Here is a 57,671-nt window from a genome sequence, read left to right as displayed (position 1 = left end):
TATCGAAGGGCGGGCCGAAGAGGCGCGGGAAATCTCCAGCCGGCACATTCTCTATGTGCAGGAAGTGCTCGAAGAAGTGCGTCAGGAAGTGCAGCGAGTGGCCCGGGCCGAACGGCGCAAGGGCATGTAATGCAAATCGCCGGCAAGCCGGCTCCTACCTGGGTGTTGTAGGAGCCGGCTTGCCGGCGAAAGCGACCTCAAGGCAGGAAGATCAGTCTTCCTTGCCCTTGGTGCGCACCGCACGCTGCAGTTCGCGATCGGAATCGCGCTCGCGTTCGGTATGACGCTTGTCGTATTCCTTCTTGCCCTTGCCCAGTGCGATCTCACACTTGACCAGGTGCTTGCTCCAGTAGAGCGAAAGGCATACGCAGGCATAACCCTTCTGTTGCACGGCGGCAAACAGCTTTTCCAGCTCGCGCTGGTTGAGCAGCAGCTTGCGCGAGCGCGTAGGGTCGGCAATGACGTGGGTGCTGGCGGTGGTCAATGGCGTGAAGTGGCTGCCGAGCAACCAGGCTTCACCATCCTTGAGCAGCACATAACTGTCCACCAGCTGTGCCTTGCCTGCACGCAGACTCTTTACTTCCCAGCCGGCCAGGACCATGCCAGCCTCGAACCGATGTTCGATGAAGTAATCGTGACGCGCCTTTTTATTTTGCGCGATGGTCCCTGTTGGGTGTTTCTTCTGTTTAGCCATAGGGGCGGCATTATAGGGAGTTGCGCGCGCGTCGGCTACGGTGACGCAGCGTGCTTGAGCAGGTTGATTGAATCCCGGACAATGCGCGCTCTTTTTTTTCGGTTGGGCGTGTTAACGATGTCGACAGACAGGGTCTCTGTCCACGGCGGCTGGGCAAGCCGCTGGGTCTTTATACTCGCTGCAACTGGTTCGGCCGTGGGCCTGGGGAGTATCTGGAAATTCCCCTACATGGTCGGCGTCTATGGTGGTGGTGCCTTTGTCCTGGTGTTTCTGGCGTGTATTGCGCTGATCGGGTTGCCGGTGATGCTGGCGGAAACTCTGATTGGCCGCCGCGCGCGGCAAAGCCCGGCGAATGCCCTGAAGGTGCTGGCCCTGGAGGCCGGGCATTCGGCCAGGTGGTCCTGGGGCGCCTTTGCCGGAATGATCACGGCGCTGCTGATCCTCTCCTTCTATAGCGTGGTGGGTGGTTGGTCCCTGGACTACATCATCGACATGGGGCGCGGCGATTTTCAGGGTGTCACGGCGGATCAGGTCGGCGCCTATTTTTCCGCGGTGACGGCCGACCCCTGGCGCCTGACCCTGTGGCACACGCTGTTCATGCTGTTGTCGGCGCTGGTGATTGCCAAGGGTGTGGTGGCCGGGCTTGAGCGCAGTCTGCGGGTCATGATGCCGCTGCTGTTCGTGATGTTGCTGGTGCTGCTGGGCTACAGCATGACCACCGGGCATTTCATGCAGGGCCTGCACTTCATGTTCGACTTCAGCCTGGAGCGTTTGCTGGACGGGCTGTTACCAGCCATGGGGCACGCGTTCTTTTCCCTCAGCGTGGGAGTGGGCTCGATCATGATCTACGGCGCCTACATGCCCAAGCATTCGTCCCTGGCCGGCACCGTGGTCGGGGTGGCGCTGCTGGATACCTTCGTTTCGCTGGTGGCTGGGATGGCCCTGTTCCCCATTGTATTTGCCGCCGGGCTGAACCCCAGCGAAGGGCCGGGGCTGATGTTCATCAGCCTGCCGTTTGCCTTCGGGAATGTGGCGTTCGGCCAGCTTATGGGCGTAGTGTTCTTTATCCTGGTGGCGATCGCTGCCTGGAGTTCGGCCATTTCCTTGTTGGAGCCGATGGTGGCTTATCTCGTCGAGAGGACTAAAATCCGCCGCGGCTGGGTGACATTCTGGCTGGCGTTCAGTTGCTGGTTCGTGGGATTGGGAACGGTGTTCTCTTTCAACATCTGGCAACAGGCCAAATTTTTCGTGAACGAAGGCGGCGTTTTTCATCTCTACCAATGGGGCGCGGCCGGCGGTCTGGACTTCTTTGGTGTGATCGACTTTTTCACCTCGCGGATCATGTTGCCTCTTGGCGGTTTGTGCTTCGTGGTATTTGCAGGTTGGGTGATGGGCCGTGAGGCAGTTCGTGATGAGCTGTCGTTACGTAGCCCGCTGTTGTTCACTCTGGCCTTGTTTTTGATGCGCTATGTGGCGCCCGTCGGCATTCTTGTGGTGTTTGCCGCCCAGTTGTGGAAATGAAGCTCACATGACGACCCATATTCAACGTTCGGCCCTTCTGCCCTATCCGGCGCAGTTCCTTTACGACCTGGTCAATGACGTGGCCCGGTACCCGGAGTTTCTGCCCTGGTGCTCGTCGGCCGAGGTGCTGGAAAGCAGTGAAGAGCGGATGCGCGCGAGCCTGGCGGTGGCCAAGGGCGGCATGAGCCAGCGCTTCGTTACCTGCAACAATCTGGTGCCGGGGCAGTCGATCGAGATGAATCTGGAGGAGGGGCCATTCAATCAGTTGCATGGCGTGTGGGTGTTCAAGCCGCTGGGCGAGAAGGCCTGCAAGATCAGCCTTGATCTGTCTTTCGATTATGCGGGGCCTTTGGTTCGAGCGACCTTGGGGCCGCTGTTCAACCAGGCGGCGAATACCCTGGTGGACGCTTTCTGCCAGCGGGCCAAGCAGTTGCATGGCTGAGCCGATGATTTCGATTGAGGTGGCCTACGCGGCTGTCGATCGCCAGGCGTTGATCAGTGTGCAGGTGCCTCAGGGGTCGACGCTGCGTGCAGCCTTGCAGGCTTCAGCCATCGGGCAGCAGTTTCCCGAACTGGATCTGGCGGCTTGTCCGGTGGGGATCTTCGGCAAGCAGGTCAGTGACCCTGAACAGCATGTGATTCAGGCGGGGGATCGGATCGAGGTCTATCGCCCATTGCTGGCCGATCCGAAAGAGGTTCGGCGTCTGCGGGCGGCGAAAGCGGCCGAGGCTCGCAAGCGCGAATCGTGATTGATGGTGACAGGCAATAAAAAGCCCGGGCATGCCCGGGCTTTTTTATTTCGCCACAAATTATTCCGGCGAAGTATCCAGTGGTTCAGGCGTAGGAACTGGCACGGTTTTCACGCCATCCACGTCCTTCTGGATCTGGTCGAGCAGCGAGCCAGGCTTGGCTGGTTTCTCGGCTTTTGGTTTCTCGACGTTCTCGGCAGGCGCTGTCACGGTGTTGGCGCTGTCCTTGCCCAGCAGGGCTTCGTCGCGGCTTACACCTGGCATGAAGTCACCGGCCAAGCTGACCAACTGGTCGTTGCCGTTGAAGATCAGGCTCACGCGTTCCTGTTGGCGTTCACCACCACCAGGCTGCAGGCTGTAGAGATAATCCCAGCGATCGGCATGGAACGTGTCGGTCAACAGAGGGTTGCCCATGATAAACCGTACTTGCCGTCGGGTCATTCCGGGGCGCAACTGGTCTATCATGTCCTGCGTGACGACATTGCCCTGCTGGATGTCGATTTTGTAAACCCCGGGGAATGAACAACCGGCGAGTGCGAGCAGTCCCACGAAGGTGAAACTGGTTAGCAAGAGCTTGGTGTTTTGCATCGGTGGGCGACTTCCACTATCTTGGCTGGGACAACGTAAACCCCGATCATACCCGCATTAAGAGAAGCTGCGAAGCAGCATCGGCGAGAAAGCTGACCATGGTTGAAAATAGCGAACTACGTAAAGCCGGCCTCAAAGTGACTCTGCCACGAGTCAAAATTCTACAAATGCTCGATTCCACCGAGCAGCGGCACATGAGCGCCGAGGATGTCTACAAGGCGCTGATGGAAGCTGGTGAGGATGTGGGTCTGGCCACGGTTTACCGTGTACTGACTCAATTCGAAGCAGCCGGACTGGTGGTACGCCATAATTTTGATGGCGGTCACGCTGTATTCGAGCTGGCGGATGGCGGTCACCACGACCATATGGTCAACGTGGAGTCTGGTGAAGTGATCGAATTCTTCGACGAAGAAATCGAAAAGCTTCAGAAGGCGATTGTCGAAAAGCACGGTTTCGAGTTGGTGGATCACAATCTTGTGCTGTACGTGCGCAAGAAGAAGTAAGCCCCTCACGCGGCGTTTATCGTCGTGAAACGATCGAAGGCGACCCTAGGGTCGCCTTCGTGTTTTGTGCCTATATAAAAGAAGCGCTGAAGGTTCAGGCCTTGGCGGTCACCACCATTTTCTTGGCGTGGGCCAGAGACTCCTTGGTCAGGTCGATGCCGCCGAGCATCCGCGCCACCTCCTCGACCCTCTCATTCTTGCCCAGCTTGGATACTGCGGTATGAGTGGCATCGCTGCCGCGCACCTTGTGCACGAACAGATGCTGATGCCCCTGGGCGGCGACTTGCGGCAGGTGTGTCACGGTCAATACCTGGCCGCGTTCGCCGAGGCGGCGCAGCAGCTGGCCGACGATCTCGGCTGTCGGGCCGCCAATCCCCACGTCGACTTCGTCGAATACCAATGTGGGAACCCGCGAGGTCTGCGCGGTGATGACCTGGATCGCCAGGCTGATACGTGACAGCTCACCGCCGGACGCGACTTTCGCTAGGGCCTTGAGGGGTTGCCCGGGGTTGGCACTGACCAGCAGTTCCACCTGCTCCAGGCCGTTGGGCAGCAGTTCATCGCTGCTGTTGGCGCGCAGTTCGATGGTGAAGCGCCCTCCGGGCATGCCCAGGCGCTGGATTTCCTGCTCCACTGCGCTGGCCAGGCTGGTCGCGGCCTGCTCGCGCAACTGGCTCAGTTCCTGGGCTTTCTCCTGATAATGACGAGCGAAGGATTGCAGCTCTTCGCCCAGCCGTTCGATGGATTCGTCATTGGCGTCCAGAGTCTCGATTTCATCCAGCAGGGTTTGCTGCATGGCGGCGAGTTCGAAGGGCTGGATGCGATGCTTGCGCGCCAGGGTATAGATGGCGTCGAGGCGTTCTTCGAGTTGTTGCAGGCGTGCCGGATCAGCGTCGAAGTGGTCAAGGAAACGATTCAACTCGCCCACGGCCTCTTCGACCTGGATCTGCGCGCTGGCCAGCAGGTTGGTGGCCTCGCCCAGGGAGCCCGAGGAGTTGCCGATGCTCGACAGGCGGTTGAGGCTGACAGTCAGGGCGTTCAGGACATTGCCTGAATCACTTTCGCTGCATTGCTCCACCACCTGGCGGCAGATGCCCAGCAGGGTTTCGGCATTGGTCAGGTTCTTGTGCTCCTGCTCCAGCTGTTCGAGTTCATTTTCCCCGAGCCCCAGGTTTTCCAGTTCTTCGAGCTGGTAGCTGAGCAGTTGATGGCGAGCGCGCTGCTCGTCGCCGGAGTTGGACAGGCGCTCCAGCTCCAGGCGGGTCTGGCGCCAGCGCTGCGCAGCCAGTTGCACCTGGCGCGCCAGGTCGGTTGCGCCGGCGTACTCATCCAGCAGGCGCCTATGGGTATCGGTCTTGAGCAGCGACTGGTGTTCATGCTGGCTGTGGATATCGATCAGCAGTTCGCCCAGGGCTTTCAAGTCTCCGAGCGGGCAGGGCGTACCGTTGATATAGCCGCGGGAACGTCCTTCTGCCGTGATGACCCGACGCAGGATGCACGGGCCGTCGGTGTCCAGGTCACGCTCGGCCAGCCAGGCGTGGGCCTCGGGGATATCCGCCAGATCGAAGGTGGCGAGGATATCGGCCTTGTCGGCTCCGGGGCGTACCACGCCGCTGTCGGCACGATCACCCAGGGTCAGGCCGAGCGCGTCGAGCATGATCGACTTGCCGGCACCGGTCTCGCCGGTAATGACGCTCATCCCGCGATCGAGTTCCAGATCCAGGTGTTCGACGATGGCGTAATTGTGTACGGACAGGTGCACCAGCATTAAGGCCGCTCCCAAACTAGATGTCTGGTTATTTATACAGTGTTTTGTTTCGGGCTGACAATGCTTTCCCTTAGCTCGATTTGCTTGGTCGTTCTGGCTTTTTAGTGCGCTCGGTAATGTCCACATACAGGATTTATCGGGTCGGAACGACTTTTGCTGTGGCTGCGGGCTTGAACCTTGAAAATGCGACCCCATATAGCTGGGCAGAAGAGTGAGCCCGGCTCACAGACGATATTGAAAGGAGAATTTCATGGCTGACGAACAGACGCTGGATACGCAAAATCTAGACGCCAATCAGGCTCCCGAGGCATCGGGTGATGACCTGGCGGCTCGTGTACAAGTGCTCGAAGAGCAACTGGCTGGCGCGCAGGATCAGGCTTTGCGTGTTGCTGCCGATCTGCAGAACGTCCGCCGCCGCGCTGAGCAGGACGTGGAGAAAGCTCACAAATTCGCGCTGGAGAAGTTTGCCGGCGACCTGCTGCCGGTGATCGACAGCCTGGAACGTGGCCTGGAGCTGTCCAACCCGGACGACGAAAGCATCCGCCCGATGCGTGAAGGCATCGAGCTGACCTTGAAGATGTTCCACGACACCCTCAAGCGTTATCAGCTGGAAGCCATCGATCCACACGGCGAACCCTTCAACGCTGAACAGCATCAGGCCATGGCCATGCAGGAAAGCGCGGATGTCGAGCCGAACAGTGTTCTGAAAGTGTTCCAGAAGGGCTACCAGCTCAACGGTCGCCTGCTGCGCCCGGCCATGGTCGTGGTCAGCAAGGCTCCTGCACCGGTTTCGCCTTCGATTGACGAAAAGGCTTGAAAACGGCTGTAGAGCCCCCATTTATCAGTCAAGCGTTTAAGTGCTACCGCAGTTTGCCACCACAGCTGCGGCATCCAAATCCAAAGTTTCGGGAGAGTTAACATGGGCAAGATTATCGGTATTGACTTGGGGACCACCAACTCGTGCGTCTCCATTCTTGAAAACGGCAACGTAAAAGTTATCGAAAACGCTGAAGGCGCGCGTACCACGCCGTCGATCATCGCGTACGCCAACGATGGCGAAATCCTGGTAGGTCAGTCGGCCAAGCGTCAGGCTGTCACCAACCCGCACAACACCCTGTACGCAGTAAAGCGTCTGATCGGTCGTCGCTTCGACGAAGAAGTTGTGCAGAAAGACATCCAGATGGTCCCTTACAAGATCGTCAAGGCTGACAACAACGACGCCTGGGTTGAAGTGAACGGCCAGAAAATGGCTCCGCCACAAATCTCGGCTGAAATCCTCAAGAAAATGAAGAAGACCGCCGAAGACTACCTCGGCGAAGCCGTGACCGAAGCGGTCATCACTGTTCCGGCCTACTTCAACGACAGCCAGCGCCAGGCGACCAAAGACGCCGGCCGCATCGCAGGCCTGGACGTCAAACGTATCATCAACGAACCAACCGCAGCCGCTCTGGCCTACGGTATGGACAAGGCCAAGGGCGATCACACCGTGATCGTTTACGACCTGGGCGGTGGTACTTTCGACGTTTCGGTGATCGAAATCGCTGAAGTCGATGGCGAGCACCAGTTCGAAGTGCTGGCCACCAACGGTGACACCTTCCTCGGTGGTGAAGACTTCGACATCCGCTTGATCGACTACCTGGTTGATGAGTTCAAGAAAGAAAGCGGCATGAACCTCAAGGGTGACCCGCTGGCCATGCAGCGCCTGAAAGAAGCTGCCGAGAAAGCCAAGATCGAGCTGTCCTCGAGCCAGCAGACCGACGTCAACCTGCCGTACATCACTGCAGATGCCACCGGTCCTAAGCACCTGAACGTGAAGATTTCCCGCGCCAAGCTGGAGTCGCTGGTTGAAGACCTGGTTCAGCGCACCATCGAGCCTTGCCGTATCGCGCTCAAAGACGCCGGTATCGACGTGGGTTCGATCAACGACGTGATCCTGGTCGGCGGCCAGACCCGTATGCCGCTGGTACAGAAGACAGTAACCGACTTCTTCGGTAAGGAAGCCCGCAAGGACGTCAACCCGGACGAAGCTGTTGCCATGGGTGCTGCCATCCAGGGTGCGGTACTGGCCGGCGACGTGAAAGACGTACTGCTGCTGGACGTCAGCCCGCTGACCCTGGGTATCGAAACCATGGGTGGCGTGATGACCGCGCTGATCGAGAAAAACACCACGATTCCTACCAAGAAATCCCAAGTGTTCTCGACTGCCGACGACAACCAGGGCGCAGTGACCATTCACGTACTGCAGGGCGAGCGCAAGCAAGCCGCGCAGAACAAGTCCCTGGGCAAGTTCGACCTGGCCGACATTCCACCAGCTCCACGTGGCGTGCCGCAGATCGAAGTGACCTTCGACATCGACGCCAACGGCATCCTGCACGTAGGTGCGAAGGACAAGGCTACCGGCAAGACTCAGTCGATCGTGATCAAGGCCAACTCGGGTCTGTCGGATGAAGAGATCCAGCAGATGATCCGTGACGCTGAAGCCAACTCGGAAGAGGATCGCAAGTTCGAAGAACTGGCCACCGCCCGTAACCAGGGTGATGCGCTGGTGCACTCGACTCGCAAGATGGTGGCTGACGCCGGTGACAAAGTGACCGCGGAAGAGAAAACCGCAATCGAAGCCGCCGTGGTTGCCCTGGAAGCTGCCGTCAAGGGCGACGACAAGGCTGCCATCGACGCCAAGGTCGAAGAGCTGTCGAAAGTCTCGGCCCCGGTTGCCCAGAAGATGTACGCCGAACAGGCCCAGCCTGCAGAAGGCGCGGCACCGCACGCCGAGTCCGCTGAAAAAGCCGACGATGTCGTCGACGCCGAGTTCGAAGAAGTAAAAGACCACAAGTAATGGCTTGTTGGTCGGCCGGTTGACTGCCTTTGGGCGGTGACTGGTAGGATGTCGCCGCGCGGGAGCTTGCTCCCGCGTTGGCGTGTCTGGAGTTAGCGAAATTTTGACGGCGTACAAGCTCCGTTTGTGCGCTGGCGGTCGGGTCGGAGAAGCTCCTGCTTTCCGGCTGTGATGACCGCAATGGTCGGCCCGCAACCGGGTTGGCTTTCTAAGACCAGGATCGTTGAATTGACGTGAGTTGGGTCCGGGCCTGTATTGGGGCTCAGCGAGTTTGGCAGAGCTCAGGAGGGTTTGCCGGACGTCCTTAAGAGTGCAAAGACTTATGGCAAAGCGTGACTATTACGAAGTGTTGGGTGTGGAGCGTGGCTCCAGCGATGCGGAGCTGAAAAAGGCTTACCGTCGTTTGGCGATGAAGCATCACCCGGACCGTAATCCCGGCGACAAAGCGTCGGAAGACATGTTCAAGGAGGCCAACGAGGCCTACGAAGTACTGTCCGATTCCAGCAAGCGTGCCGCGTATGACCAGTACGGCCACGCTGGTGTCGACCCGAGCATGGGTGGCGGGGGTGCCGGCTTCGGCGGGCAGAACTTCTCCGATATCTTCGGTGACGTGTTCAGTGATTTCTTCGGTGGCGGTCGCGGCGGTTCCCGTGGCGGTGCGCAACGCGGCAGCGACCTGCGTTACACCCTGGAGTTGAACCTGGAAGAGGCGGTGCGTGGCACCACGGTGAATATCCGTGTGCCGACACTGGTCAACTGCAAGCCATGCGATGGTTCGGGCGCCAAGAAGGGGTCTTCCCCTGTCACTTGTCCGACCTGTGGCGGTATTGGTCAGGTGCGCATGCAGCAGGGTTTCTTCTCGGTGCAGCAGACCTGCCCGCGCTGCCATGGCCAGGGCAAGATCATTTCCGATCCGTGCGATTCGTGCCACGGCGAAGGTCGGGTCGAAGAGTACAAGACGCTGTCGGTGAAAGTGCCGGCAGGTGTCGATACCGGCGACCGTATTCGTCTGTCCGGCGAAGGCGAGGCGGGGACCCAGGGTGGCCCGACTGGCGACCTGTATGTGGTGATCAATGTGCGTGAGCACGCGATCTTCCAGCGCGACGGCAAGCACCTGTTCTGTGAAGTGCCCATCAGCTTCGTAGATGCGGCGTTGGGTGGCGAGCTGGAGATTCCGACCCTGGATGGTCGGGTCAAGCTGAAGATTCCCGAAGGAACTCAGACCGGCAAGCAGTTCCGGATTCGTGGCAAGGGCGTTGCTCCCGTGCGTGGCGGCGGTGCCGGCGACCTGATGTGCCGGGTTGCGGTGGAGACGCCAGTGAACCTGAGTCGTCGTCAGCGCGAGCTGCTGGAAGAGTTGCGTGGTTCGCTGGACGACGACAATTCTCACTCGCCGAAAACTACCGGCTGGTTCGAGGGCGTCAAGCGCTTCTTCGGCGACCTGTAAGGAGTAACGCATGCGACGTATAGCAGTGATGGGCGCCGCTGGGCGCATGGGCAAGACCCTGGTCGAGGCCGTGCAACTGCGTTCGCCGCTCTCCGGGCTGACCGCGGCGATCGTGCGTCCGGGCAGTTCTCTGGTGGGGGCGGATGCGGGTGAGCTGGCATCCCTGGGGCGTCTTGGCGTGCCGATGTCCGACAGCCTGGAGAAGGTGGTTGATGAGTTCGATGTACTGATCGACTTCACCTTGCCGGAAGTGATGCTCAAGAACTTGGCGTTCTGCCGCAAGGCAGGCAAGGCCATGGTGATCGGTACCACCGGCCTGGGTGCCAGGGAAAAGCAATTGCTGGCCGAGGCGGGCAAGGAGATTCCGATCGTCTTCGCTGCCAACTTCAGTGTTGGGGTCAACCTGTCGCTGAAGCTGCTGGATATGGCGGCTCGGGTGCTGGGTGATGATGCGGATATCGAGATCATCGAGGCGCATCACCGACACAAGATCGATGCGCCATCGGGCACCGCCCTGCGCATGGGTGAGGTGATCGCCAGCGCTCTGGGGCGCGATCTGCAGCAGGTCGCGGTGTATGGTCGTGAAGGCCATACCGGCGCCCGTGAGCGTGAAACCATCGGCTTCGCCACGGTTCGTGGTGGCGATGTGGTGGGGGATCACACCGTGCTGTTTGCCACTGAGGGCGAGCGCCTGGAGATTACCCACAAGGCCTCCAGTCGCATGACCTTCGCCAAGGGCGCGGTGCGTGCCGCGCTGTGGCTGGACGGGCGCGAGGCCGGCCTATACGACATGCAGGATGTGCTGGATCTGCGTTGAGATGCATCTGAAGTGGGGTTGAGGCTGTCCTTCAACCCCACTTCGTACCGCTAGGCGATGTTCTGTCGCATTCCTCTGCCTTTAGGGCTCATTAGCGGTGGACCGAAAAAGCCTTTTTCTGTAAGCTACAGCTTTAGTGTGTCCACTAAAAGCGCGCAGATAATTCGACGAAGAAGCGGGGTGACGTGTCTATACGTCATTCCGCTTTTTTGCAACCTGCGATCGCCCTTTCAGGCTCTATTTACGGGAGGTCTTCTTGACTAAGCCAGCCATACTCGCCCTTGCTGATGGCAGCATTTTTCGTGGCGAAGCCATTGGAGCCGACGGTCAAACCGTTGGTGAGGTGGTGTTCAACACCGCAATGACCGGCTATCAGGAAATCCTTACCGATCCTTCCTACGCCCAGCAGATCGTTACCCTGACTTACCCTCACATCGGCAACACCGGCACCACGCCGGAAGATGCCGAGTCCGACCGCGTCTGGTCGGCCGGCCTGGTCATCCGTGACCTGCCGCTGGTAGCCAGCAACTGGCGTAACACTCTGTCCCTGTCCGATTACCTGAAAGCCAACAACGTGGTGGCGATCGCTGGTATCGACACCCGTCGCCTGACCCGCATCCTGCGTGAGAAAGGTGCACAGAACGGCTGCATCATGGCCGGTGACAACATTTCCGAAGAAGCGGCGATCGCTGCAGCGCGCGGCTTCCCTGGCCTCAAAGGCATGGACCTGGCGAAAGTCGTCAGCACCAAGGAAAGCTACGAGTGGCGTTCGACTGTCTGGGATCTGAAGACCGACAGCCACGCCACCATCGAGGCTTCCGAGCTGCCGTATCACGTGGTTGCCTACGACTACGGGGTCAAGCTGAATATCCTGCGCATGCTGGTGGAGCGCGGTTGCCGCGTCACCGTGGTGCCTGCCCAGACCCCAGCGAGCGATGTGCTGGCTCTCAAGCCTGACGGTGTGTTCCTGTCCAACGGCCCAGGTGACCCCGAGCCTTGCGACTACGCCATCAAGGCGATCAAGGAAATCCTCGAAACCGAGATTCCGGTGTTCGGCATCTGCCTGGGTCACCAACTGCTGGCCCTGGCCTCTGGTGCCAAGACCCTGAAAATGGGCCACGGCCACCACGGTGCCAACCACCCGGTGCAGGATCTGGACAGCGGCGTGGTCATGATCACCAGCCAGAACCACGGTTTTGCGGTGGATGAAGCTACGCTGCCGGGCAACGTCCGGGCGATCCACAAGTCGCTGTTCGACGGCACCCTGCAGGGTATCGAGCGTACCGACAAGAGCGCGTTCAGCTTCCAGGGCCACCCGGAAGCCAGCCCGGGCCCGAACGATGTCGCGCCGCTGTTCGACCGCTTCATCAACGAGATGGCCAAGCGACGCTAAACGCTCGCCTTGAAAGTGTAGCGAGCAGCGCTTGAGGGCGGCCCCGGCAAATCCGGCGGAACCCCTCGGGCGCCTCAGAGAATGTTCAAGACGGCTTGCCGACTGACCTGCGGATTTGAGTGACAACCCATGCCAAAACGTACAGACATTAAAAGCATCCTGATTCTTGGCGCTGGCCCGATCGTGATCGGCCAAGCCTGCGAATTCGACTACTCCGGCGCCCAGGCTTGCAAGGCCCTGCGCGAAGAGGGTTACCGGGTCATCCTGGTGAACTCCAACCCGGCCACCATCATGACCGACCCGGCCATGGCCGACGCCACCTACATCGAGCCGATCAAGTGGCAGACCGTTGCCAAGATCATCGAGAAAGAGCGTCCGGACGCGCTGCTGCCGACCATGGGCGGCCAGACTGCGCTGAACTGCGCCCTGGACCTGGAGCGTGAAGGCGTCCTGGAGAAGTTCGGCGTAGAGATGATCGGCGCCAACGCCGACACCATCGACAAGGCTGAAGACCGTTCGCGCTTCGACGCTGCCATGAAGTCCATCGGCCTGGCGTGCCCGCGTTCCGGTATTGCCCACAGCATGGAAGAGGCCAATGCGGTCCTCGACAAGCTGGGCTTCCCTTGCATCATCCGTCCATCCTTCACCATGGGTGGCACCGGTGGTGGCATCGCCTACAACCGCGAAGAGTTCGAAGAAATCTGCGCCCGCGGTCTGGACCTGTCGCCGACCAAGGAACTGCTGATCGACGAATCCCTGATCGGCTGGAAAGAGTACGAGATGGAGGTGGTCCGCGATAAGAAGGACAACTGCATCATCGTCTGCTCCATCGAGAACTTCGACCCGATGGGCGTGCACACCGGTGACTCCATCACCGTGGCTCCGGCACAGACCCTGACCGACAAGGAATACCAGATCCTGCGTAACGCCTCCCTGGCGGTGCTGCGCGAGATCGGTGTGGAAACTGGCGGTTCCAACGTGCAGTTCGGTATCTGCCCGAACACAGGCCGCATGGTCGTGATCGAGATGAACCCGCGGGTATCCCGTTCCTCGGCGCTGGCTTCGAAAGCCACCGGTTTCCCGATCGCCAAGGTCGCGGCCAAGCTGGCTGTCGGCTACACCCTGGACGAGCTGTCCAACGATATTACCGGCGGCAAGACCCCGGCGTCCTTCGAGCCGTCCATCGACTACGTCGTGACCAAGCTGCCACGCTTCGCCTTCGAGAAGTTCTCCAAGGCCGACGCGCGCCTGACCACCCAGATGAAGTCGGTGGGTGAGGTCATGGCCATCGGTCGGACCTTCCAGGAATCCCTGCAGAAAGCCCTGCGCGGTCTGGAAGTGGGCGTTTGCGGCCTGGATCCCAAGCTCGACCTGAGCAATCCGGAAAGCATGAACGTGCTCAAGCGCGAGCTGACCGTGCCCGGCGCCGAGCGTATCTGGTACGTGGCTGATGCCTTCCGTGCCGGCATGACCGTCGAGCAGATCTTCGGCATGAACATGATCGATCCTTGGTTCCTGGTGCAGATCGAAGACCTGATCAAGGAAGAAGAGAAGGTCAAGACCCTGGGCCTGTCGGCCATCGACCGCGACCTGATGTTCCGCCTCAAGCGCAAAGGCTTCTCCGACCAGCGTCTGGCCAAGCTGCTGGGCGTGACCGAGAAGAACCTGCGCACACATCGTCAGAAGCTGGAAGTGTTCCCGGTCTACAAGCGCGTCGACACCTGCGCCGCCGAGTTCGCCACCGACACCGCGTACCTGTACTCGACTTATGAAGAAGAGTGCGAAGCCGCACCTTCGACCCGTGACAAGATCATGATTCTGGGCGGTGGTCCAAACCGTATCGGCCAGGGCATCGAGTTCGACTACTGCTGCGTACACGCCGCCCTGGCGCTGCGCGACGATGGTTACGAAACCATCATGGTCAACTGCAACCCGGAAACCGTTTCTACCGACTACGACACTTCGGATCGCCTGTACTTCGAACCGGTGACCCTGGAAGACGTGCTGGAAATTGTCCGTGTCGAGAAGCCAAAAGGCGTGATCGTGCAGTACGGCGGCCAGACTCCGCTGAAACTGGCTCGTGCCCTGGAAGCCGCCGGCGTGCCGATCATCGGCACCAGCCCAGACGCTATCGACCGCGCCGAAGACCGTGAGCGCTTCCAGCAGATGGTCGAACGCCTGAACCTGCGTCAGCCACCAAACGCTACCGTGCGCAGCGAAGACGAAGCGATTCGTGCCGCCGCCAAGATCGGTTACCCGCTGGTGGTGCGTCCGTCCTACGTGCTGGGCGGCCGGGCGATGGAAATCGTCTACGAGGAAGATGAGCTCAAGCGCTACCTGCGAGAAGCAGTGCAAGTGTCCAACGACAGCCCGGTGCTGCTGGACCACTTCCTCAACTGCGCCATTGAAATGGACGTGGATGCGGTCTGCGACGGCACCGACGTAGTGATCGGCGCCATCATGCAGCACATCGAGCAGGCTGGCGTTCACTCCGGTGACTCTGCGTGCTCGCTGCCGCCGTACTCGCTGCCGGCGCACATCCAGGACGAGATGCGCGAACAGGTCAAGAAAATGGCCCTGGAACTGGGTGTGGTTGGCCTGATGAACGTGCAGCTGGCCCTGCAAGGCGATCAGATCTACGTCATCGAAGTGAACCCGCGCGCTTCCCGGACCGTGCCGTTCGTTTCCAAGTGCATCGGTGTCTCCCTGGCGATGATCGCTGCTCGTGTGATGGCTGGTAAGACCCTGAAAGAGCTGGGCTTCACCAAGGAAATCATTCCGAACTTCTACAGCGTCAAGGAAGCGGTATTCCCGTTTGCCAAGTTCCCGGGCGTCGACCCGATCCTCGGCCCAGAGATGAAGTCCACCGGTGAAGTGATGGGCGTGGGCGACACCTTCGGCGAAGCCTTTGCCAAGGCCCAGATGGGTGCCAGCGAAGTGCTGCCGACCGGCGGTACTGCGTTCATCAGCGTGCGCGACGATGACAAGCCTCTGGTTGCAGGCGTGGCCCGTGATCTGATCAACTTGGGCTTCGAAGTGGTCGCTACTGCGGGCACCGCCAAGCTGATCGAGGCGGCCGGCCTGAAGGTGCGTCGTGTGAACAAGGTGACTGAAGGTCGTCCGCATGTGGTCGATATGATCAAGAACGACGAAGTCACTCTGATCATCAACACCACTGAAGGCCGTCAGTCGATTGCTGACTCTTATTCCATTCGTCGTAACGCCTTGCAGCACAAGATCTACTGCACCACCACCATTGCTGCTGGCGAAGCTATCTGTGAAGCGTTGAAGTTCGGTCCGGAAAAGACCGTGCGTCGCTTGCAGGATCTACACGCAGGATTGAAGGCATGAATAAATACCCAATGACCGTCCAGGGCGCGCGCGCCCTGGAAGAAGAGCATGCTCACCTGACCAAGGTCGTGCGTCCGAAGCTCAGCCAGGACATCGGTACGGCCCGCGAGTTGGGTGACCTGAAGGAAAACGCCGAATACCATGCCGCTCGCGAACAGCAGGGCATGGTAGAAGCGCGGATCCGCGATATTGAAGGCCGCCTGCAGAACTCGGTGGTCATCGATGTCACGACCATTCCCCATACCGGCAAGGTGATCTTTGGCACCACGGTAGAAATCGCCAACGTCGAAACTGACGAAAGCGTCACCTACCAGATCGTGGGTGAGGACGAGGCTGACATCAAACTCGGTAAAATTTCCGTCGGCTCGCCGATCGCTCGCGCCTTGATTGCCAAGGAAGAGGGGGATGTGGTGGCGGTCAAAACGCCTGGTGGCGTTATCGAGTACGAGATTGTCGAAGTCCGTCACATCTGAAAGAAGGCGCCCGCTGCACGCGGGCGCCATGCTTTGGCAGCTGGCCCAGATGTTGTGGGTCGGCGGCTTGTGGTTGTTGCATCTCGGCTTGCTGCCCGCCCTGGGGCAGATTGGCCTTGCCCCCTTGCTGATCGAAGAAATCTCGTCACTGCTCAGTGCGTTGCTGGTAGGTTTTTCAGCGGCGTGCCTGGTCCTGCAGATACTGGTATTGATCCAGTCCGAAGGGCTGAGGAGCTTGTGGCGGGATATTCGGGGGCAACTGCTATTGATGGCGATGTATGCGTGTGCGATGTATTTCGTCGTACGCATCTTGTTGCCGGAAGCTCAGCGCTGGCAGTTGTTCAGCTATCTGGTCCTGGGTTTTTCCGGGCTGGTACTGGTGTTGCAGCCAGTGCCGGGATGGGGTGGCAGGGTGCGCCAGGCACACCCTTGACCCGAGTCGACGTCAGTGGAAACGATGGACGTTCGACAATTGCTTGTTTACCTTGGCGTTCTTGCGGTAGATCAGCGCCATCTTGCCGATGACCTGCACCAGATCCGCTTTGCCGGCCTTGCACAATTGGGCAATGGCCTCCAGGCGCGACTCGCGCTCGAGGATGTTGAGCTTGATCTTGATCAGCTCGTGATCGCTCAAGGCGCGTTCAAGTTCGGCTAATACACCTTCGGTCAAACCGTTGTCAGCCACAGTCAATACTGGTTTCAGATGGTGGCCAATGGATTTGTACTGTTTCTTCTGCTCTTGAGTGAGCGGCATAATCTGACCCCTGCGTCTGATCTTGTAAAAAGCGGCGGCCAGTTTACCCGAGCGAGTCCGGGACCGCCCAGTTAATCACGACCCGTTTTATTTTGAGGTGGCCCGTGGCCCGTTCCAAAACTAGCCATAACTGGCTGAAAGAGCACTTCAACGACCCATTCGTCAAAATGGCGCAAAAAGATGGGTACCGTTCCCGTGCCAGCTACAAACTGCTGGAGATTCAGGAAAAGGACCGCCTTATCCGTCCTGGCATGAGTGTGATCGACCTGGGGGCCGCCCCGGGTGGCTGGTCGCAGGTGACCAGTCGTCTGATTGGTGGCCAGGGGCGCCTGATTGCCTCGGACATCCTGGAAATGGACAGCATTCCCGATGTGACCTTTATTCAAGGGGACTTCACTGAGGATGCAGTACTGGCGCAGATCCTCGAGGCGGTCGGAAATTCTGAAGTTGACCTTGTGATTTCCGATATGGCCCCCAATATGAGTGGGTTAGCAGCCGTGGATATGCCGCGAGCGATGTTCCTGTGCGAGTTGGCGCTGGATCTTGCTGGTCGGGTCTTGCGTCCAGGTGGTGATTTTCTGATCAAGATCTTCCAGGGTGAAGGCTTCGATGAGTACCACAAGAGCGTGCGGCAGATGTTCGAGAAAGTGCAGATGCGCAAACCGTCATCATCCCGTGACCGTTCTCGGGAGCAATACCTGCTGGGGCGCGGCTTCCGTGGTCGTAGTGAGTAAGTAAGAGTTTTGACTGGGGTGATAGGATTTTCGTATTTCGCCCCGTCAGATTAGGCGCATATTGTGTAGTCTAAGTTTCACATAGGGTTACAGACAGCGCCTGCCAGAGCTGTAGGTAATGTAGTAAGTTAGGCCGGTGAATATCATGCGAAGCGCGCGCCAGTAGCGGAGCTTGCTTCAGAGGGTAGTTAATTGAACGACATGGCAAAGAATCTGATCCTGTGGTTGATCATCGCCGCCGTCCTGGTGACGGTGATGAACAACTTCTCCAGCCCTAACGAGCCGCAGACCCTCAACTATTCCGACTTCATCCAGCAAGTTAAGGATGGCAAGGTCGAGCGCGTAGCGGTTGATGGCTACGTGATTACCGGCAAGCGCAACGATGGCGACAGCTTCAAGACCATTCGTCCTGCCATTCAGGACAATGGCCTGATCGGCGACCTGGTGGACAACCACGTGGTGGTCGAAGGCAAGCAGCCTGAACAGCAAAGCATCTGGACTCAACTGCTGGTGGCCAGCTTCCCGATCCTGGTGATCATCGCGGTGTTCATGTTCTTCATGCGCCAGATGCAGGGTGGTGCCGGAGGCAAGGGCGGGCCGATGAGTTTCGGCAAGAGCAAGGCGCGCTTACTGTCTGAAGATCAGGTGAAAACTACCTTGGCTGACGTTGCCGGTTGCGACGAGGCCAAGGAAGAAGTAGGTGAGTTGGTTGAATTCCTCCGTGACCCAGGCAAGTTCCAGCGTCTGGGCGGTCGTATTCCTCGCGGCGTGTTGATGGTGGGCCCACCAGGTACCGGTAAGACGTTGCTGGCCAAAGCCATCGCTGGTGAAGCCAAGGTGCCTTTCTTCACCATTTCCGGTTCCGACTTCGTCGAGATGTTCGTCGGTGTGGGTGCCAGCCGCGTCCGTGACATGTTCGAGCAAGCCAAGAAGCATGCTCCTTGCATCATCTTCATCGACGAGATCGACGCCGTCGGTCGTCACCGTGGCGCCGGCATGGGCGGCGGTCATGATGAGCGTGAGCAGACCCTCAACCAGTTGCTGGTTGAGATGGATGGCTTCGAAATGAACGACGGCATCATCGTGATCGCCGCGACCAACCGTCCTGACGTACTGGACCCGGCCTTGCTGCGTCCGGGCCGTTTCGACCGTCAGGTCGTGGTTGGCCTGCCGGACATTCGCGGTCGCGAACAGATTCTCAAGGTGCACATGCGTAAAGTGCCAATGGGCGACGACGTCGCACCTGCGGTAATCGCCCGCGGTACCCCGGGTTTCTCCGGTGCCGACCTGGCGAACCTGGTCAACGAGGCCTCGCTGTTTGCGGCGCGTACCGGCAAGCGCATCGTTGAAATGAAGGAATTCGAACTGGCCAAGGACAAGATCATGATGGGCGCGGAGCGCAAATCCATGGTCATGTCCGAAAAAGAGAAGCAGAACACGGCTTATCACGAAGCTGGCCACGCCATTGTTGGTCGTGTCGTGCCCGAGCATGACCCGGTCTACAAGGTGTCGATCATTCCTCGCGGCCGGGCCTTGGGTGTCACCATGTTCCTGCCGGAAGAAGATCGTTACAGCCTCTCCAAGCGTGCCTTGATCAGCCAGATCTGCTCGCTCTACGGCGGTCGTATCGCTGAAGAAATGACCCTTGGCTTCGACGGCGTGACCACCGGCGCCTCCAACGACATCATGCGTGCCAGCCAGATCGCGCGGAACATGGTGACCAAATGGGGTCTTTCCGAGAAGCTTGGTCCGCTGATGTATGCCGAAGAAGAGGGTGAGGTGTTCCTGGGGCGCAGCGCGGGTAGCCAGCATGCGAGCCTGTCTGCGGAAACGGCGAAACTGATCGACTCCGAGGTGCGCAGCATCATCGATCAGTGCTACGGCACCGCCAAGCAGATCCTGACGGACAACCGCGACAAGCTGGACGCCATGGCAGACGCCCTGATGAAGTACGAAACCATCGACGCCGATCAGATCGACGACATCATGGCAGGGCGTACTCCACGCGAACCTCGTGATTGGGAGGGCGGCTCGGGTACTCCTCCTCCAGTAGTGCAGAATGAGCGTCCGGAAACACCCATTGGCGGCCCAGCAGCCGACCACTAAGGTTTTAAATGACTTCTGTTCCTTCCTCCACCCGGTTGCCTTGCGGCAACCGGGTTCTTGATTTGGCCCATGCACATGTCATGGGCATCTTGAATGTAACTCCCGACTCCTTCTCTGATGGTGGCCGCTTCAGCCAGCTTGATCTGGCTTTGCAGCATGCCGAGGCCATGGTTGCGGCCGGTGCTACGCTGATTGATGTCGGTGGCGAATCCACTCGCCCGGGTGCCCGTGCGGTATCGCCGCTGGAGGAGTTGGAGCGAGTCGCGCCTGTGGTCGAGCGCATCCACCGTGAGTTGGATGTGATCATTTCTGTTGATACCTCGACACCGGCGGTGATGCGTGAAACCGCTCGCCTCGGCGCAGGGCTGATCAATGACGTTCGTTCATTGCGCCGGGAGGGTGCCCTGGATGCGGCGGCGGCCACTGGCTTGCCGGTGTGTCTGATGCACATGCTGGGTGAGCCCGGTGATATGCAGGACAACCCGCATTATCAGGACGTGACCCGAGAGGTTGCCGAGTTCCTGGTTGAGCGCATGGCCCAGTGTGCGTCAGTGGGCATCGGTCCAGAGCGGATTGTGCTCGATCCGGGCTTTGGCTTTGCCAAGACCCTGCAACACAACCTGAGCCTGTTCAAGCATATGGATGCCTTGCATGCCCTTGGGCGCCCGTTGTTGGTTGGGGTGTCGCGCAAGAGCATGATTGGCCAGGCCTTGAATCGCCCCGTAGGTGAGCGATTGCACGGCAGTCTGGCGCTAGCGGCCCTGGCAGTGGCCAAGGGCGCGAAAATTATCCGTGTCCATGATGTCGCCGAGACCGTGGATGTGGTGCGAATGATTGCGGCAGTGGAATCCGCCGAATAAGAATGATGGAGTACTTATGACTAAAAAATACTTTGGCACCGACGGCATCCGCGGCCGTGTAGGCGAATTCCCTATCACTCCTGATTTCATGCTCAAGCTCGGCTGGGCCGCCGGCATGGCATTTCGCAGCATGGGCGCCTGCCGCGTGCTGGTGGGCAAGGACACACGTATCTCCGGGTACATGTTCGAGTCTGCACTGGAGGCCGGGTTGTCTGCAGCCGGTGCCGATGTGATGCTCCTGGGACCGATGCCGACTCCGGCCATTGCTTACCTGACGCGTACCTTCCATGCGGAGGCGGGCATCGTTATCAGTGCCTCGCACAATCCTCATGATGACAACGGCATCAAGTTCTTCTCGGGTGAGGGCACCAAACTGCCTGACGAGGTCGAGCTGATGATCGAGGAGTTGCTGGATGCGCCGATGACCGTGGTGGAGTCGAGCAAGCTCGGCAAGGTGTCGCGGATCAACGACGCTTCAGGGCGTTATATCGAATTCTGCAAAAGCAGCGTGCCTTCCAGCACCAGCTTCGCTGGTTTGAAAGTTGTTCTCGACTGCGCTCATGGTGCGACCTACAAGGTGGCGCCAAGCGTGTTCCGCGAGTTGGGGGCGCAGGTCACTGTGCTGTCCGCGCAACCCAATGGCTTGAACATCAACGAAAACTGCGGCTCGACCCACATGGGCCAATTGCAGGCGGCTGTCCTGGCCGAGCATGCGGACCTGGGGATCGCCTTTGATGGTGATGGTGACCGGGTGCTGATGGTCGATCAGACTGGTGCGATCGTGGATGGTGATGAGCTGCTGTTCATCATCGCTCGCGACCTGCATGAGCGTGACAAGCTGCAAGGCGGCGTGGTCGGAACGCTCATGAGCAACCTGGGACTGGAGCTGGCCCTGGCGGACTTGGGTATCCCCTTTGTCCGGGCCAACGTCGGTGACCGTTATGTGATCGCCGAGCTGCTGGAGCGCAATTGGCTGGTAGGTGGTGAAAACTCCGGGCACATCGTGTGCTTCCGTCATGCTACTACCGGGGATGCGATCATTGCCGCGCTGCAGGTGCTGATGGCGCTCAAGGCTCGTGGTGAAAGCCTGGCCCAGTCCCGTCAGGGGCTGCGCAAGTGTCCTCAGGTGCTGGTCAATGTGCGCTTTGGCGGCGGTGAGAACCCGGTCGAGCATCCTGCGGTGAAAGAGGCTTGCGAGCGTGTCACGGCCGCTATGGCTGGGCGTGGTCGGGTTCTGTTGCGCAAGTCGGGTACCGAGCCTCTGGTGCGCGTGATGGTTGAAGGCGACGACGAAGCTCAGGTTCGCGCTTACGCCGAAGAGCTGGCGAAACTGGTTGCTGAAGTTTCTGCCTGATTTCGGCTTGCCAGTGTTGTTTTGGTTGGGTAACATCTGCGCCCACTTTGACCGACGAGGTACAGCATGCGTCGCCCTATGGTAGCTGGTAACTGGAAGATGCACGGTACCCGCGCCAGCGTCGCTGAGCTGATCAACGGCCTTCGTCATCTGGCCTTGCCAAGCGGTGTTGATGTCGCGGTATTCCCGCCTTGCTTGCATATCAATCAAGTGATTGATGGCTTGAAGGGTAAGTCGATTCAGGTCGGCGCGCAGAACTCTGCGGTGGAGTCCATGCAAGGTGCATTGACGGGCGAGATCGCCCCGAGTCAGTTGGTGGATGCAGGTTGTTCCCTGGTGCTGGTTGGGCACTCCGAGCGCCGCCTGATCATGGGTGAGCGTGACGCGACTCTCAATCGTAAGTTCGCAGCGGCGCAGGCCTGTGGCTTGAAGCCGGTTCTGTGTGTAGGGGAGACCCTCGAGCAGCGCGAAGCCGGGAAGACTCTAGAGGTTGTCGGGCGTCAGCTGGGCAGCATCATCGAAGAGTTGGGTGTTGGTGCGTTCGCCAATGCTGTTATCGCTTACGAGCCGGTCTGGGCCATTGGTACCGGGCTGACTGCGACACCGCAACAGGCGCAGGATGTGCACGCAGCTATCCGCGCGCAGTTGGCGGCAGAAAATTCTGAAGTGGCACGAGGTGTGCGGCTTCTATACGGCGGCAGCGTGAAGGCGGCCAATGCGGTCGAACTGTTCGGCATGCCGGATATCGATGGGGGGCTCATTGGTGGAGCTTCCCTGAATGCAGATGAGTTCGGTGCGATCTGTCGCGCCGCGGGAAACTGAAAAAATGCTGGAAACAGTCGTAGTCGTTTTTCATCTGCTGGGTGCCCTGGGCGTAGTTGCTCTGGTTTTGCTGCAGCAGGGTAAAGGTGCGGATGCTGGCGCGTCTTTCGGTGCAGGTGCTTCAAATACTGTGTTCGGAAGCCAAGGTTCCTCTACCTTTCTTAGTAAGTTTACTGCTATACTTGCCGCCGGTTTCTTCATAACCAGCTTGGGGTTAGGTTACTTTGCTAAAGAGAAAGCTCACCAGCTGACTCAAGTAGGTTTGCCAGATCCAGCAGTGCTTGAAGTACCAAAGCAAAAACCGGCTTCTGATGATGTCCCGGTGCTCCAAGAGCAAAAGTCGGCCAACAGCGCGACTGACGTACCTCCAGCTCCAGAGCAGAAGTAAGAAGAGTTTCACGCAGTAACGTAGTCTATGCCGAGGTGGTGGAATTGGTAGACACGCAACCTTGAGGTGGTTGTGCCCATAGGGTGTAGGGGTTCGAGTCCCCTTCTCGGTACCAATTATCAGGAGAGCCCGCTGTTGCGGGCTTTCTTGTAGGTGGAAGGTTACATTGACCCAAAAAGGGATCAGTCGTATACTTCCGCCCCAGCTTTGTCGCGGGGTGGAGCAGTCTGGTAGCTCGTCGGGCTCATAACCCGAAGGTCGTCGGTTCAAATCCGGCCCCCGCAACCAGTTTTAGCGGAGCCCCTTTTCAGGGGCTTTTTGTTAGCTGGACACTTTACAACGCCGCTATTCAACGGCGTTTCCGGGATGGGCGCTTCGCCCATTTTTTATTTGCACAAGCATGCACGAGGGGGTTCAGGTGTCGAGCAAGCTAGAACAGTTGCAGGCCTTGTTGGCCCCGGTGGTCGTGGCCCTTGGCTATGAATGCTGGGGTATTGAGTTTTCGGCTCAGGGTCGCCACTCATTGTTGCGCGTTTATATCGATAAAGAAGGCGGCGTGCTGGTGGACGATTGCGCCATCGTCAGCCGTCAGATCAGTGGTGTTCTCGACGTAGAAGATCCGATCTCCGTTGAATACACCCTTGAAGTTTCCTCTCCTGGCATGGAACGCCCACTGTTCACTCTTGAACAGTTTGCCAAGTATGTCGGTGAGCAAGTGAAGATCAAACTGCGCTCGCCCTTCGAAGGTCGGCGTAATTTTCAGGGCCTTCTCCGCGGGGTGGAGGAACAGGATGTCGTGGTGCAAGTGGATGACCATGAGTTCCTGTTGCCGATCGATATGATCGACAAGGCCAACATAATTCCCAGTTTTGACTGAGACGCGGATCCCGCGGATCCAATGGCTTGCGAAAGGCGAGGCGTACGATGAGCAAAGAAGTACTGCTGGTTGTTGAGTCGGTATCCAATGAAAAGGGTGTACCGGCAAGCGTAATTTTTGAAGCGCTGGAGCTGGCCCTGGCCACTGCTACCAAGAAGCGTTTTGAGGACGAAGTAGACCTGCGTGTGGAAATCAATCGCCACACCGGTTCCTACGAAACTTTCCGTCGCTGGACGGTGGTCGAAGAAGCCGACCTGGATGATCCAGCGGTCGAGACCTGGTTGAGCAAGGCTCGCGAAACCCATCCCGACGCCAAAGTCGGTGATGTGATCGAAGAAAAGATCGAATCCATCGAGTTCGGCCGCATCGCTGCCCAGACCGCCAAGCAGGTCATCGTGCAGAAGGTTCGCGAAGCCGAGCGCGCACAGGTAGTTGATGCCTATCGCGAGCGCCTGGGGGAAATCATCTCCGGCACCGTGAAAAAAGTGACACGTGACAACGTGATCGTCGACCTGGGTAACAACGCCGAGGCGTTGCTGGCCCGTGAAGACATCATCTCCCGTGAGACTTTCCGGGTTGGCGTGCGCCTGCGCGCGCTGCTCAAGGAAATCCGCACCGAGAACCGCGGCCCGCAGCTGATCCTGTCGCGTACCGCGCCGGAAATGCTGATCGAGCTGTTCCGTATCGAAGTGCCGGAAATTGCCGAAGGCCTGATCGAAGTAATGGCCGCCTCCCGTGATCCGGGTTCGCGGGCCAAGATCGCAGTTCGCTCCAAGGACAAGCGCATCGACCCGCAGGGCGCGTGCATTGGTATGCGCGGTTCGCGCGTCCAGGCCGTTTCCGGTGAGTTGGGTGGCGAGCGTGTGGATATCGTCCTGTGGGATGAGAACCCGGCGCAGTTCGTGATCAACGCCATGTCGCCGGCCGAAGTCGCGGCAATTATCGTCGACGAAGATGCCCATGCCATGGACATCGCCGTTGGCGCAGACAATCTGGCTCAAGCCATCGGTCGTGGTGGTCAGAACGTGCGTCTGGCCAGCCAACTGACTGGCTGGACCCTGAACGTGATGACCGAATCGGACATCCAGGCCAAGCAGCAAGCAGAAACCGGCGACATCCTGCGCAATTTCATCGACGAGCTGGAAGTCGATGAAGAACTGGCACAGGTTCTGGTTGATGAAGGCTTCACCAGCCTGGAAGAGATTGCCTACGTACCGCTGGAAGAAATGCTCAACATCGACGGCTTTGACGAAGACATCGTCAACGAGCTTCGCGCTCGGGCCAAGGATCGCTTGTTGACTAAAGCCATCGCTACTGAGGAAAAGCTGGCAGACGCCCATCCGGCCGAAGACCTGCTCTCGCTTGAGGGTATGGACAAGGATTTGGCGATGGAACTGGCGGTGCGCGGCGTAATTACCCGCGAAGACCTGGCCGAGCAGTCTATTGACGACCTGCTCGACATCGACGGCATTGACGATGATCGTGCCGGCAAGTTGATCATGGCCGCCCGAGCCCACTGGTTCGAGTAATTAGGCGCGGCCTGAGGAGAGAAGTGCATGACGCAAGTCACGGTGAAACAACTGGCCGATGAGGTCAAAACACCGGTAGAGCGCCTGCTGCAGCAGATGCGTGAGGCAGGTCTGCCGCACACCGCCGCCGAGGAACATGTGAGCGACAGTGAGAAGCAGTCGTTGCTGACTCACCTGAAAAGCAGCCACAAGGCGAAAGTGGAAGAACCACGCAAAATTACTTTGCAGCGCAAGACCACCAGCACCCTGCGGGTTGCTGGCAGCAAGAGCATCAGCGTTGAAGTGCGCAAGAAGAAAGTCTTCGTACAGCGCAGCCCGGAAGAAATCGAAGCCGAGCGTCAACGCGAACTGGAAGAACGTCGCGCAGTAGAAAATGCTGCTCGTCAGAAGGCTGAAGAAGAAGCCAAGCGTCGCGCCGAAGAAGAAGCGCGTCGCCAGCCTGCTCCGGTTGCCGAGCCGGTTGCTGCGCAAGCAGCAGCTCCTGCTCCAGCGCCTGTAGTCGAGCCTGTGCAGGAAGCTCAGGTGGCCACTGCGGCTCCAGCAGCTGACGCGCGCAAGAAAGACGAACAGCGCCGTCCGGACAAGACCCGCAACGACGACAACCGTCGTGGCGGCGATGGCGAGCGCAAAAATGCTCCGCATCGTGCTTCGGTCAAGGAAAAGGCGCCAGCTCCGCGCGTTGCCCCACGTACCACCGACGAAGAAAGCGATGGCTTCCGTCGTGGTGGTCGCGGCAAGGCCAAGCTGAAGAAGCGCAATGCTCACGGTTTCCAGAGCCCAACCGGGCCAGTGGTACGTGACGTGCAGATCGGCGAGACCATCACTGTGGGCGAACTGGCCCAGCAGATGTCGGTCAAGGCTGCCGAAGTCATCAAGTTCATGTTCAAGCTGGGTACTCCAGCCACCATCAACCAGGTTCTGGACCAGGAAACTGCCCAGCTGGTTGCTGAAGAACTGGGCCACAAAGTGACCCTTGTCAGCGACACCGCCCTGGAAGATTCCCTGGCCGAGTCCCTGAAGTTCGAAGGTGAAGCGGTTGCCCGTGCGCCGGTCGTGACCGTAATGGGCCACGTTGACCACGGTAAGACCTCGTTGCTGGACTACATCCGTCGCGCCAAAGTGGCCGCGGGCGAGGCCGGCGGCATCACCCAGCACATCGGTGCCTACCACGTAGAAACCGAGCGCGGCATGGTCACCTTCCTCGACACCCCAGGTCACGCCGCGTTTACCGCCATGCGTGCCCGTGGTGCCAAGGCCACCGACATCGTGATCCTGGTGGTTGCAGCGGACGACGGCGTGATGCCGCAGACCGTTGAAGCCGTTCAGCACGCACAAGCTGCCGGCGTTCCGCTGGTGGTTGCGGTGAACAAGATCGACAAGCCGGGCGCCGACCTGGACCGTATCCGCAGTGAGCTTTCGGTTCACGGCGTGACGTCGGAAGACTGGGGTGGTGATACTCCATTCGTACCGGTTTCCGCGAAAATGGGTACCGGCGTCGACGACCTGCTGGAAGCCGTTCTGCTGCAAGCCGAAGTACTGGAACTCAAGGCGACTCCTTCGGCCCCGGGCCGTGGTGTCGTGGTCGAGTCCCGCCTCGACAAGGGCCGCGGCCCGGTAGCTACCGTGCTGGTTCAGGACGGTACGCTGCGTCAAGGCGACATGGTGCTGGTCGGCTCGAACTATGGCCGCGTTCGCGCCATGCTCGACGAGAACGGCAAGCCAATCAAGGAAGCCGGTCCTTCCATTCCGGTCGAGATCCTCGGCCTGGACGGTACTCCGGACGCTGGCGACGAGATGAGCGTGGTTGCCGACGAGAAGAAAGCTCGTGAAGTGGCTTTGTTCCGTCAAGGCAAGTTCCGCGAGGTCAAGCTGGCCCGTGCTCACGCCGGCAAGCTGGAAAACATCTTCGAAAGCATGGGCCAGGAAGAGAAGAAGACGCTCAACATCGTCCTCAAATCCGACGTCCGTGGTTCGTTGGAAGCTCTGCAAGGCGCTCTGAACGGCCTGGGCAACGACGAAGTGCAAGTGCGCGTAGTGGGTGGCGGCGTCGGTGGTATCACCGAAAGCGACGCCAACCTGGCACTGGCCTCCAACGCTGTACTGTTCGGCTTCAACGTGCGTGCCGATGCCGGCGCACGGAAGATCGTCGAGCAGGAAGGTCTGGATATGCGTTACTACAACGTGATCTACGACATCATCGAAGACGTCAAGAAAGCCCTGACCGGTATGCTGGGCAGCGACGTTCGGGAGAACATCCTGGGTGTTGCCGAAGTTCGCGACGTGTTCCGCTCGCCGAAGTTTGGCGCGATCGCCGGTTGCATGGTCATCGAAGGTGTCGTGCACCGTAACCGTCCAATCCGCGTACTGCGTGAAGACATCGTTATCTTCGAAGGCGAGCTGGAATCCCTGCGCCGCTTCAAGGATGACGCCTCTGAAGTACGTGCCGGCATGGAATGCGGTATCGGCGTGAAGAGCTACAACGACGTCAAAGTCGGCGACAAGATCGAAGTCTTCGAGAAGGTCCAGGTTGCTCGCAGCCTCTAACTCGCGCACTTCAAGAGCCCTGATGGCCGCTCGCATGCAAATGCACGGCGCCCTCGGCGGCCTCTAAACGCAACGCCCGGTCTGGCTTCTGCCAGGCCGGGCGTTTGCCGCTTTCAGACCACACGGGTTTCACCGTGAGGCAGTAACAGGTAACAAGACATGGCAAAAGAATACAGCCGTACCCAACGTATCGGTGATCAGATGCAGCGCGAACTGGCGCAACTGATCCGTCGTGAAGTCAAGGATCCACGCGTCGGCCTGGTGACCATCACCGCCGTGGAAGTCAGCCGCGACGTCGGCCACGCGAAGATCTTCATCACCGTGATGGGCCAGGAAAACGCCGAACAAATTGCCCAGAGCATCAAGGTGCTGAACTCGGCGGCAGGTTTCCTGCGCATGCAATTGGCCAAGGAAATGAAGCTGCGTAGCGTGCCGCAACTGCACTTCCATTACGACGAGAGCGTCGCCCGCGGGGCGCACCTGTCGGCCCTGATCGAGCGTGCCGTGGCTGAAGACAGCCAGCATGGCGACGCGCCTGCCCCTGAAGACGCCAAGGAGTAAGCGGTGGCTCAGGTCAAGCGTATCCGTCGTAACGTCAGCGGCATCATCCTCCTGGACAAGCCGCTGGGCTTCACCTCCAACGCGGCGCTGCAGAAGGTCCGTTGGCTGCTCAACGCCGAGAAGGCCGGCCACACCGGTAGCCTCGACCCCCTGGCCACCGGCGTTTTGCCGCTGTGCTTTGGCGAGGCCACCAAGTTCTCGCAATACCTGCTCGATTCCGACAAGGGTTACGAAACCCTGGCTCAGTTGGGCAAGACCACCACCACCGCGGACGCTGAAGGCGAAGTTTTGCAGACCCGCGAAGTGACCGTTGGTCGTGCCGATATCGAGGCGGTATTGCCGGAATTTCGTGGCGAAATCAAGCAGATACCGCCGATGTACTCGGCCCTCAAGCGCGATGGCCAGCCACTCTACAAACTGGCTCGTGCAGGGGAAGTGGTGGAGCGCGAACCGCGTTCTGTTACTATTGCGCGCTTGGAATTGCTCGCCTTCGAAGGTGACACTGCTCGCCTGGCGGTGGACTGCAGCAAAGGCACCTATATCCGTACCCTGGTGGAAGATATCGGTGAAAAGCTCGGCTGTGGTGCCTACGTTGCAGAACTGCGACGGACCCAGGCCGGACCTTTCAGCCTGGCGCAGACGGTCACCCTGGAAGAGCTTGAAGCCGTGCACGCCGAAGGCGGCAACGAAGCGGTAGATCGCTTCCTGATGCCATCGGACAGCGGGCTGCTGGATTGGCCGCTGCTGCAGTTCTCGGAGCACAGCGCGTTCTACTGGCTCAACGGCCAGCCGGTACGTGCCCCGGATGCACCGAAGTTCGGCATGGTGCGGGTACAGGATCACAACGGTCGCTTCATCGGTATCGGTGAAGTGAGCGAAGACGGGCGCATCGCGCCGCGTCGACTGATTCGGTCAGAATGACCGGACGAGGGTGGCTGTTAACAGGCACGGTCACTACTCATTTATAGATACAGGGATTTGTCCCTGGCCTGTTGAAACTGTTCTTGAACAGTTTCCTGATATAAGGATTGCCCACATGGCACTCAGCGTTGAAGAAAAAGCTCAGATCGTAACCGACTACCAGCAAGCTGTTGGTGACACTGGTTCGCCAGAAGTGCAAGTTGCACTGCTGACCGCCAACATCAACAAACTGCAAGGTCACTTCAAAGCCAACGGTAAAGACCACCACTCCCGTCGTGGCCTGATCCGCATGGTAAACCAGCGTCGTAAGCTGCTGGACTACCTGAAAGGCAAGGACCTGAGCCGTTACAGCACCCTGATCGGTCGTCTGGGTCTGCGTCGCTAATCAGCGATTGCGCTATGAGGTTGGTTGTTTGCCATGCGTCAGCGGTTTTTCCGCCGGCGTATGGCAGGCTTCCAGCCTCAAGTTTTATCTGCTGCACTGTTTTACCTGGACAATAAAGGCTGGGCCGATTCCCCGCATTGCCCAAGAATTTCGCAAGAAGCAAGTTTCCCCAAGAGCCACAAAGAAGGTAGGACACCGTGAACCCGGTAATCAAAAAATTCCAGTTCGGTCAGTCGACCGTAACCCTCGAGACTGGCCGTATCGCCCGTCAGGCCTCCGGCGCAGTATTGGTCACCGTTGACGACGACGTCAGCGTATTGGTGACCGTGGTTGGCGCCAAGCAAGCCGATCCAGGCAAGGGCTTCTTCCCTCTGTCTGTTCACTACCAGGAAAAGACTTACGCTGCCGGTAAGATCCCTGGCGGTTTCTTCAAGCGCGAAGGCCGTCCTTCCGAGAAAGAAACCCTGACCTCGCGTCTGATCGACCGTCCGATCCGCCCTCTGTTCCCAGAAGGCTTCATGAACGAAGTGCAGGTTGTCTGCACCGTGGTTTCCACCAGCAAGAAGACCGATCCGGACATCGCTGCGATGATCGGTACCTCGGCTGCCCTGGCGATCTCCGGCATTCCTTTCGACGGTCCGATCGGCGCCGCTCGCGTGGCATTCCACGAAAGCACCGGCTACCTGCTGAACCCGACCTACGAGCAACTGGCTGCTTCGAGCCTGGACATGGTCGTGGCCGGTACCGAAGAAGCCGTACTGATGGTTGAATCGGAAGCCAAAGAGCTGACCGAAGACCAGATGCTGGGCGCTGTACTGTTCGCCCACGACGAATTCCAGTCGGTGATCAAGGCTGTCAAAGAGCTGGCCGCCGAAGCTGCCAAGCCTACCTGGGACTGGGCTGCTGCCCCAGAAGCCACCGAACTGCTGGGCGCTATCCGTGCCGAGTTCGGCGAAGCCATCTCCCAGGCTTACACCATCACCGTCAAGGCCGACCGTTACGCTCGCCTGGGCGAGCTGAAAGACCAGGTCGTCGCCAAGCTCTCCGGTGAAGAAGGCCAGCCTTCGGCGTCCGACGTCAAAGCCGCTTTCGGCGAGATCGAATACCGCACCGTTCGCGAAAACATCGTCAACGGCAAGCCTCGTATCGACGGCCGCGACACCCGCACCGTACGTCCGCTGAACATCGAAGTCGGCGTACTGCCCAAGACTCACGGTTCGGCCCTGTTCACCCGTGGCGAAACCCAGGCCCTGGTGGTTGCGACCCTGGGTACTGCCCGTGACGCACAGCTGCTGGACACCCTGGAAGGCGAGAAGAAAGACCCCTTCATGCTGCACTACAACTTCCCTCCGTTCTCGGTGGGCGAGTGTGGTCGCATGGGCGGCGCTGGTCGTCGTGAAATCGGTCACGGCCGTCTGGCCCGTCGTTCGGTCCAGGCCATGCTGCCAGCCGCCGACGTGTTCCCTTACACCATCCGCGTAGTATCGGAAATCACCGAGTCCAACGGTTCCAGCTCCATGGCTTCCGTGTGCGGTGCTTCCCTGGCGCTGATGGACGCTGGTGTACCAATGAAGGCGCCGGTTGCCGGTATCGCCATGGGCCTGGTCAAGGAAGGCGAGAAGTTCGCAGTCCTGACCGACATCCTGGGTGACGAAGACCACCTGGGCGACATGGACTTCAAGGTAGCCGGTACCGCCAAAGGCGTCACCGCGCTGCAGATGGACATCAAGATCAAGGGCATCACCGAAGAGATCATGGAGATCGCCCTGGGCCAGGCCCTGGAAGCTCGCCTGAACATCCTCGGTCAGATGAACCAGATCATCGGTCAGTCCCGTACCGAGCTGTCGGCCAACGCTCCGACCATGATCGCGATGAAGATCGACACCGACAAGATCCGTGACGTCATCGGTAAAGGCGGCGCCACCATCCGCGCGATCTGTGAAGAAACCAAGGCTTCGATCGACATCGAAGACGACGGCTCGATCAAGATCTTCGGCGAAACCAAGGAAGCTGCAGAGGCCGCGCGTCAGCGCGTTCTGGGCATCACCGCGGAAGCCGAGATCGGCAAGATCTACGTCGGCAAGGTTGAGCGCATCGTTGACTTCGGTGCCTTCGTCAACATCCTGCCGGGCAAGGACGGTCTGGTGCACATCTCCATGCTGAGCGACGCTCGCGTTGAGAAAGTCACCGACATCCTGAAAGAAGGCCAGGAAGTGGAAGTGCTGGTACTGGACGTGGACAACCGCGGCCGTATCAAGCTGTCCATCAAAGACGTGGCAGCAGCCAAGGCTTCGGGCGTTTAATCACCCTTTAGCCTCACGCTGAACAAGCAGACGCCCCGACTGGTTCGGGGCGTTTTGCTATCTGCAATAAAAGCCGCTCGGTTGCCGGCCCGGGGCGCTGGTGCTAGGTTTTAGCCCACGCCGGTGTAGCTCAGTCGGTAGAGCAGCGCACTCGTAACGCGAAGGTCGCAGGTTCGATTCCTGTCTCCGGCACCACATTTCGGGTTGAGAGCAGTTTATGGCTGTCTAAACCCACCCTCCCAACAAAGTTCGCCAGGCTTTGAATAAGCGCCCTTGAAAGGCGGGAAACTACGAGGCACCCGCAAAAGTGTGCTGTGGAAGTTTCAGAGGTTCCCGGTGCTATTCAATTGGCGCTCCTATAGTTGTTTGTGGACGTGCGCCTCATTGTTTATGCGGATTTAGCAGCCAGAGAGACTTCTATCAACGAAGACTTTCCACGCCTGTACTCAGCATCCTGTACCGAGTTTTAAGCGGTTTGCTCGGGGTTATCTGGTTTCGGTGTTTTTGTGTCTGGACGAGGTTAGTGCCCAGTTGTTCACACCTGTGCGGGTCATGAACCGGGTGGTAGCAGCCAGGGGCATTGCGCATAATGACGCCCGCAAATCATGGAGTGACCGGTGTGAAGAAATGGAAGTTGGCTTTGGCCGGCGTAGTGTCGCTGTCCCTTGCAGCCTGTGAGAAAGGACCCTCTTATGAGTTTGAGGGGGAATATTTTGCCGCTGAAGGCGAAGACTGCACGACACCAACGAATACCAAAGACCTGGAGCAATATTTCTTAAGAATAACCAAGCAGGTACAGGGTGGAAGTGTGTTGTATTCCGCTGAGTTTCCTGCTGCTTCAAGGGCACGGCTGCCTGTTGTCAGCGCACAAAGCGTTTCACCAAACGATGATAATGAACTGACTTTCAATTTCACTGAGACCAAGGTGCCGGAGAGTCGTCCAGAGAGTCCGACATTGAATTTCGTAGTCACTGTCATCCCTAATCAAAGCAAGGAAGGGTATCTATGGCTGACTAGAGCCGGGATCCTCATAGCCAAGGATGGAGAAGTAAAGGAGTTCGATATTCTCGATAATCTAAGAAGGCTTATCGATGTCGGGCAGACAGGAGCTTGCTTGAGAAAAGGAACAGCTACGGCTGTGGGGTCCTAGCTCCGTAACCTGGTGAAACACCGGCATGAAATATCGCTGCGGCTGCATTTGCGAAATCTCGTTCTCTGAGGGTTCTGCCGGGCTGGCGTCTGCCGAGGCTTGGAAAACCCGGAGTTTTTCTCCAATGGGTGCATCAGGTCATATAAATCGTGGACCAAAGGTCCTATATTCGGTCCCTGTCTGAGTACCAGCATGCTGTTTTCAGATGATCCAGAATGGTTCTGAAGGCCAGATAAATCGAAGTTCACAACGGTTTTTTGCGGCAGAGAGATCCCAACGATCCAGATCCATCTTCCATTCCCACGATCAGAGAGAACGAGATGATTCCTAAAGAGGCAAGAATCGACGTAGCGCTTGAAAGGTACCTGGCTGCCACGCCTTCCTTGCAAGAGGAAATCAGCGCCCTGAGCCCGGAAGAGCAGAAGCAGCAGGCGCAATGGGCGTTCGAGGACGAGGCGGAATCCCGCGGCATAGAGCCATGGGAACTGGTGCTCGATCTGGTGGCAGAAACACCGGAGGAACTGAAGGCCATGCGCCTGGAGGTGCATCAGGAAGTTGCTGAAGCGCTGGGCATGGACCTGGAGGACTATCTGCAGCTCAACGAGATCGACGGTTGAGCACGACGCCAGCCTGAACCAGGCTGGCGTTTTTCATGGCTCAGAGGCTCAAGCGCATGGACAGGTCCAGCGCTTTCACGTCCTTGGTCATGGCACCGATGGAAATGTAATCCACCCCGGTCTCGGCGATCGGGCGCAAGGTGCTTTCGTTGATCCCGCCACTGGCTTCCAGCTTGGCCTTGCCGGCGTTCAGGCGCACGGCCTCGCGCATGTCGTCCAGGCTCAGTTCGTCGAGCATGATGATGTCGGCCCCGGCGGCCAGGGCCTCCTTCAGTTCCTCCAGGCTTTCCACTTCCACTTCCACCGGCTTGCCCGGGGCGATCCTGTGGGCGGCGCTGATGGCCTGGGCGATACCGCCGCAGGCAGCGATATGGTTTTCCTTGATCAGGAAGGCGTCATACAGGCCGATGCGGTGGTTGTGGCAACCGCCGCAGGTGACCGCGTACTTCTGTGCCAGGCGCAGCCCCGGCAGGGTCTTGCGGGTATCCAGCAGCTTGACCTGGGTATCGGCGACAAAGTCCGCCAGGTACCGCGCGCGGGTGGCCACGCCGGACAGCAGTTGCAGAAAGTTCAGGGCACTGCGCTCGCCGGTGAGCAGCGAGCGGGCTGGGCCTTCGAGGTGGAAAAGCACCTGGTTGGGCACCACCCGCTCACCGTCGGCCACTTGCCAGTGCACAGCGACCCGCGGGTCCAGCTGGCGAAAGACCGCATCGACCCAGGCGGTGCCGGCGACTACTGCGGCTTCGCGGGTAATGATGGTGGCCTTGGCCAGACGTTCGGCCGGGATCAGTTGCGCGGTGATGTCGCCGCTGCCGATGTCTTCCAGCAACGCACGGCGCACGTTGGCTTCGATTTCGGCGGTCAGGTCGGCGAGGCGTAGATTCGGCATAACGGGCTCCACAAACAAAGTGCGCCGATTATAGGGCCAGGGGATCAGCGAACCCAAGGTGGCAAATGCCTGCAAGGCATTGGCGAACCTGTCCTGGATGGCTTTGTCTGATGAATAGGAGTGACTTTTCTTGAGTCGCTAGGGGTTATTTCGGAGGAGGCCACAGAGTCTGCTGGCGCAAGAGGGGACTTTTACAAGATAATATGACTTGTAATTGACGTCATAGCTTTGACGTGTCTTTGGCTTCCCCCTAAATGAAGTGCAGTGGAGTGCATGCGCCTCCGCTGAGAGCCGGCTGTGAGCGTCGTCGGCTTGACTGAATCTTGATCTCGAACCGAAGAAACACCTTTCCAGGAGGCTTGGATGCACAACGACGGGAATGTAGTGCCTTTGCACAAGGCCGCTACAGATCAGGCGACCGCTTCGCCGCTTGCCCGCCTGCCTGTGATTCTGCTTCAGGTCCGAGACAAGGCCGCCCAGCAATTGCGCCACGGCTTGCAGGAACTGTTCGATAACGCTGATGACACCCTGTTCGAAATGGCCGATCGGGCCCGCAACAACGTCGAGCAAAACACCCTCTTCGAAGCCATGCGCGACCTGCGGCTGAAGCGCAAGAGCATCGAGCGCGGTTTCCTGGAGGCGTTCTTCCAGGCTTTTGCCTGCCTGGTGCAGTATGACCCGGCCCTGGCCATTCCCCATGCCGTGGTCTACGACCCATCACTGGATCCGTCCCACGATGACCTGGAAAAGACCGTCGCGGTGGATGCCATGGTGGCCAAGGTGCTCAACCGTGATGGCTTCGCCCTGGGGCAGTTGACGGAGCGCCTGAGTGTGCTGCTGGGACGGCGCCTGGTGGATGGGGACAACCCCCTGGGGCCGGCGCTGCTCTGCGAGTATTTCCTCCAGGCCGGGCGCAGCCTGGGGGTGGAAATCAAGGTCAAGCTGATCATCCTCAAGTTGTTCGAGCGTTATGTGCTCAGCGATGCCGAACAACTCTATGCCGAAGCCAACCAGCTGCTGATCGCCACCGGGATCCTGCCGGAACTGATGCCTGCTCCGGCCCGCCGGGCGGCCGATCGAGCCCAGGCCGAGGCCCGTGCGTCAGCGACCGAGGGGGGCACGGCGAAATCCAGCCAGTCGCAGCTCGACGAGAGCGTGCAGGAAGTTTTCGCCGCCCTGCAGACCCTGCTGTTTCATGTGCGTGGCAGCGTGGCGCCGACCCTGGAAGCCAGCGCCGAAACCCAGCCGATTTCCACCCGCGACCTCATGCGCCTGCTGTCGCACCTGCAGCAATACGTGCCGGCGCCCAGCGCCCAGGACGATTTCGACCTGCGCAACCAGTTGGAACAATTGCTCACCCGGGTCAGCGTCAAGAGCGGCAAATCCCGGGTGGTGGATGTGGCCGATGAAGACGTGATCAACCTGATCGCCATGCTCTTCGAATGCATTCTCGATGACCGCAACCTGCCCGACTCGCTCAAGGCGCTGATTGGCCGCCTGCAGATTCCCATGCTCAAGGTGGCGGTGCTGGACAAGAGTTTCTTCAGCCGCGGCAATCACCCGGCCCGGCGCCTGCTCAATGAGATCGCCGCTGCAGCCATGGGCTGGGGCGGTTGCGATGACCACCAGCGCGACAGTCTGTACCTGCGGATCGAGCAAGTGGTGCAACGCCTGCTCAGCGAGTTCAGCGATGACCCGGCGATCTTCTCCGAGCTGCTGGCGGACTTCCTGGCCTTCACTGCCGACGAGCGGCGTCGCGCTGAGTTGCTGGAGCAGCGTACCCGTGACGCCGAGGAAGGGCGGGCCAGGGCCGAACTGGCCCGGCGCCGGGTAGAGCAGGCCCTGAATGACGCCCTGCTGGGCAAGGTGTTGCCGCAGAAGGTGGTGGATTTTGTCCGCGAAGCCTGGAGTCAGGTGATGCTGCTCAGTTGCCTCAAGCACGGCGACGACTCGCCAGAGTGGCAAACTGCGGAGCAGACCCTGCTGGAGCTGATCTGGAGCGTGCAGCGCCATGAACAGCCGGATACTGCCATGCGCTTGCTGGCGCTGGTGCCGGGGTTGCTCAAGGGCCTGCGCGAGGGTTTGAGCGCGGCGGCTTTCGATCCTTTCGCTACCAGCGAGTTCTTCAGCCAGCTGGAGCTCCTGCACTTGCAGGCATTCGAGCGCGAGGCTCAGGCCCCGCAACTGCAGGGTGCCGTCCTGGAAGCAGACCCTGCACACATGATCGTGGTGGCCGAAGAGATTGTCCTGCCCAGTGCTGAAGAGGGCCCGCTGGAAGTCGCGCCGCTGGCGTTGCCGGCCAACGACCCCAGCGTGCAATGGGTGGACCAACTGCGGCTTGGGGCCTGGGTCGAATTCCTGGAGGACGAGGACAACACCCTGCGCTGCAAACTGGCGGCGATTGTTCCCCATCCGGTGGCCAAATACGTGTTCGTCAACCGCACCGGCATGAAGGTGCTGGAGCGTACGCGCATGGGCCTGGCCCTGGAGTTCCAGCGCGGCGCAGTGCGCGCCCTGGATGACACCCTGCTGTTCGACCGCGCCCTGGAATCGGTGATCGGCAACCTGCAGCGACTCAATCACGGCAAGTGATCGCAACCCGAGGGGATAACGCGGCATACTGGGCCACCCAAGGCTTTAGTTGAAGGAATCGGTATGCGGCTGGACCCTGCCACGGGGTGGTGTCATGGCGTACGGCATTGCCCGTCACCCAATTTCAATGAACGTCCGGCGGGCGAGATTTCCCTGCTGGTGATTCACAACATCAGCCTGCCGCCGGGGCAGTTCGGCACCGGCAAGGTGCAGGAATTCTTCCAGAATCGCCTTGATGTCACAGAGCATCCCTATTTTGCCGGGATCGCCGATCTGCGTGTTTCTGCGCATTTTCTGATCGAGCGTGACGGCGCCGTCACCCAATTCGTTTCCTGCCTGGATCGGGCGTGGCATGCCGGTGTCTCGAGTTTCCAGGGGCGTGAGACGTGCAACGACTTTTCCCTGGGCATCGAACTGGAAGGCACCGATGATCAGCCTTTCAGCGATGCTCAATATCACTCGTTGATCAGCCTGAGCAGGCAACTGCGGCGGGCCTTCAGCGACATCACGCCACAACGGATCTGCGGGCATAGCGACATCGCGCCCGGGCGCAAGACCGATCCGGGCCCGGGATTCGACTGGGCACGCTTTCGTGCCGCCTTGGAGAAGGGGGAAGGACAATGAGTTTTCTGGTGTTGCTGTTGGCGGTGTGGATCGAGAAGTTCTCGGCCCTGCGCCAGCGGGTGCAGCGTGATGGCTGGTGGCTGGGGGAACTGGCGCGTCTGGAGTCGAGCCCGCGTATGGCCGGGCATCCGTGGTGGCTGCTGATCGTCATGGTGTTGCTGCCGGTGGCGCTGCTCGGGCTGTTGCTGCTGGTGCTGGAGCCCATCGCCTATGGCTTGCTGGCGCTGCCGGTGCACCTGCTGGTGGTGATCTACGCCCTGGGTCGCGGCGATCTGCTGGGTGAGCTGGGCCCGTTCCGTGACGCCTGGCGGCGTGAGGATCTGCAAGCGGCAGCCCATGTCGCAGAACGTGACCTGGGCATCTGCGCCGAAAATGGCGAACAACTGCTGGAGCGAGTGCAGGGCCACCTGCTGTGGCAGGCCTTCCAGAGTTTCTTCGCGGTGATCTTCTGGTACTTCCTGCTGGGGCCGGTAGCGGCCCTGAGCTATCGCCTGTTGGCTCTCGCCGCCGAACATGGCAAGAACCCCGCCCTGGTCGAACGCGCGGGGCAGTTGCGACATGCCTTCGACTGGTTGCCGGTGCGCCTGCTGGCGGCGAGTTTTGCCCTGGTGGGCAACTTTGTCGCAGTCGGCCGGGTGATGCTCCACGAGTTGCTCAACTGGCATATCGGTGCCGCGCAGTTGGTGGAAAAGGTCGGCCTGGTGGCCGCGGAAATCCCGCCGCCGGAAGTCGGGCCCGAAGGTATCAACAGCCTGGATCGTATCTGGGAGCTGTTGTTGCGGGCGGCGGTGCTCTGGTACGCCGGCTTTGCCCTGTGGACCGTCCTGGCCTGAGGTGACCAAGGGCTGGCCCCAACCGCCCACCGAGGGTTTTCTGGCGCAGCGCATCGCAGAGAGTGCGACGGCTGCGCCGTCGATCGGCAGCAAGCTCCCTCGCCACAGCCCGCGAGCGTCCCCTGGATGCCGCGCTGGCGGTTAACTTTAAGTTACAAAACCTCCCACGAAATTGAGCTATACAGACGGAGCGCCGAATAGTGGCTATCTGCTGCCTTCGCCTGCCTGCCAATAACAATAAAAGAAAAGGGAGACTTCTTTGTGAAGAGCTTGCTCTATCCCGCTGTCGCGCTGATGAACCGCCTGAGCTTCGGCATGAAGTTCAGCCTGATCAGCGTGCTGTTCTTTCTACCCATGCTGGTGACCAACTTCTATCTGGTGCGCGACTCCTACCGCGAATTCCAGGGCACCCGGGTCGAACTGAAAAGCCTCGACCTGCTGGGCAGCAGCCTGGCCCTGCGCCGAGACCTGGAAACCCTCAATAACCTGGTGCAGATCAACGCCAGCCTCGGTCAGTCCGGCAAGGCAGGGGACCTGGAAGGCAAGATCGTGGCCCTGGAGAAATCCGTGCTGGAACGCCTGCAGGCCTTGCAGGCGGTGACCACGGACCCACAGCAGGTGGAGGTCTTCAACGCCAAGCGCGATGAACTGATTGCCGCCTTCAAGACCCAACAAGTGGAAAGCTCGCTGCTGAACAAAAGCGGCCTGATCGGCAAGTTGCTGGGCAGCGCGCAGTTGTTCAGCCAGATCATCGCCAGCCAGTCGGGCCTGAGCCGCGATGGCCAGGGTGACATTCGCCAGCTCAGCGAGCTGATCACCAGCGTCACCCCGCAGGTTACCCAGCTCCTCGGTGAAGGCCGGGCCATGGGCGCCTACTCCCTGGGCCAGGGGTTCCTCAATTCCTCGTCCAGCACGCGTTTCGACGAATTGCTGGTGCAGATCGAAAAGCTCCAGGCCGAATACGGGCTCAAGTTGCAGGATGCCCTGGGGTCCAGCCGCGCTGCCCACGATGCTCTCGACACGCAGGCCACGACCAGCAAGGGCAGCCTCAAGCAGGCCAGCGAGCTGTTCGAGGAGCAGGTGGTGATGGCCGATACCCTGGATGCGCCCTGGCAGGCCTTCTACGACCAGGTCAGCGGGCTGATGGCGCAGACCTACCAGCTCAATGAAGGCACCTTGAAATTCCTGGATGTCGAGTTGCAAAAGCGCCTGGAGCAGAACCGTCGCCACATGGTGCTACTGGTGGCGGCCCTGGCCCTGGTGTTTCTCTCCATCGTCTACCTGTACGGCGGTTTCTACGCTTCCACCCGCACCACTCTGCGGCGCCTGGGGGCGATGATGGACAAGGTAGCGGCGGGGGACATGACCGTCAGCTTCACCGCCCACAGCCGCGACGAACTGGGGGAACTGGGCAGTGTGTTCAACGGCACCGTGCTGAAAATCCACGACCTGATCGAGCGGGTTGGCCACACCGTCAGTGAGGTGGAGCGCCAGGCCGGGCAAGTGCAGAGTGTATCGGCCCAGAGCAATCAGGCCGTGGCTGGCCAGCGCACCCAGATCGAGCAAGTGGCCACGGCGATGAACCAGATGTCCGCCACCTCCCAGGAAGTGGCTCGCAGCGCCGCGGCGGCGGTCAGCAGCGCCCACAGCGTGAATGACGAAACCATCAGCGGCCGCGGGCTGGTGGAATCCCAGCAGGGCAGCATCGCCCGGCTGGCCAGCGAGATCGACCAGTCGGTGCTGGTGATCAACCAGCTGGCCAGCGACAGCCAGTCCATCAGCCGGGTCCTGGAGGTGATCAAGAGCATCGCCGAGCAGACCAACCTGCTGGCCCTCAACGCGGCCATCGAGGCGGCGCGCGCCGGTGAGCAGGGCCGGGGCTTTGCGGTGGTGGCTGATGAAGTGCGGACCCTGGCCAAACGCACCCAGCAGTCCACCGAGGAGATCGAGGACATGATCGGCAAGCTCCATGGTGGCGTCAGCGCGGCGGTCAAGGCCATGGGCAGCAGCCACGCCATGGCCAACGGTACGGTGGACCAGTCGGAAAAGGTTCAGCAGGCGCTGGAAAATATCCTTGGTGCAGTAGGCATGATCGTCGACCAGAACCAGCAAATCGCCGCGGCCGTGGAGCAGCAGACCGCGGTGGCCCACGACATCGACCAGAACATCGTCGAGATCAATCGTGCCGGTGAGCGCACTGCCGAGGGTGCGCACCAGACCGAGGATGCCAGCCGGCAGCTGTCGGCCCAGGTGGTGCAACTGAAGCAATTGATTGGCGCTTTCCGCGTCTGAGCAACGTGCTCCCGCTCTTGGCGAGGCCCCGGAAATCAGGGGCTTCGCTGCTTTGCATACAATCGGTAGTAAATGAATGCTTTGTTTGTCGCGTGTTTCCTGTTTTCCTGCGCGTCTGATTTTTCAGCCCCGGTGATGCCGCAGGCTGTTCGACCAGTTGGCCATGTGCCTTGCATGGCCCTGAGGAAATACGTTGATGACTGCCACTTCTGGAATCCAGGGCCGTTGCGCCCATTGCCAGACCCTCCTTGAACTCGAACCCTGGCAACTCAATGCCATGGCGTTGCAGGAAGCCTTCAACTGCAACCATTGCCACAAACCGCTGAAGCTCAGTTGCCCCGAACAGATCAAGCGCCTCAGGTCCCTGGGCTCGCTGGCCACCCTGCGCGCGACCATGATCGTGCTGTGTGCCACGGTGATATTGGTGACACTGGTGCTGGAGTGGGTCGGGCTGGTAAGCCTGGCTCAGCAACTGAGCGTTTCGGCATTGATGCTGGTGAGTTACCTGTTGGTGATGATGGCTGCCCGCCGGCGTCAGCGCCGACCGTTGCAGCTACAGGCCGGCTGAAGGCCAGCCGAACAGCTCGCAGGCGTTGCGGGTGCTGGCGCTGGCCAGTTGCTCGGGCGTGATGCCGATGATCTGCGCCAGGGCGGCGCAGATGGCCGGCAGGTGCTGCGGGCTGTTGCGCTGGCCGGGAAACATGGCAGGCGCCATGTCCGGCGAGTCGGTTTCCAGCACCAGGGCGTGCAGCGGCAGCTCGGCGATCACCTTGCGCAGGCGCAGGGCCTGCGGCCAGGTCGCGGCGCCCCCCAGACCCAGCTTGAACCCCAGCTTGAGGTATTCCCGGGCTTCCTCGCGGCTGCCGGCGAAGGCGTGGATAATGCCGCCACGCTTGAGCTTGAAGCGCTTCAGGCTGGCGATCACCGCCGCGTGGCTGCGCCGAACATGAAGCAGGGCGGGCAACTGGAAATCTGCCGCCAGCTGCAATTGCGCTTCGAAGAGTGCCTGTTGGCGCTCGCGATCCAGGTGCGCAAGAAAGTAGTCCAGGCCGATCTCGCCCACCGCGCACACTTGCGGGTGCCCTGCCAGCCGGGTCAGCCAGTCACCCAGTTGCTGGAGATGTTCCGGGCGGTGATCGTCCAGGTACACCGGGTGCAGGCCAAAGGCCGCGTACAGCTGCGAGTCGCTTTGCACCAGATCCCAGAGCCGCTGCCAATTGGCCTGATAGACCCCCAGCACCACCATTCGCGAGACGCCCAGGGCGCGGCTGTCTGCCAGCAGCGCCCCGCGATCGGCATCGAAATCCGCGAAATCCAGGTGGGTGTGGCTGTCGATCAGCTCCACGGTTCAGCCCTGTTGGATGCGCTGTTTGAAGGTCCGCGCGATGGCCTGCACGCCGGGCTGGTAATGCGCCTCTTCAATGGCAGCCAGGGCCAGTTGCAGGGCTTTTTCGGCGATCAGTTGATGCTGCTGGGCCATGGCATTGACCGGCAGCGGCAGGAAATCCAGTAACTGGGTATCACCGAAGGTGCCCAGGCGCAGTGGCCGGGATTTCAGCGGGAAGTCGTGCAAGGCATCGAATACCCCTTGCAGCAGGACATAGGAGGTGGTCACCAGGGCGTCTGGGAGATGGCCCAGGCGCTGCAGCAATTCCTCCATCAGCTGGCGGCCGCAATCACGACTGAAGGCTTCGCCGTGCTCGATCAGCACCTCGCCGCCGAAACCCTCGAGGGCCTGGCGGAAACCGGCGGCACGCTCCTGGCTGATGCTCAGTTCCGGGCGCGCACCGATCAGCACGATCTGCTTGGGCTCAGGCTCAAGCAGGCTCTGGGTCAGGTGCAGGCTGGCTTGCAGGTCATCGCTGATCACCGAGCAGAACAGCTCGGGCGGCATCACCCGGTCGATGGCGATGATCGGCAGGCCCTGGGCCTGCAACTGCTGGTAGCTGTCGTCTTCCGGCGGCAGGCAGCTGGCGACGAATAGCGCGTCGCAACGCCGGGCGCGGAACAGCTGGAGCAATTGTCGCTCGCTGTCCGGAGCGTCGTCGGAGCTGGCGATCAGCAGCTGATACCCTCGGGCCCGGGCGCCTTGCTCCAGCAGCTTGGCGATGCGTGCGTAGCTGGGGTTCTCCAGGTCCGGGAGAATGAAACCCAAGGTACGGGTGTGCCGGCTGCGCAAGCCGGCCGCCTGGGGGTTGGGCGTAAAGCCGTGTTCTTCCACCACCGCCCGCACCCGTTCCACGGTGGCGTTGCTGATGCGTTGTTGTTCGGCCTTGCCGTTGATGACGTAACTGGCGGTGGTCACAGACACACCGGCCAGGCGAGCGATATCACTGAGTTTCAACCCGGGATTTCCTTGTTTTTGGTGCTTGCCCCGATATTTTCGCCAATCCTACCTGATCTGGGCAGGCGACCAACGTCGGAACCGGCAATCGACCAGAAGGACTTCAAGCGCTCGAGATTATGGAGTAACGTACCAAACTTGCTAGATTAAACGTTTCAGCAAGCGTATTTTCTAGGCCCAAGCCCGAACGGAAAACGCCCCTGCCAGGCACCGAGTCCCGTTTGTGGCAGTAAAGACGCCTACGCTGCTTACTTAAAACAATACCTAGCGCCGCCCCCTGCCGCGCTAAATAGGAGAAGCCATGCTCGAGCTCACTGTAGAGCAGATATCCATGGGCCAGTCGGCTGTGGATAAGTCCGCGGCGCTGCACTTGCTGGCCGACAAACTGGTGGCGGACGGCCTGGTGGCCGAGGGTTACCTGGCTGGCCTCCAGGCCCGCGAAGCCCAGGGCTCGACCTTTCTTGGCCAAGGCATCGCCATTCCCCACGGCACCCCGGAAACCCGCGACCAGGTCTTTGCCACCGGCGTGCGCCTGCTGCAGTTTCCCGACGGCGTGGATTGGGGCGACGGGCAGATTGTCTACCTGGCCATCGGCATCGCGGCCAAATCCGACGAGCACTTGCGACTCCTGCAACTCCTGACCCGCGCCCTGGGTGAAACCGACCTGGGCCAGGCCCTGCGTCGCGCCAGCTCTCCCCAGGCCCTGCTCAAGCTGTTGCAGGGCGCACCCCAGGAACTGGCGCTGGACGCACAGATGATCGGCCTCGGTGTGGCGGCGGAAGATTTCGAAGAGCTGGTCTGGCGCGGCGCTCGCCTGCTGCGCCAGGCCGAGTGCGTGAGCAACGGCTTTGCCGCGGTGCTGCAACAGGTGGAGGCGCTGCCCCTGGGTGACGGCCTGTGGTGGCTGCACAGCGAGCAGACCGTGCTGCGCCCGGGGCTGGCGTTCGTCACCCCGGACAAGCCCATCCGCTACCTGGGCCAGCCCCTCAGCGGCCTGTTCTGCCTGGCCAGCCTGGGGGAAGCCCACCAGGCCCTGCTGGAGCGCCTGTGTGCGCTGCTGATCGAAGGCCGTGGCCAGGAATTGGGCCGCGCCACCAGCAGCCGCGCAGTCCTGGAAGTGCTTGGCGGCGAGTTGCCGGCGGACTGGCCCAGCGCCCGCATCGCCCTGGCCAACGCCCACGGCCTGCATGCGCGCCCGGCCAAGGTGCTGGCGCAACTGGCAAAGAACTTTGAAGGTGAGATCCGCATCCGCATCGTCGATGGCAAGGATTCTGCGGTCTCGGTCAAAAGCCTGAGCAAGCTGCTGAGCCTAGGGGCGCGGCGCGGCCAGGTACTGGAACTGATCGCTGAACCCAGCATTGCCGCCGATGCCTTGCCCGCGTTACTGGCAGCCATCGAAGAGGGCCTGGGCGAAGAGGTCGAGCCATTGCCGGCTGTCAGCACGCCTCGGCAAGCGCCACAAGAGGTCGTCGAGCCGCTCAGCGCCCCGACCTCCGGCAGCCTGATCCAGGCCATCGCCGCTGCGCCCGGCATCGCCATCGGCCCGGCCCATATCCAGGTCCAGCAAAGTATCGATTACCCACTGCGGGGCGAGTCCACCGCCATCGAGCGCCAGCGCTTGCAGCAGGCCCTGGCCGAGGTCCGCGAGGACATCCAGGGGCTGATCCAGCGCAGCCAGGCCAAGGCCATCCGCGAAATCTTCATCACCCACCAGGAAATGCTCGACGACCCCGAACTGAGCGATGAAGTGGACACCCGCCTCAAGCAGGGCGAAAGCGCCGAAGCGGCGTGGATGACCGTGATCGAAAGCGCCGCCAAACAGCAGGAAGCCCTGCAGGATGCCCTGCTCGCCGAGCGCGCCGCCGACCTGCGGGACATCGGCCGCCGGGTGCTGGCGCAACTGTGCGGCATTGAAACCCCGGCCGAGCCGGACCAGCCCTACATCCTGGTGATGGACGAAGTCGGCCCTTCGGACGTCGCACGCCTCGATCCGACCCGGGTCGCCGGCATTCTCACCGCCCGCGGCGGCGCCACCGCCCACAGCGCCATCGTCGCCCGGGCCCTGGGGATTCCGGCCCTGGTGGGCGCGGGGGCCAGCGTGCTGCTGATCAAGTCCGGTACGCCCTTGTTGCTGGACGGCCAACGCGGGCGCCTGCATGTCGACGCCGATAGCCACACCCTGCAGCGGGCCGCCGAGGAGCGCGACAACCGCGAGCAACGGCTCAAGGCGGCCGCCGAACAGCGCCATCAGGCGGCCCATACCACCGATGGTCACGCGGTCGAGGTGTTCGCCAATATCGGTGAAAGCGCCGGTGTCGCGGCCGCCGTGGAAAACGGCGCCGAAGGCATCGGCCTGCTGCGCACCGAACTGATCTTCATGGCCCATCCCCAGGCCCCGGACGAAGCCACCCAGGAAGCCGAATACCGCCGCGTGCTCGACGGCCTCGCCGGGCGGCCGCTGGTGGTGCGCACCCTGGACGTGGGCGGTGACAAACCGCTGCCTTACTGGCCGATCGCCAAGGAAGAAAACCCCTTCCTCGGCGTGCGCGGCATCCGCCTGACCCTGCAGCGGCCGCTGATCATGGAAGCGCAATTGCGCGCTCTGCTGCGCTCGGCGGACAACCGCCCGCTGCGGATCATGTTCCCCATGGTCGGCAGCGTCGAAGAGTGGCGCCAGGCCCGGGACATGACCGAGCGCCTGCGCCGGGAAATCCCCGTGGCCGACCTGCAACTGGGGATCATGATCGAAGTGCCGTCCGCCGCCCTGCTGGCGCCGGTGCTGGCCAAGGAAGTGGACTTCTTCAGCATCGGCACCAACGACCTGACCCAGTACACCCTGGCCATCGATCGTGGCCACCCGACCCTTTCCGCCCAGGCCGATGGCCTGCACCCGGCGGTGCTGCAACTGATCGACATCACCGTGCGTGCCGCCCATGCCCACGGCAAATGGGTGGGTGTGTGCGGCGAACTGGCGGCCGATCCGCTGGCGGTACCGGTGCTGGTGGGCCTGGGGGTGGATGAACTCAGCGTCTCCGGACGCAGCATCGCCGAGGTCAAGGCGCGGATCCGCGAACTGCGCCTGGCCCAGGCACAAACCCTTGCTCAACAGGCCCTGGCCGTCGGCAGCGCCAACGAAGTGCGCGCCCTAGTGGAGGCCATGTAATGGCGAAGATTCTTACCCTGACCCTCAACCCGGCGCTGGACCTGACGGTGCAGCTGGCGCGCCTGGACACAGGGCAGGTCAACCGCAGCGACGCCATGTACACCCACGCCGCCGGCAAGGGCGTGAATGTGGCCCAGGTGCTGGCTGACCTCGGCCATCAACTGACCGTCAGCGGCTTTCTCGGGGAAAACAATCCACAGGCGTTTGACGCGTTGTTTGCCCAGCGCGGGTTTGTCGACGCCTTTATCCGTGTGCCCGGGGACACCCGCAGCAACATCAAGCTGGCCGAAAGCGACGGGCGCATTACCGATATCAACGGCCCTGGGCCCGAGGTTAGCGAAGCTGCGCAACAGGCCCTGCTTGAACGCCTGGAACAGATCGCTCCCGGGCATGACGCGGTGGTGGTGGCCGGCAGCCTGCCGCGTGGGGTCAGCCCCGAATGGTTCCAGGCCCTGCTGCTGCGTTTGAAAAACCTCGGTCTTAAAGTCGCCCTCGACACCAGCGGCGCCGCCTTGCGCGCCGGCCTGGCGGCAGGCCCCTGGCTGGTCAAGCCCAACACCGAAGAGCTGGCGGACGCCCTGGGCAGCCCGGTGGTTTCAGTGGCCGGGCAGGCCGAGGCTGCGCGCCAGTTGCACGCCCAGGGCGTCGAGCATGTGGTGATTTCCCACGGCGCCGAGGGGGTCAACTGGTTCAGTGCTGCACCGTCCTTGCAGGCCTTGCCGCCCAAGGTCCGCGTGGTCAGCACCGTAGGCGCCGGCGACTCGCTGCTGGCGGGCATGCTCCACGGCCTGCTCAGCGCCCAGCCGTTTGAACAGACCCTGCGCACCGCCACGGCGATTGCCGCCATGGCCGTGACCCAGATCGGTTTCGGCATCAGCGACAGGGTGCAACTGGCCCGGCTGGAGCAGGGGGTGCGCGTGCATCCCCTCCTAGAACAATAAGAGGGTTGCCCATGAAGTTAGCCATAGTTACCGCCTGCCCCAACGGCATGGTCACCAGCGTGCTCTGCGCTCGCCTGCTGGACGCCGCGGCGCAGCGCCAGGGCTGGAGCACCAGCGTCGAAGTGCACGATGAAGCGCACCCGGAACGCCAACTCTCGGCGGCCACCATTGAGGCCGCCGAGTGGGTGCTGGTGGTCAGCACCGGGCCTGTGGATATGTCGCGTTTTGTCGGCAAGCGGGTGTACCGCAGCAGCCCGTCCCAGGCCCTGCAGGATGTCGATGCAGTGCTGCGTCGCGGCGCTGAAGAGGCCCAGGTCCATGTCGCCACCGAGGCCAGTGTCGAGCCGGTGGTCGAAACAGGCAAACGCGCCCCGCGGCTGGTGGCGATCACTGCCTGCCCGACTGGCGTGGCTCACACCTTCATGGCCGCCGAGGCCCTGCAGCAAACCGCCAAGCGCCTGGGCTACGACCTGCAAGTGGAAACCCAGGGCTCGGTGGGCGCGCGCAATCCGCTGAGCGCCCAAGCCATTGCCGAGGCCGACGTGGTGCTGCTGGCGGCGGACATCGAAGTACCCACCGAACGTTTTGCCGGCAAGCGCATTTATCGCTGCGGCACCGGCGTGTCCCTGAAACAGTCCGAAGCGACTCTGAACAAGGCCCTGGCCGAGGGCCGGCTGGAGTCCTCCGCAGCAGGCGCCCAGGCACCGGCCAAACAGGAAAAGACCGGGGTCTACAAACACCTGCTGACCGGGGTGTCGTTCATGCTGCCGATGGTGGTGGCGGGCGGCTTGATGATTGCCCTGTCCTTCGTCTTCGGCATCACTGCGTTCAAGGAGGAGGGCACCCTGGCCGCGGCGTTGATGCAGATCGGCGGCGAGACCGCCTTCAAGCTGATGGTGCCGCTGCTGGCGGGTTACATCGCGTACTCCATCGCCGACCGCCCAGGCCTGGCGCCGGGAATGATCGGTGGCATGCTCGCCAGCACCCTGGGTGCGGGTTTTATCGGCGGCATCGTCGCCGGCTTCCTCGCCGGTTATGCGGCCAAGGCGATCAATAAATATGCGCGCTTGCCGCAAAGCCTGGAGGCGCTGAAACCTATCCTGATCATCCCGCTGCTGGCCAGCCTGTTCACCGGGCTGGTGATGATCTACGTGGTGGGCAAACCCGTGGCGGGCATGCTCGAAGCCCTGACCCACTTCCTCGACAGCATGGGTACCACCAACGCGATTCTGCTCGGGGTACTGCTGGGCGGCATGATGTGCGTCGACCTGGGCGGGCCGATCAACAAGGCGGCCTATGCGTTCTCGGTAGGGCTGCTGGCGTCCCAGAGCTATGCACCGATGGCCGCGACCATGGCGGCGGGCATGGTACCGCCCATTGGCCTGGGCATTGCTACCTTCATTGCCCGACGCAAATTTGCCCAGACCGAACGCGAAGCCGGCAAGGCCGCCCTGGTATTGGGCCTGTGCTTTATCTCCGAAGGCGCGATTCCGTTTGCCGCCAAGGACCCGTTGCGAGTGATCCCGGCGAGCATCGCCGGCGGCGCCCTGACCGGGGCTTTGTCGATGTACTTCGGCTGCAAACTGATGGCGCCCCACGGCGGCCTGTTCGTCATGCTGATCCCGAATGCCATCAACCATGCGTTGCTGTACCTGCTGGCGATTGTCGCGGGCAGCCTGCTGACGGCGGTGGTCTATGCGCTGGTGAAACGACCAGAGACCGTCGAACTGGCCCTGGAACCGGCCAAGGCGGCCTGACCTCCACGGCACATCCGTTGCGGCGCAATCCCGCAACGGCACCCGTTGTAGCCGCTGCCGCAGGCTGCGAACGCTCTGGGCGGCACTCCGTCGCAGGAGATGCAGCGATTCCAAACCTGCCCGAGGTTCGTCGGGAAATCGCCAAGCAAGGCCCTTCGGTCCTTTTCGCAGCTTCGCAGGCTCAGCAGCGGCTACAGGGATTACCTAGCTTCGTGTAGCCGCTGCCGCAGGTTGAGAACGACCTATCTGCATTACGGCCTTCAGCTCCTTGTCACACCCCCTTCATCCCCACTGTCTAAGGTGTGCTTTTTGACCATTGTCAGGGAGTCACCATGAGCGAGTTCAACCTCGGCCGTCGTCGGATCATGCAAATCGCCGGGGCGGGGCTGTTGATGCCGAGCCTGGCGCCGGCGGTGATCGCTTCGGTCAAGGATCGGCCGCAGCTCACCGACGGGGTGCAGTCCGGGGATCTGCTGGGGGATAAGGCGATGATCTGGAGCCGCAGCGATCGTCCGGCGCGGATGGTGGTGGAGTGGGACACGCGAAGCATGTTCAGCAACCCCCGGCGCTCTGTTTCGCCCCTGGCCGATGCCCGCACCGACTTCACGGCGCGGGTGGAGTTGACCGGGCTGCCGGCCAACCAGGCGATCTTCTATCGGGTGACCTTCGAGGATGCCCAGTCCGGCGCGGCCAGCGAGCCCTGGTTCGGCCATTTGCGCAGTGCGCCTTCGCAACGCCGGGACATCCGTTTTGTCTGGAGCGGCGACACGGTAGGGCAGGGCTTCGGCATCAACCCGGATATCGGCGGCATGCGCATCTACGAGGCAATGCGCCTGCGCCTGCCGGACTTCTTTATCCACAGCGGCGACACCATCTACGCCGACGGCCCGGTGCCGGCGCAGTTGACCGTGGAAGATGGGCGCATCTGGCGCAACCTCACCACCGAGGCCAAGAGCAAAGTGGCCGAGACCCTCGACGAATACCGGGGCAACTACCGCTACAACCTGATGGACGAAAACCTGCGCCGCTTCAACGCCGAGGTGCCGCAGATCTGGCAGTGGGACGACCACGAGGTGGTCAATAACTGGTCGCCGAGCAAGCAGCTGGACGAACGTTACGTGGTCAAGGACATCCAGACCCTGGTGGGCCGCGCGCGCCAGGCCTGGCTGGAGTATTCGCCCATGCGCCGGCAGAGCGCCGATGGCGGCGGGCGCATCTATCGCAAGCTCAGCTATGGGCCGTTGCTGGATGTGTTCGTGCTGGACATGCGCAGCTATCGCGGCCCCAACGATGACAACCTCGGCGGCGAGAAACCTTTCCTCGGCCGCGAGCAACTGGATTGGCTGAAGCGTGAGCTCAAGGACTCCTCGGCCCAGTGGAAAGTGGTGGCGGCGGACATGCCCATTGGCCTGGGCGTGCCCGATGGCGAAGTCAGCCCCGGGGTGGCGCGCTGGGAGGCGATCGCCAACGGCGACCCGGGCCCGGCCCAGGGCCGCGAGCTGGAGATTGCCGAGCTGCTGGCGTATTTGCGCAAGCATCAGGTGCGCAACCATGTGTGGCTGACGGCGGACGTGCACTACTGCGCGGCCCACCACTACCACCCGGATCGGGCGGCGTTCCAGGATTTCGAGCCGTTCTGGGAGTTTGTCGCCGGCCCCCTGAACGCCGGGAGTTTCGGGCCCAATGTGCTGGACAAGACCTTCGGCCCGGAAGTGGTGTTCCAGAAGGCGCCGCCAGCGCAGAACACTTCACCCTTTGCCGGCTTCCAGTTCTTTGGCGAAGTGCAGATCGATGGGCAAACGGCGGAGCTGAAGGTGATCCTGCGGGACCTGGATGGCGTGGCGGTGTACGAGCACAACCTGCAACCGGCGTAACCCTCCCCGCCAACGCCCCGTCCCGTAGGAGCCGGCTTGCCGGCGAAGAGGCCCTTGAGCCTTGCGCTGTTCTGAAGGGCGCCTTCGCTGGCAAGCCAGCTCCTACGGAGGGGGTAGCAGGATTGGTGTAGGAGCCGGCTTGCCGGCGAAGAGGCCCTTGAGCCTTGCGCCGTTCTGACGGGCGCCTTCGCTGGCAAGCCAGCTCCTACGGAGGGTGCAGCACGATTGATGTAGGAGCCGGCTTGCCGGCGAAGCGTCTGACGCCTCAGTAAACGTCGCGGCGGTAGCGACCCTGCTCAATCAGGCGTTCGACGTGGTCTGCGCCCAGTACCTCGATGAGCACCTGATCCACCCCCGACGCCATGCCCTGCAAGCTGCCGCAGATGTAGAGCGCGGCGCCATCGTCCAGCCATTTTTTCAGTTCGTCCGCCGCCTGGCGCAGGCGGTCCTGGACGTAGATCTTCTCGGCCTGGTCCCGGGAGAACGCCAGGTCCAGGCGGCTCAGGTCGCCCCGGGTGCGCCATTCCTGCAGTTCATCCTTGAAGTAGAAATCATGCTCGGCATTGCGCTCGCCAAAGATCAGCCAGTTGCGTTGCTGGCCCTCGGCGATCCGCGCCTTGAGCAGGCTGCGCAAGCCCGCCAGCCCGGTGCCGTTGCCCAGCAGAATCAGCGGGCAAGGTTCGGCCGGCAGGTGGAAGCCGCTGTTGCGCCGTACCCGCAGGCTGATGCTCGAACCCACCGCAGCATGCTCGGTGAGCCAGCCGGAACCGATCCCCAGGCTGCCGTCGGCGTGGCGCTCCTGGCGTACCAGCAGCTCCAGGCAACCGTCGGCGGCAATCGAGGCAATGGAGTATTCGCGCATGCTCAGGGGCACCAGGGCATCCACCAGGGCCTGGGCGTGCAGGCCCACCAGGTGGGTGCGGTTTTCTGGTAGCTGGCGGCTGCCCAAGGCTTGTTCCAGGCTCTCTTCCAGGCCGTCGAGCTGGACCCTGGCCTCGCCGGAAAGCCCCAGGCCGTCGAGGAAGTATTCGACCAGCCACGGGCTGTTGCGCGGCATGACTTCCACCAGGTCGCCAGCCAGCCAGCTGCTGGCGCTGGGGGCCAGCAGTTGCAGCAGGTAGACCCCGGAGCCGCTGCTGTCGGGGTTGAGCAGGGTGCGGCTCTTCAGGGTCCAGTTGTCGAAGGCCGGGGCCTGCCACAGGTCTACCGGGGCATGGCCGGTGAGCTGGCCCAGTTGCTGCTGCCAGTGGCGCAGGGCGTAGCTGTCGCCGCTGTCCACCTCGATGGGGGCGAACAGGGTGCTGCCGCCCTGGTTCGACAGCCAGTCGTGCAGGCGTCGGGCAAAGCCGCAGAAGTGCTGGTACTGGCGGTCGCCCAGGCCGAGCACGGCGTATTGCAGGCCTTGCAGCGACAGCTCGCGGCCCAGCAGCTTGCGCTCGAAGCCGCGGGCGCTGTCCGGTGCTTCGCCGTCGCCAAAGGTGCTGACCACGAACAGCGCGCGCTGAGCGTCACGCAGGTCCTGTTCGCTGAGATTGCTCAGCGGTTGGACCTTGGTCGCCACCCCGGCAGCCTGCAATTGCCCGGCGGTCTGCCAGGCCAGTTGCTCGGCGAAACCGCTCTGGCTGGCGAAGCCGATCAGCCACGCCGAGCCGTCGGGGGCGGTACTTTCCAGGCCCTGGCGGGCCTGCTTGATCTGGCGCTTCTTGCGTCGGCGATCCAGGTACAGCAGCCAGCCGGTGACGAAGAACAGCGGCATGGTCAAGGAGGCCAGGGTCAGCAGGATGCGCCCCACCAGGCCGAAGTAGCTGCCCACGTGCAGTGCGTAGACGCTAGTGAGCAACTGCGACTTGAGGCTCTTGTCGGCGTAGCGGTCATGACGGCTGATCACCCCGGTGGCCGGGTCCAGGGTCAGTTGGTTCAGCGCCCGTTCGTGGGGGGAGGTCTTGAGCAGGTAGAACACGGTCGCCGGCTGCCCGGCCACGGCAGGCATACGGATGTTGTAGGCGTTGAGGTCCTTGCCGGCGGCGCTGTAGATGCTGCTCCACATGGCGTTGTAGTCCGCCACCGGGGCCGGGCCCTTGGGCGGTGGGCCACCGCGGCCGCCACGCTGGCGTTCGCTGTGTGGCGCATCGGAGAGTAGCTTGGTCAGGCCCTCCCGGTACCAATCGTAGGACCAGTACAGGCCGGTGAGGGCGAACAGCAGGTAGAACAGCAGGCACCAGGTGCCGAACACGGCGTGCAGGTCCCAGTTGAAGCCGCGGCCTTTCTTGGCCCAGTCCAGGGTCAGCCACACGCGCCAGTTGCCGACCTGGCGCGGCCAGCGCAGGTACAGCCCGGACAGGCAGAAGAAGATCAGGATCAGGGTGCAGGCGCCGGTGATCTGCCGGCCGGTGTCGCCGATGGCCAGGAAGCGGTGCAATTGCAGCATGAAGCCGAAGAAGTCCTGGCCGACGGCGTCGCCCATGAACTCGCCGGTATAGGGGTCGAAGTAGCGCATCTGGCCACGGCGTTCCCCCGGCGGCGGGGTGAAGAACACCCGCGCGGCGTTGCCGCTGTCGGTCTCGACCCAGAGCATGGACACCGTCTTGCCTTCGGCGGCCTGGATTTTTTCCACCAGTTCGGCGGGCGGCAGCACCCCGGCGGGGAGCTTGTCGACTTGCAGCACCGATGGATTGAGGGCGCGCAGGATTTCGTCCTGGAACGACACGGTCGCCCCGGTGATGCCCATCAGGGCCAGGACCAGCCCCGCGCTGATGCCGAAGAACCAGTGCAGCTGGAACAGGGTTTTCTTCAACACGTCACTCGCCTTGTTCGTCCAGAGAGAGGAAACACGGCGCGCATTATGCCGTGTGTTGTCGAGAAGCATTCGTTTTTACATGCAAAAGCCCCAGGCATTGAAATGCGTGGGGCTTGGGCGCCTGTGGCCGTGGCCACAGGAAGGTCTTGCGCTGGATCAGAAGTGGAAGTTGGCACTCATCAGCGCGGTACGACCGGCCGCCTGGTTGGCGAAGTGCGCCGCGTAGGCCTTGTCGTAGTAGGTCTTGTCGGTCAGGTTCTGCACGTTCAACTGCAGGTCGACGTTCTTGGTCAGCTTGTAGCTGGCCATGGCGTCGTAGCGGGTGTAGGACGGCACGTACAGGCTGTTGTTGTTATCGCCCCAGACCTTGTCGACGTAGAAGGCGCCACCGCCGATGGTCAGCTTCTGGGTCAGGTTATAGGTGGTCCACAGGCTGAAGCTGTTTTTCGGCGTATTTGGCAATTCATTGCCCTTGGCCGGGTTGGCGAGGCCACTGACTTTACCGCTGCGATCACCGCTGGCGCCCGGATCGACGATGGTGCTGTCCAGGTAGCTGTAGCCGGCGAACACTTGCCACTTGTCGGTCAGCTTGCCGCTCGCAGTCAGCTCAAGGCCGTCAACTCGGGTCTTGCCGGCGTTTTCGTAGGTGTAGTTGCTGCTCAGGACCCGGGTGTTTTCCTTTTCGGTACGGAAGATCGCACCGGTCAGTGCCAGGCGGTCGTTGAACAGGTCCCACTTGGTGCCGATCTCGTAGTTGACGGTTTCCTCGGGCTTCATGTCGCTGACGATGCTGGTCGGCGTGCCGGAAGTGGTGGCAAACGGGTTGGTCTCGGCGCCGTTGTCCAGGGTGCTGCCGACCGGTGTAGCCGAGGTGGCATAGGAGATATAGACGCTGCCGTTGTCCTGCGGCTTCCATACCAGGCCCAGTTGGCCTGTCACGAATTCGCTGGTGTCCTCGGCCTTGAAGGTGGTGGTGCGCGCGGTGTTCTTGGTCTTGGCCTGGGTTTCGAAGTGGTCGTAGCGCAGGCCCATGTTGACCAGCCACTGCGGGGTCAGCTCCAGAGTGTCGGCAAAGTAGATGGCCCGGGTGGTGCCTTCGGTGTCGGTGCCCGCGTAGTTGCGGCTGATGGTGCCGGCATAGGCGTCATCCGGAGTCGGATTCGACAGCGAGGTACAAACGCCAGCAGGCTGCGGTACGTTGCACTTGATATTGGCGTTGTTGGAAACGGTGTAGCCACTTTTGCTCGAGGACTCGTCGGACAGTTCGATGCCGGCGGAGAAGTTGTTCTTGAAGCCGCCCAGCACGAACTCACCATACAGATCGGTCTGGTTGGTGGTGGTGTCGGTGTTCGACACCCGGGTGTTGGCCCGGCGCCAGACGGTGCCACTGCGTACGTTGCCCTGGCTGTCGTCCGGCTGGGTCAAGATGTAGTCCTGCATGCTGGTGCCGTGACGGAAGGTGTTCTTCAGGGTCAGCGAGTCGTTCAGGTCGTGCTCGATGGCGAAGGTCGCGGTGTCCACGCGGGACTTGCGGAAGTCGCGGTCGGTCAGGCCATAGAAGTTGCTGCTGTCGCCGCCGTTGACCGGTTTGTCCGGATGGGCCGCGGTGTGGGCGGTACCCATGGAATAGCCGTAGGGAATGCCCGAGTCCGGCAGGTCATCGCTTTCCAGATGGTAGTAATCGAGGAATACCCGGGTGTCGGTGCCTAGGCCGAAGGCCAGGGACGGGGCGATGCCCCAGCGGTCGTAGTTGACCTTGTCTCGTCCGGCGACGTTGCTTTCATGGCTCATCAGGTTCAGACGGCCGGCGGCGGTATCGCTGAACTGGTAGTTGCCATCCAGGGTGTAGCGCTGGGTCTGATCGGAGCCCCAGGTGAAGCCACCGTCCAGGGAGTTGCCCAGGTGCGCCTTCTTGCTCACCAGGTTGATGCTGCCGCCAGCGGCGCCACGGCCGCCCATGGCCGAGTTAGGGCCTTTGCTGACTTCGATGTTTTCAACTGCGAAGACTTCGCGGCTTTGGGCACCTGTGTCGCGGACGCCGTCCAGGTAGGTGTCACTTTGGGCGTCGAACCCCCGGATGAACGGACGGTCGCCCTGAGGGTTGCCGCCCTCACCGGCACCGAAGGTGATACCGGGCACGGTACGCAGGGCGTCCTGCAGCGAGGTGGCCGCGGTGTCCTTGAGTACTTGCTGTGGCACCACGGTCACCGAGCGTGGGGTGTTCACCAGCGGCGCGGTGTACTTTTTCGAGGAGGAGTTTTCGACCTTGTAGGAGGTCTGGTCCTGGGCCTCACCGGTAATGCTGGTGGCTTCCAGGGCAATGGCTTTGCCCGAAGTCTTCTGCTGAGTGTCTTCAGCCGCCTGGACCATATGGCCTGCGGAGCCGGCGGTGATCGCCACGCCAATTGCAGACGCCAGCAGGCGTGGTGAACTGACAGCGGATGGTGGTTGTTGGCGTGACATGTTTTTCCCCTCCCCAAGGATTTGAGGCGGCGGAATATAGGGGAAAGAAACATTTGTTATCAATTGCGAAATATTGCTATTCGCACTTAATTTACATTCTTTACAATTTGCCTTTACGGTTTTTACGTTCTCATGCGTCCCGGGGTTTTACACAGTCAATAAGAATCAATATCATTGACGGCCTTTCGCTCTGCAGGTACCTGGCCATGTTGCTGCACATCCCTGGCGTGTTCACCCGTGACGAGGTCGGGCGCATCCGTGAAGCCCTGGAACAGGCGGACTGGGCGGACGGCAAGATCACCGCCGGTTACCAGTCGGCCAAGGCCAAGCACAACCTGCAATTGCCGGAAGGCCACCCTCTGGCCCAGGAGATCGGCGCGGCGATGCTCGATCGCCTGTGGCAGAACCCGCTGTTCATGTCCGCCGCCTTGCCGCACAAGGTGTTTCCGCCGCTGATCAACTGCTACACCGCCGGCGGCAGTTTCGATTTTCATATCGACAACGCGGTGCGCCAGCCCAAGGGCAGCCCGGAGCGGGTGCGTACGGACCTGTCGTCGACCCTGTTCTTCAGCGACCCCGAGGATTACGAAGGCGGCGAGCTGGAGATCCAGGACACCTTCGGCCTGCAGCGGGTCAAGCTGCCGGCGGGGGACATGGTGCTGTATCCAGGCACCAGCCTGCACAAGGTCAACCCGGTGACCCGGGGCGCTCGCTACGCCTCATTCTTCTGGACCCAGAGCCTGGTGCGCGAAGATAGCCAGCGCGCCTTGCTGTTCGAGATGGACGGCGCGATCCAGGAGCTGACCCGGGATGTGCCCGAGCATCCTTCGCTGGTCCGCCTGACCGGCACCTACCACAACCTTTTGCGTCGCTGGGTCGAGGTGTAAGCCGTGACTTTTCAACTTCGTCGCGAGGAGCTCCTCGACGGCGCACAACTGAGCGCCATGCTTGAGGAGAGCCCGGCCCGCGCCGCCCAGGCGGTGCTGGCGGCTGCTTCCGAGGGCCTGCTGGACGCCCAGGCGCTGCTGGGGCAGATCCTCCTCGACGGTCGCGGCAT

General features: G+C 61.2%; 47 protein-coding genes, 3 tRNA genes and 2 pseudogenes (1 of these 52 running past the window's edge). 43 read left to right on the top strand and 9 right to left on the bottom strand.

Translation table 11 applies throughout. The annotated features are described in order from the left end of the window. Positions 1 to 130, top strand: partial view of an FCD domain-containing protein gene (locus F6S12_RS08805; RefSeq protein WP_072451306.1) — the 3' portion only. It extends 638 nt beyond the left edge of the window; 130 of the gene's 768 nt are visible here — the last part of the coding sequence; its start codon lies off the left edge, out of view; its stop codon occupies positions 128 to 130. Between the two features lie 81 nt (positions 131 to 211). On the opposite strand, the gene smpB is transcribed toward F6S12_RS08805, so the two are convergent. Then, positions 212 to 694, bottom strand: a complete 483-nt coding sequence (gene smpB, locus F6S12_RS08800; protein ID WP_011059180.1) for an SsrA-binding protein SmpB — start codon at positions 692 to 694, stop codon at positions 212 to 214. 117 nt (positions 695 to 811) lie between these two features. Between smpB and F6S12_RS08795 the strand changes: the two genes are divergently transcribed. The 3 genes from F6S12_RS08795 to F6S12_RS08785 are packed head-to-tail and all read left to right on the top strand — an operon-like array spanning position 812 to position 2,964. Then, the gene (locus F6S12_RS08795) at positions 812 to 2,215 is read left to right on the top strand and encodes a sodium-dependent transporter (protein ID WP_161467229.1); all 1,404 of its coding nucleotides are present in this window, start codon (positions 812 to 814) and stop codon (positions 2,213 to 2,215) included. 7 nt (positions 2,216 to 2,222) lie between these two features. Next, complete coding sequence (locus F6S12_RS08790) at positions 2,223 to 2,657, top strand: type II toxin-antitoxin system RatA family toxin (protein ID WP_011059182.1); 435 nt, start codon at positions 2,223 to 2,225, stop codon at positions 2,655 to 2,657. Then, positions 2,650 to 2,964 carry an RnfH family protein gene (locus tag F6S12_RS08785; RefSeq protein ID WP_053149012.1) on the top strand — a complete coding sequence of 105 codons (315 nt, stop codon included), beginning with the start codon at positions 2,650 to 2,652 and terminating at the stop codon, positions 2,962 to 2,964. Before F6S12_RS08790 ends, F6S12_RS08785 begins: the two co-directional genes overlap by 8 nt. A 60-nt stretch (positions 2,965 to 3,024) precedes the next feature. Here F6S12_RS08785 and F6S12_RS08780 read toward each other — a convergent pair whose 3' ends face one another. After that, the gene (locus F6S12_RS08780; protein ID WP_011059184.1) at positions 3,025 to 3,552 is read right to left on the bottom strand and encodes an outer membrane protein assembly factor BamE; all 528 of its coding nucleotides are present in this window, start codon (positions 3,550 to 3,552) and stop codon (positions 3,025 to 3,027) included. A 98-nt stretch (positions 3,553 to 3,650) separates the two neighbouring features. Here F6S12_RS08780 and fur point away from each other — a divergent pair, with 98 nt between their 5' ends. Next, positions 3,651 to 4,055, top strand: a complete 405-nt coding sequence (fur, locus tag F6S12_RS08775) for a ferric iron uptake transcriptional regulator (RefSeq protein ID WP_011059185.1) — start codon at positions 3,651 to 3,653, stop codon at positions 4,053 to 4,055. Between the two features lie 94 nt (positions 4,056 to 4,149). On the opposite strand, the gene recN is transcribed toward fur, so the two are convergent. Continuing rightward, on the bottom strand, positions 4,150 to 5,823 hold the full coding sequence (gene recN / locus F6S12_RS08770) for a DNA repair protein RecN (protein WP_053149013.1): 1,674 nt from the start codon (positions 5,821 to 5,823) through the stop codon (positions 4,150 to 4,152). Between the two features lie 250 nt (positions 5,824 to 6,073). Between recN and grpE the strand changes: the two genes are divergently transcribed. From grpE to F6S12_RS08730, 8 genes are all read left to right on the top strand, one after another. Continuing rightward, the gene (grpE, locus tag F6S12_RS08765) at positions 6,074 to 6,640 is read left to right on the top strand and encodes a nucleotide exchange factor GrpE (protein WP_011059187.1); all 567 of its coding nucleotides are present in this window, start codon (positions 6,074 to 6,076) and stop codon (positions 6,638 to 6,640) included. Positions 6,641 to 6,742: 102 nt separating this feature from the next. Further along, positions 6,743 to 8,659 carry a molecular chaperone DnaK gene (gene dnaK / locus F6S12_RS08760; RefSeq protein ID WP_011059188.1) on the top strand — a complete coding sequence of 639 codons (1,917 nt, stop codon included), beginning with the start codon at positions 6,743 to 6,745 and terminating at the stop codon, positions 8,657 to 8,659. A gap of 322 nt (positions 8,660 to 8,981) precedes the next feature. Continuing rightward, entirely contained in the window at positions 8,982 to 10,106 is a 1,125-nt protein-coding gene (dnaJ, locus tag F6S12_RS08755; RefSeq protein ID WP_015634112.1) for a molecular chaperone DnaJ, read from the top strand. A gap of 10 nt (positions 10,107 to 10,116) precedes the next feature. Beyond that, a complete protein-coding gene (gene dapB, locus F6S12_RS08750; RefSeq protein WP_011059190.1) occupies positions 10,117 to 10,923 on the top strand; it encodes a 4-hydroxy-tetrahydrodipicolinate reductase in 807 nt (268 codons plus the stop codon). Between the two features lie 256 nt (positions 10,924 to 11,179). Continuing rightward, positions 11,180 to 12,316 (top strand): glutamine-hydrolyzing carbamoyl-phosphate synthase small subunit, encoded by a 1,137-nt coding sequence (gene carA, locus F6S12_RS08745; protein WP_011059191.1) that lies wholly within the window; start codon positions 11,180 to 11,182, stop codon positions 12,314 to 12,316. A 129-nt stretch (positions 12,317 to 12,445) separates the two neighbouring features. Next, on the top strand, positions 12,446 to 15,667 hold the full coding sequence (carB, locus tag F6S12_RS08740) for a carbamoyl-phosphate synthase large subunit (RefSeq protein WP_011059192.1): 3,222 nt from the start codon (positions 12,446 to 12,448) through the stop codon (positions 15,665 to 15,667). Beyond that, positions 15,664 to 16,140 (top strand): transcription elongation factor GreA, encoded by a 477-nt coding sequence (greA, locus tag F6S12_RS08735; RefSeq protein WP_011059193.1) that lies wholly within the window; start codon positions 15,664 to 15,666, stop codon positions 16,138 to 16,140. Before carB ends, greA begins: the two co-directional genes overlap by 4 nt. A gap of 28 nt (positions 16,141 to 16,168) precedes the next feature. Further along, positions 16,169 to 16,573: a hypothetical protein gene (locus F6S12_RS08730; RefSeq protein WP_011059194.1), complete on the top strand. Its 405-nt coding sequence runs from the start codon at positions 16,169 to 16,171 to the stop codon at positions 16,571 to 16,573. 12 nt (positions 16,574 to 16,585) lie between these two features. Here the strand turns inward: F6S12_RS08730 and F6S12_RS08725 are convergent, their stop codons facing one another. After that, complete coding sequence (locus F6S12_RS08725; protein ID WP_015634115.1) at positions 16,586 to 16,894, bottom strand: YhbY family RNA-binding protein; 309 nt, start codon at positions 16,892 to 16,894, stop codon at positions 16,586 to 16,588. Positions 16,895 to 16,998: 104 nt separating this feature from the next. Here F6S12_RS08725 and rlmE point away from each other — a divergent pair, with 104 nt between their 5' ends. The 18 genes from rlmE (at position 16,999) to F6S12_RS08635 (ending at position 34,045) form a co-directional block, all read left to right on the top strand. Then, the gene (gene rlmE, locus F6S12_RS08720) at positions 16,999 to 17,628 is read left to right on the top strand and encodes a 23S rRNA (uridine(2552)-2'-O)-methyltransferase RlmE (RefSeq protein WP_011059196.1); all 630 of its coding nucleotides are present in this window, start codon (positions 16,999 to 17,001) and stop codon (positions 17,626 to 17,628) included. 201 nt (positions 17,629 to 17,829) lie between these two features. Beyond that, a complete protein-coding gene (gene ftsH, locus F6S12_RS08715; RefSeq protein WP_011059197.1) occupies positions 17,830 to 19,734 on the top strand; it encodes an ATP-dependent zinc metalloprotease FtsH in 1,905 nt (634 codons plus the stop codon). Positions 19,735 to 19,742: 8 nt separating this feature from the next. Further along, positions 19,743 to 20,594, top strand: coding sequence for a dihydropteroate synthase (gene folP, locus F6S12_RS08710; RefSeq protein WP_169893953.1), 852 nt, complete (start codon positions 19,743 to 19,745; stop codon positions 20,592 to 20,594). Between the two features lie 16 nt (positions 20,595 to 20,610). After that, positions 20,611 to 21,948, top strand: coding sequence for a phosphoglucosamine mutase (gene glmM / locus F6S12_RS08705; RefSeq protein ID WP_019095644.1), 1,338 nt, complete (start codon positions 20,611 to 20,613; stop codon positions 21,946 to 21,948). Between the two features lie 66 nt (positions 21,949 to 22,014). Then, entirely contained in the window at positions 22,015 to 22,770 is a 756-nt protein-coding gene (gene tpiA, locus F6S12_RS08700; protein WP_015634119.1) for a triose-phosphate isomerase, read from the top strand. Between the two features lie 4 nt (positions 22,771 to 22,774). Further along, complete coding sequence (secG, locus tag F6S12_RS08695) at positions 22,775 to 23,158, top strand: preprotein translocase subunit SecG (RefSeq protein WP_015634120.1); 384 nt, start codon at positions 22,775 to 22,777, stop codon at positions 23,156 to 23,158. A 29-nt stretch (positions 23,159 to 23,187) separates the two neighbouring features. Then, a tRNA-Leu gene (locus tag F6S12_RS08690) sits at positions 23,188 to 23,273 on the top strand. Positions 23,274 to 23,369: 96 nt separating this feature from the next. Then, positions 23,370 to 23,446: transfer RNA gene (locus tag F6S12_RS08685), tRNA-Met, on the top strand. Between the two features lie 130 nt (positions 23,447 to 23,576). After that, positions 23,577 to 24,035, top strand: coding sequence for a ribosome maturation factor RimP (gene rimP, locus F6S12_RS08680; protein ID WP_041120545.1), 459 nt, complete (start codon positions 23,577 to 23,579; stop codon positions 24,033 to 24,035). 47 nt (positions 24,036 to 24,082) lie between these two features. Beyond that, positions 24,083 to 25,564, top strand: a complete 1,482-nt coding sequence (gene nusA / locus F6S12_RS08675; protein WP_011059201.1) for a transcription termination factor NusA — start codon at positions 24,083 to 24,085, stop codon at positions 25,562 to 25,564. Between the two features lie 27 nt (positions 25,565 to 25,591). Next, a complete protein-coding gene (infB, locus tag F6S12_RS08670; RefSeq protein WP_315868845.1) occupies positions 25,592 to 28,108 on the top strand; it encodes a translation initiation factor IF-2 in 2,517 nt (838 codons plus the stop codon). Positions 28,109 to 28,267: 159 nt separating this feature from the next. Further along, positions 28,268 to 28,669, top strand: a complete 402-nt coding sequence (rbfA, locus tag F6S12_RS08665; protein ID WP_011059203.1) for a 30S ribosome-binding factor RbfA — start codon at positions 28,268 to 28,270, stop codon at positions 28,667 to 28,669. Between the two features lie 3 nt (positions 28,670 to 28,672). After that, complete coding sequence (gene truB / locus F6S12_RS08660) at positions 28,673 to 29,590, top strand: tRNA pseudouridine(55) synthase TruB (protein ID WP_011059204.1); 918 nt, start codon at positions 28,673 to 28,675, stop codon at positions 29,588 to 29,590. A 115-nt stretch (positions 29,591 to 29,705) separates the two neighbouring features. Then, positions 29,706 to 29,975, top strand: a complete 270-nt coding sequence (rpsO, locus tag F6S12_RS08655) for a 30S ribosomal protein S15 (RefSeq protein ID WP_011059205.1) — start codon at positions 29,706 to 29,708, stop codon at positions 29,973 to 29,975. A gap of 197 nt (positions 29,976 to 30,172) precedes the next feature. After that, positions 30,173 to 32,278 (top strand): polyribonucleotide nucleotidyltransferase, encoded by a 2,106-nt coding sequence (pnp, locus tag F6S12_RS08650; RefSeq protein ID WP_015634122.1) that lies wholly within the window; start codon positions 30,173 to 30,175, stop codon positions 32,276 to 32,278. Positions 32,279 to 32,397: 119 nt separating this feature from the next. Continuing rightward, positions 32,398 to 32,473, top strand: a tRNA-Thr gene (locus F6S12_RS08645). A gap of 424 nt (positions 32,474 to 32,897) precedes the next feature. Further along, positions 32,898 to 33,428: a hypothetical protein gene (locus F6S12_RS08640; protein ID WP_093404820.1), complete on the top strand. Its 531-nt coding sequence runs from the start codon at positions 32,898 to 32,900 to the stop codon at positions 33,426 to 33,428. Positions 33,429 to 33,748: 320 nt separating this feature from the next. Further along, complete coding sequence (locus F6S12_RS08635; RefSeq protein WP_015634123.1) at positions 33,749 to 34,045, top strand: DUF6388 family protein; 297 nt, start codon at positions 33,749 to 33,751, stop codon at positions 34,043 to 34,045. A 40-nt stretch (positions 34,046 to 34,085) separates the two neighbouring features. On the opposite strand, the gene nadC is transcribed toward F6S12_RS08635, so the two are convergent. Next, positions 34,086 to 34,934 (bottom strand): carboxylating nicotinate-nucleotide diphosphorylase, encoded by an 849-nt coding sequence (nadC, locus tag F6S12_RS08630; protein WP_015634124.1) that lies wholly within the window; start codon positions 34,932 to 34,934, stop codon positions 34,086 to 34,088. Positions 34,935 to 35,297: 363 nt separating this feature from the next. Here nadC and F6S12_RS08625 point away from each other — a divergent pair, with 363 nt between their 5' ends. From F6S12_RS08625 to F6S12_RS08605, 6 genes and pseudogenes are all read left to right on the top strand, one after another. After that, positions 35,298 to 37,526, top strand: coding sequence for a DUF1631 domain-containing protein (locus F6S12_RS08625; protein ID WP_053149016.1), 2,229 nt, complete (start codon positions 35,298 to 35,300; stop codon positions 37,524 to 37,526). A gap of 63 nt (positions 37,527 to 37,589) precedes the next feature. Beyond that, complete coding sequence (gene ampD, locus F6S12_RS08620; RefSeq protein ID WP_011059210.1) at positions 37,590 to 38,150, top strand: 1,6-anhydro-N-acetylmuramyl-L-alanine amidase AmpD; 561 nt, start codon at positions 37,590 to 37,592, stop codon at positions 38,148 to 38,150. Continuing rightward, positions 38,147 to 38,983 (top strand): regulatory signaling modulator protein AmpE, encoded by an 837-nt coding sequence (gene ampE / locus F6S12_RS08615; RefSeq protein ID WP_011059211.1) that lies wholly within the window; start codon positions 38,147 to 38,149, stop codon positions 38,981 to 38,983. Before ampD ends, ampE begins: the two co-directional genes overlap by 4 nt. Before the next feature lie 294 nt (positions 38,984 to 39,277). Further along, positions 39,278 to 40,369 (top strand): annotated as a pseudogene (locus F6S12_RS33770) (methyl-accepting chemotaxis protein); the annotation flags it as partial. Continuing rightward, positions 40,346 to 41,275, top strand: coding sequence for a methyl-accepting chemotaxis protein (locus F6S12_RS33765; RefSeq protein WP_404940554.1), 930 nt, complete (start codon positions 40,346 to 40,348; stop codon positions 41,273 to 41,275). The pseudogene F6S12_RS33770 and the gene F6S12_RS33765, both read left to right, overlap by 24 nt. Before the next feature lie 196 nt (positions 41,276 to 41,471). After that, entirely contained in the window at positions 41,472 to 41,843 is a 372-nt protein-coding gene (locus F6S12_RS08605; RefSeq protein ID WP_019095647.1) for a hypothetical protein, read from the top strand. On the opposite strand, the gene F6S12_RS08600 is transcribed toward F6S12_RS08605, so the two are convergent. After that, a complete protein-coding gene (locus tag F6S12_RS08600; RefSeq protein WP_011059213.1) occupies positions 41,829 to 42,620 on the bottom strand; it encodes a TatD family hydrolase in 792 nt (263 codons plus the stop codon). The genes F6S12_RS08605 and F6S12_RS08600 overlap by 15 nt on opposite strands. A 3-nt stretch (positions 42,621 to 42,623) precedes the next feature. After that, on the bottom strand, positions 42,624 to 43,619 hold the full coding sequence (cra, locus tag F6S12_RS08595; RefSeq protein ID WP_011059214.1) for a catabolite repressor/activator: 996 nt from the start codon (positions 43,617 to 43,619) through the stop codon (positions 42,624 to 42,626). 301 nt (positions 43,620 to 43,920) lie between these two features. Here cra and ptsP point away from each other — a divergent pair, with 301 nt between their 5' ends. From ptsP to F6S12_RS08575, 4 genes are all read left to right on the top strand, one after another. Continuing rightward, positions 43,921 to 46,782 carry a phosphoenolpyruvate--protein phosphotransferase gene (gene ptsP, locus F6S12_RS08590; RefSeq protein WP_315868843.1) on the top strand — a complete coding sequence of 954 codons (2,862 nt, stop codon included), beginning with the start codon at positions 43,921 to 43,923 and terminating at the stop codon, positions 46,780 to 46,782. Then, the gene (pfkB, locus tag F6S12_RS08585) at positions 46,782 to 47,723 is read left to right on the top strand and encodes a 1-phosphofructokinase (RefSeq protein WP_011059216.1); all 942 of its coding nucleotides are present in this window, start codon (positions 46,782 to 46,784) and stop codon (positions 47,721 to 47,723) included. The genes ptsP and pfkB overlap by 1 nt, the downstream gene beginning before the upstream one ends. A gap of 11 nt (positions 47,724 to 47,734) precedes the next feature. Then, a complete protein-coding gene (locus F6S12_RS08580) occupies positions 47,735 to 49,480 on the top strand; it encodes a PTS fructose-like transporter subunit IIB (protein ID WP_315868842.1) in 1,746 nt (581 codons plus the stop codon). A 332-nt stretch (positions 49,481 to 49,812) separates the two neighbouring features. After that, the gene (locus F6S12_RS08575; protein WP_072451293.1) at positions 49,813 to 51,354 is read left to right on the top strand and encodes an alkaline phosphatase D family protein; all 1,542 of its coding nucleotides are present in this window, start codon (positions 49,813 to 49,815) and stop codon (positions 51,352 to 51,354) included. Positions 51,355 to 51,619: 265 nt separating this feature from the next. Here F6S12_RS08575 and F6S12_RS08570 read toward each other — a convergent pair whose 3' ends face one another. Together F6S12_RS08570 and F6S12_RS08565 are read right to left on the bottom strand one after the other, a co-directional pair. Continuing rightward, a complete protein-coding gene (locus tag F6S12_RS08570; RefSeq protein WP_053156344.1) occupies positions 51,620 to 54,151 on the bottom strand; it encodes a PepSY domain-containing protein in 2,532 nt (843 codons plus the stop codon). A gap of 156 nt (positions 54,152 to 54,307) precedes the next feature. Further along, a complete protein-coding gene (locus tag F6S12_RS08565) occupies positions 54,308 to 56,614 on the bottom strand; it encodes a TonB-dependent siderophore receptor (RefSeq protein WP_315868841.1) in 2,307 nt (768 codons plus the stop codon). Between the two features lie 206 nt (positions 56,615 to 56,820). Between F6S12_RS08565 and F6S12_RS08560 the strand changes: the two genes are divergently transcribed. Then, the gene (locus F6S12_RS08560) at positions 56,821 to 57,501 is read left to right on the top strand and encodes a Fe2+-dependent dioxygenase (protein WP_072443003.1); all 681 of its coding nucleotides are present in this window, start codon (positions 56,821 to 56,823) and stop codon (positions 57,499 to 57,501) included. A 3-nt stretch (positions 57,502 to 57,504) separates the two neighbouring features. After that, a pseudogene (locus F6S12_RS08555) lies at positions 57,505 to 57,671 on the top strand (sel1 repeat family protein); the annotation flags it as partial.

The sequence above is a fragment of the Pseudomonas sp. JV245A genome (genome assembly GCF_032424515.1).
GTDB classification, from domain to species: Bacteria; Pseudomonadota; Gammaproteobacteria; order Pseudomonadales; family Pseudomonadaceae; genus Aquipseudomonas; species Aquipseudomonas protegens.
The sequence above is the reverse complement of the archived record's forward strand: the minus strand, read 5'-3'. Positions and strand labels throughout refer to the sequence as shown.

What these genes read in the sequence shown, in the direction of transcription:
- ampD (WP_011059210.1), top strand. Translation starts at nt 37,590, where the DNA reads ATGCGGCTGGACCCTGCCACGGGGTGGTGTCATGGCGTACGGCATTGC.
- rbfA (WP_011059203.1), top strand. Translation starts at nt 28,268, where the DNA reads ATGGCAAAAGAATACAGCCGTACCCAACGTATCGGTGATCAGATGCAG.
- F6S12_RS08795 (WP_161467229.1), top strand. Translation starts at nt 812, where the DNA reads ATGTCGACAGACAGGGTCTCTGTCCACGGCGGCTGGGCAAGCCGCTGG.
- F6S12_RS08790 (WP_011059182.1), top strand. Translation starts at nt 2,223, where the DNA reads ATGACGACCCATATTCAACGTTCGGCCCTTCTGCCCTATCCGGCGCAG.
- ptsP (WP_315868843.1), top strand. Translation starts at nt 43,921, where the DNA reads ATGCTCGAGCTCACTGTAGAGCAGATATCCATGGGCCAGTCGGCTGTG.
- carB (WP_011059192.1), top strand. Translation starts at nt 12,446, where the DNA reads ATGCCAAAACGTACAGACATTAAAAGCATCCTGATTCTTGGCGCTGGC.
- fur (WP_011059185.1), top strand. Translation starts at nt 3,651, where the DNA reads ATGGTTGAAAATAGCGAACTACGTAAAGCCGGCCTCAAAGTGACTCTG.
- F6S12_RS08560 (WP_072443003.1), top strand. Translation starts at nt 56,821, where the DNA reads ATGTTGCTGCACATCCCTGGCGTGTTCACCCGTGACGAGGTCGGGCGC.
- recN (WP_053149013.1), bottom strand. Translation starts at nt 5,823, where the DNA reads ATGCTGGTGCACCTGTCCGTACACAATTACGCCATCGTCGAACACCTG.
- grpE (WP_011059187.1), top strand. Translation starts at nt 6,074, where the DNA reads ATGGCTGACGAACAGACGCTGGATACGCAAAATCTAGACGCCAATCAG.
- pfkB (WP_011059216.1), top strand. Translation starts at nt 46,782, where the DNA reads ATGGCGAAGATTCTTACCCTGACCCTCAACCCGGCGCTGGACCTGACG.
- F6S12_RS08605 (WP_019095647.1), top strand. Translation starts at nt 41,472, where the DNA reads ATGACTGCCACTTCTGGAATCCAGGGCCGTTGCGCCCATTGCCAGACC.
- F6S12_RS08575 (WP_072451293.1), top strand. Translation starts at nt 49,813, where the DNA reads ATGAGCGAGTTCAACCTCGGCCGTCGTCGGATCATGCAAATCGCCGGG.
- nusA (WP_011059201.1), top strand. Translation starts at nt 24,083, where the DNA reads ATGAGCAAAGAAGTACTGCTGGTTGTTGAGTCGGTATCCAATGAAAAG.
- smpB (WP_011059180.1), bottom strand. Translation starts at nt 694, where the DNA reads ATGGCTAAACAGAAGAAACACCCAACAGGGACCATCGCGCAAAATAAA.
- F6S12_RS08725 (WP_015634115.1), bottom strand. Translation starts at nt 16,894, where the DNA reads ATGCCGCTCACTCAAGAGCAGAAGAAACAGTACAAATCCATTGGCCAC.
- F6S12_RS08785 (WP_053149012.1), top strand. Translation starts at nt 2,650, where the DNA reads ATGGCTGAGCCGATGATTTCGATTGAGGTGGCCTACGCGGCTGTCGAT.
- infB (WP_315868845.1), top strand. Translation starts at nt 25,592, where the DNA reads ATGACGCAAGTCACGGTGAAACAACTGGCCGATGAGGTCAAAACACCG.
- ampE (WP_011059211.1), top strand. Translation starts at nt 38,147, where the DNA reads ATGAGTTTTCTGGTGTTGCTGTTGGCGGTGTGGATCGAGAAGTTCTCG.
- nadC (WP_015634124.1), bottom strand. Translation starts at nt 34,934, where the DNA reads ATGCCGAATCTACGCCTCGCCGACCTGACCGCCGAAATCGAAGCCAAC.
- rpsO (WP_011059205.1), top strand. Translation starts at nt 29,706, where the DNA reads ATGGCACTCAGCGTTGAAGAAAAAGCTCAGATCGTAACCGACTACCAG.
- F6S12_RS33765 (WP_404940554.1), top strand. Translation starts at nt 40,346, where the DNA reads ATGACCGTCAGCTTCACCGCCCACAGCCGCGACGAACTGGGGGAACTG.
- F6S12_RS08730 (WP_011059194.1), top strand. Translation starts at nt 16,169, where the DNA reads ATGCTTTGGCAGCTGGCCCAGATGTTGTGGGTCGGCGGCTTGTGGTTG.
- greA (WP_011059193.1), top strand. Translation starts at nt 15,664, where the DNA reads ATGAATAAATACCCAATGACCGTCCAGGGCGCGCGCGCCCTGGAAGAA.
- folP (WP_169893953.1), top strand. Translation starts at nt 19,743, where the DNA reads ATGACTTCTGTTCCTTCCTCCACCCGGTTGCCTTGCGGCAACCGGGTT.
- F6S12_RS08625 (WP_053149016.1), top strand. Translation starts at nt 35,298, where the DNA reads ATGCACAACGACGGGAATGTAGTGCCTTTGCACAAGGCCGCTACAGAT.
- tpiA (WP_015634119.1), top strand. Translation starts at nt 22,015, where the DNA reads ATGCGTCGCCCTATGGTAGCTGGTAACTGGAAGATGCACGGTACCCGC.
- F6S12_RS08780 (WP_011059184.1), bottom strand. Translation starts at nt 3,552, where the DNA reads ATGCAAAACACCAAGCTCTTGCTAACCAGTTTCACCTTCGTGGGACTG.
- glmM (WP_019095644.1), top strand. Translation starts at nt 20,611, where the DNA reads ATGACTAAAAAATACTTTGGCACCGACGGCATCCGCGGCCGTGTAGGC.
- F6S12_RS08580 (WP_315868842.1), top strand. Translation starts at nt 47,735, where the DNA reads ATGAAGTTAGCCATAGTTACCGCCTGCCCCAACGGCATGGTCACCAGC.
- F6S12_RS08635 (WP_015634123.1), top strand. Translation starts at nt 33,749, where the DNA reads ATGATTCCTAAAGAGGCAAGAATCGACGTAGCGCTTGAAAGGTACCTG.
- dapB (WP_011059190.1), top strand. Translation starts at nt 10,117, where the DNA reads ATGCGACGTATAGCAGTGATGGGCGCCGCTGGGCGCATGGGCAAGACC.
- secG (WP_015634120.1), top strand. Translation starts at nt 22,775, where the DNA reads ATGCTGGAAACAGTCGTAGTCGTTTTTCATCTGCTGGGTGCCCTGGGC.
- ftsH (WP_011059197.1), top strand. Translation starts at nt 17,830, where the DNA reads ATGGCAAAGAATCTGATCCTGTGGTTGATCATCGCCGCCGTCCTGGTG.
- dnaJ (WP_015634112.1), top strand. Translation starts at nt 8,982, where the DNA reads ATGGCAAAGCGTGACTATTACGAAGTGTTGGGTGTGGAGCGTGGCTCC.
- F6S12_RS08565 (WP_315868841.1), bottom strand. Translation starts at nt 56,614, where the DNA reads ATGTCACGCCAACAACCACCATCCGCTGTCAGTTCACCACGCCTGCTG.
- dnaK (WP_011059188.1), top strand. Translation starts at nt 6,743, where the DNA reads ATGGGCAAGATTATCGGTATTGACTTGGGGACCACCAACTCGTGCGTC.